We start from the raw sequence: 54,875 nt of genomic DNA, 5'->3' as shown, positions 1-54,875 counted from the left end.
CCATCGAGGAGAGCCGCACGGGACCCGGCCATGGAGTGAGCGTGTACGGGGACGGCCCCGCCGGTTACACGATCTCCACGCAGGACACCGATACGAAGTTCTGCATGCGCCTGCTCCTGACCCCGGTCGACCCCGACAAACCCTTCCCTGCCGCCCTCGAACGCCATCATGTGATCGCGACCGCCACAGAGGGCCCATGCCGACGCCCATGACGTTGAGCACCGCCGACGACCTGGAGGAGGGCCGTTGAGCGAGGACCCCGTCTTCGCGCGGAGTGCATGGGGGACGAACCGGTATGTGTACAACCACCGCAACCCGGTCGGTCTCGCGCTCATCGTCATCGCGCCGATCGTCGCCATCTGCGCGATGATCGGGCTCCGGAACAGCTCCCGGTGGAGCGAGGGCGAACTACGCACGGCCGTTCACCAAGGTGCCGAGGACCTGAACGGGAGCACGCAGTACGTAAGCCCCGACATGCACTTGGGAACCCTGATCAGGGACGCTGTGGAGGACAGCGGTACGGGGCCCGGCCTGGGCCTTGACGTCTCCCAGGCCCTTGTCGAGGACGATGGCCACGACTACACGATCTCGACCGAGGACACCAACACGAAGTACTGCATACGCGTCACCATGGCCCGAGTCGATCCGAACAGCCGCTTCCCGTTCATCCGCCAGGACCACCACCTCACGGCCAAGGCAACCGAAGGCTCCTGCTGAGAGGTCCACTCAGGATCGTCCAGGGTGTGGCGTGCGCAAACGTGACCTTGGTTTACCGCTCGGAGCGGACCTGGACAGCGGCCGGACACGTCCTTCTCCTGCTGCTACCAGGGCGAGACACGCGGCCACGACGGAGAGCGCAGCGAGGGCAGCGAAGAGGTAGGGGTACCCGCCGAGTGAGGCCGCGAGAGCCATACTTGCCCAGGAAGCCAGGGCTGCTGCGATGTGGACGGGTACGCGCAGGAGTCCGGAGAGGCCGCCGTAATGGGTGGTGCCCAGCGGTCAGAGCTCGACTTCTCGGTACGCGCTGAGTGCGCTGCGTTCGACTTTGGCGAGCAGTCCCTGCTGGGTCTGTTCATCCATCTTCCGTTCCTGGGCCCACTCACGAGCCATGTCGACACCTTGTGTACGCAGCCGGTCGAAGCGCTCCTCCTGGGAGGCATTTTTCAGATTCTGAAGCCATGCCGCCGTGAGATGGGCGGCCCGGGGGTCCTGAGCGCTCTTGGGGGAGGCCTGTCCGTCCAGCAGGGTGTCCACGACAGCCGTGCGCCACACCCGTACCTGCCTCTTGTCCTTGCCGTGGGTGACCGCGTCGGCGATTCCATCGAGGATGCCGAGTGCTCGTGCGCTCTCCGTCGGTGGAACGCTGAGGCTGTAGTTCGCAGCGTCGGCGGGGACCGCCGCGAGCCGCTGCGCCGTGGTCCGGGTCTCCGTCATGCGCAGCAATGCGTAGGCCTCGGGGTCCTGCGCGACAGCGCGGACGATGCCCCTGAGGGTGTCGGGAAGGACGGTGAGGTGGTGGGTGCCGTCGGACTGCCACGGCGGGGCCTGGGGTGCGGCCTTGGCCAGGAAGTCGGTGATGCCGATACCGCCGAGCATCTCGTGCAGATCGGGTGCGTAGTCGGCCAGAGCGGTGGCGAGAGGGACACGCAGGGCGGGATCCAGGGTGAGTTTCGCTGGATCTTCGGAACCGAGGACGACGAGGACGTCCTTCAGCGCCTGGGCCTGAGCCTGGGTGTGACGGCCAGGCGCGTTCCCGGCCGATGCGTTCACTATGGCCTCGGCAAGAGCTGCGCAGCTCGTGCCCGGGCTAACGGCCGCGCCCACTGACTTCTGCACACGTTCGTCCCCGGCCAGGCCATTGCACGGTTCAGCGGCTCCCCTGCCGAGCAGCAGCCATGCCCCGACGCCTCCCAGCAGAGCCAGACATAGCCCGAGCACGATGAATGCCTTGGCTGGTGTCGTGCGGCTGGAAGTCTCCTGTGGCATGGCTGCCTTCCTGTGGGGGTGTCAGTTAGTGGTTTCGGTCAGATACTTGTGCGTGGTGTTGCTCCCTCGGTCGTGACCGTCGAGGATGCAGGATTCGCGCCGAGCAGGGCCGCGAGAGGGGCCGGGATGCTATCCGGTGGCCGCCGCCCACCTCCCATTTTTGCGCATCATCGCCAAATCAATTCGTTTGCCTAGAGCAAAGGTTAGCGTGGCCGTGCCCAAAACTTCCGGGCACCACAGCGCCGGTGCCGGCACCGGCGAACCGTCGTGCACTCCAGGAGGCATGATGAAATCTCATGCACGCAGCACCCGCCCCCCGTCCCGTCGTCGCCGTGGCCGCCTGACCGCCGCGGCAGTCGCCTTCGTGGCGGTCATCGCCACTGCAACCGCATGGCTCGCACTCAAGAACAGCTCAGCCGACGAGTCGGTCTCCGCTAACCTCCCGACGGCGGCCTCCGGTCTGACAGCACCTCAGGCGGCCAGCACCGACGCAGTCACCGAACTGGACAAAACCTTCCTCACCAAAGTCCGACAGGCCGGACTGTGGGAGATACCGGCCGGCCGCCTCGCCCAGACAAACGCATCGAGCGAAGCGATCAAACGGGCCGGCTTGCATTTGCTCGAGGGACACAGCAAGCTCGACCAACTGGTTCGCGAGGACTCCCAGGCACTCCAAGTGCCCATCCCCGACCTGGCGACAGCCGAACAGCAAGCTTGGGTTGACCAGTTGCGAAAAGCCCGAGGCAGCGACTTCGACCAACTCTTCGTGGACCTGCTCCGGGCTTCCCACGGCAAGGTGTTCATTACCATCGGCGAGGTTCGCGCATCCACCAAAAACTCCGTGGTACGACGGCTCGCAGCCCAAGCCAACACCACCGTCCAGGACCACATGGATGTGCTGGAGGACACCGGCCTCGTCACTGACGCCATCTTGGACGATGTCGCCTCCACCATTCCCAAGTAACGACCACCGCCTGCGCCGAGAGGCCTCTCGACTTCCCATCGCGCCTCCGAGCGACGTGCGGGTGCCTCAGTTGTCGATCAGTACTCCCAAGTCGACGGGGTCGGCCTCAAACCCACCGCGTACGTGGCAGCATCCACGGACAGCAGTGCACGCGCGATCGGCCATCTCAGGTCCTTGCCGACCGACAGTGACCTCCTTGCCCGGTATGACTTTTTTCCTTTCGTTCGGATGCACAGATGGATGGAGCGACCGCCCGAGTCAGTTTTCGGGCCCCGCGCAATGCCGAGATCCCTGCACGCTCGCAGGACCATTCGAATGTGCACGAACGAACAGCCCTGGCGTGTCGTCGGTGCGGGGTTAGCTGCGGTGCGGCATGTTCTCTCCGAAGACCGATCTCTCACAGACGAGATGGTCCGGGTCTATGCGGAGGTGCCCGATGGGTGCGAGCGGCGTCGGACACGAGCCGCCGGATGACGTGCCACCCCCGGCTGTCGGAGGGACGGAAGACGCCAATGCACCCGCCGCGGCTCGAGCTTCGCCCGGCAAGACTCCGGGAACCGCGCATCCGGACGTCGAGACATCAGGGCCTGGTCCGCTGGCGCGGCCGGGCAAGGCCGTACGTTCGCCTGCGCGGGCGGGGCCGCCCCCGGGGCCGGCCCGTCCGGAGTTCTGGCGCAGCCCGCTGCGCGGTCCGCGGCTGACCTCGCTCTTCGGGCTGGTCCTGTTGTTCGGGATCACGGTGCTCTTCGTGACGGGCCTGCTGTCGTACGCGGCGTACAACCCCGATCTCGCGGCGGTCAACGACCAGACACCGAACAAGGGGTGGCTCGGCTTCTACCTGTTCTCGTGGCCGACTTCCCCGTACTGGCTCTACCGGCTCACCCAGGGCGTCCACGTGACGCTGGGCATCGTCCTCGTGCCCGTCCTGCTGGCGAAGCTGTGGTCGGTCATCCCGAAGCTGTTCGAGTGGCCACCGATCCGCTCGATCAGCCACGCACTCGACCGCCTGTCGCTGCTCCTGCTGGTCGGCGGCGCCGGCTTCGAGTTCGTCACCGGCATCCTCAACATCCAGCTCCACTACATCTTCCCCGGCTCCTTCTACACCCTGCACTTCTACGGGGCCTGGGTCTTCATCGGCGCCTTCGTCGTCCACGTGGCCTTCCGGCTGCCCAGAGCCCTGCGGGCCGTACGGCCGCGACGCGGGGAACCTGCGGCGGGTAGCGAGGAAGCGTTCGGGCTGGTCGCGCCGAGACCCGCGGCGCCGACCATCTCCCGCCGGGGCGCCATGGCCATGGTGGGGCTCGGTTCGGTGGCGCTGCTGGTGGTCACGGCGGGGCAGAGCATCGGCGGATGGTGGCGGCGGACCGCGCTGCTGGCCCCTCACGGCCGGGACCCGGGTTCGGGCCCGAACGGGTTCCAGATCAACAAGACCGCTGCCTCGGTCGGCATCCGGCCCAGCGACGTCGGCCCCGCGTGGCGGCTGACCGTACGCGGCCCGGGGCGTCAGGTCGACCTGACGTACGAGCAGCTCCTCGCGATGACCCAGCACGAGTCGGCCCTGCCCATCGCCTGCGTGGAGGGCTGGTCCACCACCGACCAGCGGTGGGGCGGGGTCCGGCTCACCGATCTGGCCGCACTCGTCGGGCTGGGTGTGAACACGCCCGAGGTCCTCGTCGAGTCGGTGCAGCGTGGCGGCTCGTTCCGCTCGGCCGTGCTCAGCGACCACCAGGTCCGTGACAGCCGCTCGTTGCTGGCCGTCCGCGTCAACGGGGCGATCCTCTCCGCCGACCACGGCTACCCGGCGCGGGCCATCGTCGCGGGGGCTCCGGGGGTCCACAACACCAAATGGGTCACCCGCCTCACCTTCGGAGAGCCCGCATGAGTGCCCCGACCGCGTTCCGGCGCCGCTACGGCGCCTCCCCCCTGCACCTGCTCCTCGTCCTCGTCTCCTTCGCCCTCGCGCTCTACGCCGGTCTGCGTCTGTTCGAGGGGGACGCGGTCGGCGTGGCCGTGTGGTTCGTCGGGGCGGCCCTCCTGCACGATCTCGTACTCCTCCCCCTGTACTCGCTGACCGACCGGGCCGTACAGGCCCTGTTCACCCCGAGCCCCGACGACGGTCGGCCCGCGCGGCGGGTAAGCGTGAACTACGTCCGCGTACCCGCGTTCGTCTCCGGCGTCCTGCTGCTGGTCTGGTGGCCGCTGGTCTTCCGCCAGGTCGGCCACTACACCGCCGCGACCGCCCTCCCCGCGGACGGCTTCCTGGCCAGGTGGCTGCTGATCACCGCGGCGCTGTTCGCGGCCTCGGCCGCGGTCCTGTTCGTACGGACCTGGCGCTGGAGCCGGGCTCAACGGCAGGCGCGCAGCGCGACGAAGTGACGGCCTCCGGAACTCTTCCAGCGCTCGGCCTCGGCCCATCCCGAAGAGGCAGCGTGTCGGCTCAGCGCCGCAGTGCCGACCGTGGCCCACGGGAAGACGCTGCTCACGGGCCGGCTTCCTGCATGAATGCGGACGCGGCGACGTTCGTCCACGTCCCCGGCAGCGGTCTCCACCAGGAGGATGCCTTCCTCGCGCACAAGGTCCCGGACCCGGCGCAGCAGCCGCTGCGGGTCACCGCCGATACCGATGTTCCCGTCGATCAGCAGCGCCGTCCCCCACCGGCCCTCGTCGGGGAGGGGTTCGAAGACTGACCGGCTCAGGGCGGAGCCACCCCGGCGCACGGTCGTGATCACGGCGGATGGACAGACATCGATGCCGAGGACGTGGTGACCCCGTCCCGCCAGTGCCTCGACCAGCCGGCCAGCACCGCACCCGATGTCCAGCACCCGGCCGACGCAGCGCTGCAGCACCGTGGCGTCGCCCGCATCCGCCTGGGCGGACCACCGCTCCAGGTCCAGTGAGAGGCACCAGCCCTGCGCGTCGCACAGGGACAGGGCTCGCTGCGGAGTCTGGAGCGCCCGCGCGTAGGAGCCGCTGCTCCAGGCGCGGTGTTCGTGAGCGGTCATACCCCATGTCTCGCCGCACGCCGTGCCGGTGGTGCGCTCGGGACTGCGGATTCCCCCGGACGGCCCCTCACCGCGAACCGCCGGGTATGCGCGGCCGGCCCGGGCTCGGCCGGCCATCTGGCCAGGCATTCCAGGGCAGGGTCTTCACTGTCAGCGCAGCCTCGACAGCCATTTCCACTGGGACGGACGGTCGTGCTCCAGGCCCGCATCATGCCCACGCCCGGTTCGCACCGCGGGCTCCGTCTCCGTCCTCGCCGACAACGGAGGCGGGCGACCTCGTGGCCAACTCCTTCATAGGCCTCAATCCCCGGCAAACCGGCGAACCGACTCCGCGAAGCTCCACGTCGGCCACGGCGTCCCGCTCGACCCGGAATGCGTACGACGCTGGACGGAACGGGAGCAACGATGCCTGTCCGGCCGGGCAGCTCATGGCCGCCCCTGTTCCTCCCTGCCAGGAGACGCGCCATGCCCCGACCCTCCCCCACCGGGTCGGTGGTGTCGCCTCTGGGTGCATTCGGAACAATCCTGGCCGCAGCAGGCACGTTCCTGTACTTGCACCCCGGCCCCGGCCTGCTGCCGCCCGCCCTGGGCGCACTCGTCCTGGCGGTCTCGGTCGCGGTCTGGTTCTTCTCCCGGCAGCACTGACCTCTTAGGGCCCTTCGGCGACCTGAGCGCCAGCCTCGAAGAAGGCCCACGCATTACCGCCCGGATACCGCCCCCCATTTCCATGGTTCGGCATCCGGGCGGTAGTGCGTTCCCCCGTGCCCTGATCCTGCCGCGTTCCGCGCCCACACACACTGCCGGTGACCGGCAGTCTTTACGCGCTCCTGATGCCGATGACGGAAGCGCTCGCGGAACGTGACACTCCGGTGCCCGCGTCAAGGAAGCGTCATGGGCGCGTCAGGACTGGGGGAAGTGCGTGACGTACCGAACGGCACGCGCGGAAGGGGAGCATGCCGTCCGGCCTCCCATTGCGCGGCCTGATACGCAATCACTTGGCGGCGGTGCAGACAGTACGGCCCGTTCCCTCGTCGCCCGGTGGACTGCTTGCGGTGGTGGAACAGGCCGTGGACGCCTTCGTCGAGGGCTACGAGCGCGCCCAGCAACAGGCCATCCGTCAAGAAGAGGCCGCGCGCCGCGAGTTCGTCGACGACCTCCTGTACGTGCGCAGTGATCTCGGCCGCCTCTCTGAACGGGCCGAGCACTTCGGCCTTCGTCTTTCTCAGGCCCATGCGGTGGCCGTAGCTGTCGGCCCCGAGCCGTAGGGCGACGGTTTCCGGGTGGCCCGGGGCATCGAGACGGCGGTCCTGGCCCGCTTCCCGGGCCGACGGATCCTTCTGGCCACCAAGGGGGGCCGGCTGATCTGCGTGGCCCCCGGGGACCAACCCGACGTACTGGCCTTCTTCGCCAAGCAGGCGTACGCGGCCACCGACGGCGGCAAGGTCGCCATCGGTGGCTCCCACCCCGGCGCCGGAGGAGTCGTCCACTCCTACGAGGAAGCCCTCGGCGCCCTCGACCTCGCCGAGCGGACGGGCTTCGACGGGCCCGTGCTGCACGCCGTCGACCTGCTCGTCCACCCCGTCCTGACCCGCGACCGGCAAGCCACGGCCGACCTGGTGGAGACCACGCTCGGTCCGCTGCGAACGGCGCGGGGCGGGGCGGCGCCCAACCCCTCATCGATACGCTCACCGCCTACTTCGACAGCGGATGCGTGGCCACCGAGGCCGCGCGCCGCCTGTCGCTGAGCGTGCGGGCGCTGACCTACCGGCTGGAGCGCATCCGGAGCCTCACCGGGGCCGATCCTGCCGATCCGTCCAACCGCTACGCCCTCCGCACCGCGGTGATCGGCGCCCGCCTGCTCGGCTGGCCCACAGCCGCGGGCTGAACTGCGGCGTAGCGCAGCCAGCGTGGGGAGCGGATACGGCGACGGATGCCGCGATCACTACGAGTGCGTACTTGTCTGGTCCTGCCGGTGTCCGGCATTCACAACGTGGCACGTCGCCATCTAGTCTGGGCGGGTACCGGAGAGGCCCCAATGAACGGAAACCCGGCGTACCACGCCCTCGCGCTGCTCGCCTCGACCCTGCTCCTGCTCCCGTTTCCGGTGGCGATCTTCGCCGGCTGGGTCCCTCCCCGTCTCGGCGACCGTTCGACCGCTCTGCCGTACGCGTGGGCAACACTCTTCCTGTACGCCCTGGTGCCACTCAACGCGCTCCCCCGCATGATGAACGCGCCGGCAACGGTCGTGATGGTCTGTACCGCAGCCGCACCGCTGTTCAGCCTCGCGGCCGTAGCCTGTCTCATGCGGTCGTACAGGTGTGCACGGCGCGCCACCTCTTCCCGGACAGAAAGCTGACCACCCATGCCGGATGTGAATGTCCTCGCCTGGTTCCGCAGGAACGTCACCGAGTTCCGCATGGCCGTCACAGCTGTCGGTATCGGTTTCGTGTTCACGGTGGCCGCCGTCGTCCTGTACGCCCTCCCCGCCCGCGGCTTCCCGGAGCTGGCGATCGGCTTGTCCTTCCTCACGACCGGCCTGGTCATGCTGGGCTCGGGTTCCCTGAAGCGCTGAGCTCTCAGCGCCAGCAGCGGGGCGGCACCTCGTCCAGACGCACGAACGGGATCCTGCGTCCGGCTTCCCGGAAGAGGTCCGTTCCGTCCGCCGGATTGTCCAGGCCGAGGTAGCGGCATAGTGCGCGTGCGGCTCGCGGGTGCCGGGCGGTGTATGCGGCCATCACGTCGGCACCTTCCTCTGCGGTCAGGAAGTGGGCATTGACTGGGTAGAACGTCCGCCCGACCTGGATGGTCACCTTGGGGATGTGGCGCAGGTTCCGGTACCACTGCGCGGCGGTCCCGAACCCCGAGGCCACCGTCCAGCTTCCCCGGAGCCCATCGTGGGCCACCACTTCCAGGCACACCTCGCGGGTCTGGCCGGACAGCCGTCCTGTGTGCTGGAGGATGAGCATCCTTTTGCCGAAAACCGGGCCGAGGCCGATCCGGTAGAAGGCGATCGGGAGCCGGGCGACGACGCGGCGCCAGCCTGTGGGTGGCTCGGGGCGGGAACGGCGGCGCGCCATCAGCACATGGCCCCCGAGTTCCGCATCGCCCTGAGGAATACAGCGGGTGGGTAGCGGTGGCATAGCGATGTGGTTCGCCGGGCAAACTTTTGCATAGTCTAAACGTGACACGTGGCGGAGCACGCATCAACCGCCCTGCCCGTGTCGATCGAAATGGACGGGTGCCGCGTTCGCCGCGCCGACGAGGAGCCGGGAGTACGACGTGGATGTCCATCGTTCCGGGAGTGTCCCGGTGAAACCCGCGCTGCTCGCGATCCCCTTCGTGGTGATGGCCCTCGTCGCAGCTGCCGACGTCACCGCGGGACCGGGCGTCGGCCTGCTGCCCCTCGTGTCGCTTGGGCCGGCCTTCGCCGGTCTGGCGGGCAGCTGGCGCCGTACCGCCACCATCGGGGCCGCGGCGATGGCCCTCTGCTGCGCGCTCGGGCTCTACGACGGTCTGTTCCCGAACCGCCGCGGGTACACCGCCCTGGTAGCGGTGGCAGGGGTGACCGTCGCCGGGGTTGCCGCCGCGGTGGTGCGCACCCGCCAGGAACGAGAGCTGGCAAGCGTCCGTACGATCGCGGAGGCCGCGCAGCGGGTTCTGCTGAGACCGGTGCCGCGCAGCGCCGGGCACCTGCGCGCCGCGGTCTCCTACACCTCGGCCGTCGCCGAGGCACGGATCGGCGGGGACCTCTACGAGGTCGTACCAGTGCCCGGAGGCGTGCGGGTGATCATCGGGGATGTCCAGGGCAAGGGTCTGGAGGCAGTCGAGACGGCCGCCACCGTGCTCGGCGCCTTCCGGGAAGCCGCACACGACGAACCCCGACTGAGCGGCGTAGGCGCCAGGGTGGAGCGTGCCGTCCAGCGCTCCCTGGAGGGCGAAGGGGACGGCGAGAAGTTCGTCACGGCCTTGCTGGCCGAAATCACGGAAGGGGGCGATGTCGCGTTCCTCAACTATGGTCACGCGCCCGCCATGCTCGTCCGGCCGGGGAGCCCCGCAGCCTTTCCGGAGCCCCCTCAGCACGCCCCACCGCTGGGCCTGATCTGGACCGCCTCCGACTCCCCCGAGCCCTACAGCGTCGGTTTCGGCCCCGGAGACCAGCTGCTCCTCTACACGGACGGCGTCTCGGAGGCCAGGAATTCCCTTGGCGCCTTCTACCCCTTGGGGGAGCAGAGCGGCCTGCTGTCGGACCCCGACCCCCAGCGCGCGCTTGATGCGCTGCGCGAGGATGTGGTGGCGTATGTCGGTGGACCTCTGCACGACGACGCGGCGATGCTGCTGCTGCGCTGCCGGCAGGAAGACGGCGAACCGCCGCGCCATGCGAGCGCGTCACAGGACCCAGTCCGAGCACCCTCGCCAGGGACGTCAACGGTGCGCCTGCCCGAGCAGCGCCGTCCCAGCGACGAAGGCGACGATCAGGGCAGGTGAGAGCCAGAGCCACCCCGGCCCTGGCCTCGGCGCTGCGAGGCCATCCCAACCTCCGGTCCGATGGCCGTACCGAGGTGGCTGACTACGCTGGACCGCGCCGTGGACCACCCTGTTAACGTCAACACCCCTCCTGCTTCTTGGCGCGCGGCCTGGTCGTACGAGGTACTCCGAGAGCAGAGGAGGTGAACGGCCGTCGGTACGGCACTCTTGTGCGCCGCCCTCGCGGTGGCCGTGCTGGCGCTCCGTGGCGCCGTCACCGATCTCAAAGCAGGCGAGCGCAGCCGTTCACACCGCCCGCGGCACACGATCCGGCTCGCGGCCACGGCCGTCGCCGTCACCGCCGTCATGCTCGCCCTGCTCAGCCGACTGGCGGGCTCGGGGCTCTGGCCCGTGGGAATCCTGCTCGGCTTTGCCCTGGCGGCCGGTCTGGCCGCGGGAGTGATCCGCCGCCCTTGACGCAGGATCCGGCGGCCAGAGCCGGTCCCCGAGCCGCCGCCTACCCGTCGCTCCGGCGCTGCACCGGTTCGCTCCACCCCAGAGGAAAGAGCGAGCCATCCCCATCGCGTACGGTGGGCTCCCCGCCGGCGGCGTTGAACGCGGTGAGCGCGTCGACCAGGGCGGCTCGCTGGCCATGATCGATGCGGGCGGCGATGGCCGCGATCTCTTCCCTGCGCCGGGCCGTGACCTCTTCCACCAGCCGCAGACCGCCCGGCGTCACTGTCAGTATCGTCTCGCGGCGGTTCTCGGGGTTGGGCCGCCTGTCGGCCAGTCCAGCCGCGATCAGGCGGTCGACCATGCGCATCGCCGTCGAGGGGTTGACCCCCAGGGCTTCGGCGAGCACCACCAGCTTCGCCGCGCCCCGGGTGGCCAGCACCACCAGCATGCGGAACTGCGCGAGCGTGACCTTGTCCTCGGCCGCCGCGAGCGAGCGGGCGGAGACTGCCACGAGGAGCCGGGAGGCCGTCAGGAGGGCGCGGGTCACGTCGTCGACGTCGGCCGCGTCATCCACACGCGGTGGGGACGCATCGGCGTGCGGTAGTTCGGTCATACCTCTTTCTACCGCTTGGGCTCTCCCCCGTGCCTACCCGGCCCCGCCCCGCTCGGCGAATCGGGGTGGAGAGCCCGCTGGGCGCTCTGACGGGTGAGCCACCCGACCAGGTGCCCGTCTTCGGTGTCGAAGACCGGAAGGCCCGTTCCCGAAGAAGAGACGAGGAGGTGGAGAGCCGTCCCCAGGCTCATGTCCGATGTGAGGGGGTGCGGTCGCTCTGCCAGCTCCGCAGCGGTCTTCCGTGCACCCTTCGCGTCGTCGGGGGCTTCGGCGAGCAGCTCGGCGACGGCCTGAGCCGTCAAGGCCCCGCGGAATCCGCCTTCGGAATCCACCACTGGAAGGACCCCGTGCGGTGACCGGGACAGAAACTCTGCCGCGTGGCGAGACCACAGGCCGCCAGGAGCGGTTCCGGGGCCTTCTCCAGCCCCGGGCGAGCCGCTGGCCGCCGAGCGGCGCGCCCGGGGCGGGGGCGTCCAGGTCGATACCCCGACGCCGGAGCTTGAGGGTGTAGATCGTATCGCGCGACAGCAGCTTGCTGGTCAGCGCCGCAAGGACGATGGCGAGCATCAGCGGCAGGTGATCGAGTACTCACCCGTGAGCTCGAAGAGGATCACCACGGCCGTGATGGGGGCGCGGGAAGCGCCCGCGAACACGGCCCCCATCCCCACCAGCGCGTAGGCCCCGGCGTTCCCCGCGGTCCCTGGGAGCAGGTGTTGACCCTCGCCGTATGCCGCACCTCTAACCATCCAGTCAGCGACGAAACCCTCAGGCCGCCGACAAACGCATAACGTTCAGGTGGAAAATGTGGCACAGAGCAAAGACGTTATATTGTCGTTACAAAATCGCAGGTCGGGTGGAAATATCTGGATTCTTCATGCGGATATGACCTCACGGTCCACACCTCTGCACCCCCGAAGGGTGCGCTCTAATATCACCATCAAACCATCTGACATAACCCCCTAGGCCCATGCGATTTACTCCATCCCTGGGTAACTTCGGCCCGCATGACTGCTCATGCAGAACTGGCCCGTTACAGAAAGCACCTCCCGACCGCTCCGACCCCCTTCACGATGCGCATCGACCGCCCCCGCCCCGGGGACGGCCCACTGCTCTGGCGCCTCGCGCGCGATTCCGGGACGCTCGACCTCAACTCGGCGTACAGCTATCTCCTCTGGTGCCGTGACTTCGCCGGCACGTCCGCCGTGGCCCGTGACCCCTCCGGGCGAACCGTCGGGTTCGTCAGCGGGTACCTCCGGCCCGAAGCTCCCGGAACACTGCTCGTCTGGCAGATCGCCGTCGACGAATCCATCCGCGGCCTGGGAGTCGCGGGGACGCTGCTCGACAGCCTCACCACCCGCGTGGCGGCGGAACACGGACTGGACCACCTGGAAGCCACCGTCTCGCCCGGGAACCGTGCTTCGGAGCGGCTGTTCGCCTCGTACGCCGAACGGCACGGCGCCACTCTCACACGCGAAGTGCTCTTCAGGACGGACGAGTTCCCCGAGAGCGGGCACGACGCCGAGGTCCTCCACCGCATCGGGCCGCTCCACTTCTGACACCGCTCCCTTCGACAAGTGCCCCGGGCCGATGCCACCGGCCGCCGCAAGACCACCGAACACCCACTGGAGAATCGCCTTGACCATGACCGAGCCGGTCCTGTCCGTCTTCGAGACCGTGGAGTCCGAGGTGCGCAGCTACTGCCGCGCCTGGCCCGTCGTCTTCGAGCGCGCCACGAGAAGCCGGCTGTACGACGAACACGGCCACAGCTACCTGGACTTCTTCGCGGGCGCCGGATCCCTGAACTACGGCCACAACAACCCCGTCCTCAAGCGGGCCCTCCTCGACTACCTCGAGCGGGACGGCATCACCCACGCCCTGGACATGTCGACGACCGCCAAGCGAACCTTCCTGGAGACCTTCCGGTCCACCGTCCTGGAACCGCGCGCCCTCCCCTACAAAGTCATGTTCCCGGGGCCCACCGGCACCAACGCCGTCGAGGCCGCCCTGAAGCTGGCCCGCAAGGCCAAGGGCCGCGAGGCCGTCGTGTCCTTCACCAACGCCTTCCACGGCATGTCGCTCGGCTCTCTCGCCGTCACGGGCAACGCCTTCAAACGGGCCGGCGCCGGCATTCCCCTGGTCCACAGCACTCCCATGCCCTTCGACCAGTACCTCGGCAGCCAAACCCCCGACTTCCTCTGGTTCGAGCGCCTGCTGGAGGACCAGGGCTCCGGCCTCAACCACCCGGCGGCGGTCATCGTCGAGACGATCCAGGGCGAGGGGGGCATCAACGTGGCCCGGGCGGAATGGCTCCGCGCCCTCGCGGATCTGTGCAGGCGCCGCGACATGCTCCTGATCGTCGACGACGTCCAGATGGGCTGCGGCCGGACCGGCGACTTCTTCTCATTCGAGGAGGCGGGCATCACGCCCGACATCGTCACGCTGTCCAAGTCGATCAGCGGGTACGGACTGCCCATGGCACTGTGCCTGTTCAAGCCCGAACTCGACCTGTGGGAGCCCGGCGAGCACAACGGCACCTTCCGCGGCAACAACCCGGCCTTCGTCACCGCGACCGCGGCCCTGGAGACGTACTGGGGCGACGGAGTCCTGCGCGAGCGAACCCTCGTCCAAGGCGGCCACGTCGAAAGCGCGCTGCGCGAACTGTGTGCCGAACACGGTCGGCTGGGGGCGACCTACCGCGGTCGCGGAATGGTGTGGGGCATCGAGTTCACCCACACGGAACGCGCCGCGGCAGTGTGCCGCAGGGCCTTCGAGCACGGTCTCCTCATCGAGACCTCGGGCCCCGAGGGCGAGGTGGTGAAGCTGCTCCCGCCCCTCACCATCACCACCGACGAACTCGACGAGGGCCTGGACATCTTGGCCCGCTCCGTCCGCGATACCGCCTGACCAGCACCCCCGTACAACGTACGCACGCACCACGAAGGGCACCACCATGATCGTCCGCTCGTTCCGGGACATCGAGGGAACCGACCGCCACGTCAGGGCCGCGTCCGGCACCTGGGAGAGCAAGCGCATCGTCCTGGCCAAGGAACGCGTCGGCTTCTCGCTGCACGAGACCGTCCTGTACGCCGGCACCGAAACATCCATGTGGTATGCGAACCACGTGGAGGCCGTGGTCTGCACGGAGGGCGAGGCCGAACTCAAGGACGAGGAGACGGGCCTGATCTACACCATCACGCCGGGAACCATGTACCTCCTCGACGGCCACGAGCGGCACACCCTGCGCGTGACGCGCGAATTCCGCTGCCTGTGCGTCTTCAACCCGCCGGTGACCGGCCGGGAGGACCACGACGAGAACGGCGTGTACCCGCTGCTCACCGAATCCGACGACAGCTGAGAGCGAAGAGAGGAGAGGCAGGCACCACCATGACCAACGCATCGACCCGCACCGTCACCGACCTGTATCCGACGCGGGGTTCCGAGGAGGTGCTCATCGGCCGCAAGGACCCGGTCGTGTGGTCCGAGCCCGGCACTCCCGGCCCGATGTGGGCCCACGAGATGGAGAGCTACGAGCGCGACGGCTTCCTGCCCGTCGACCAGCTCATCACGCCCGACGAAGTGGACCTCTACCGGGCCGAGATGGACCGACTGCTCCGCGACCCTTCGACGCTCGCCGATGACAGGTCCATCGTGGAGCCGAAGTCCCGTGAAGTCCGCTCCGTCTTCGAGGTGCACCGGATCAGTGAGGTGTTCGCGGCCCTCGCGGCCGATCCGCGCATCGTGGGGCGCGCGCGGCAGATCCTGGGCTCCGAGGTGTACGTGCACCAGTCCCGGATCAACGTCAAGCCCGGTTTCGGCGCCAGCGGCTTCTACTGGCACTCCGACTTCGAGACCTGGCACGCCGAAGACGGCCTCCCGAACATGCGCACCGTGTCGGTGTCCATCGCCCTGACCCCGAACTACGCCACCAACGGCGGGCTGATGATCATGCCCGGCTCCCACCGGAGCTTCCTGGGCTGCGCCGGGGCGACGCCGAAGGACAACTACAAGAAGTCCCTCCAGATGCAGGACGCCAGCACCCCGTCGGACGAGGCCCTCACCAAGTTCGCCTCGGCCTGCGGCATCAAGCTCTTCACCGGCAAGGCCGGATCCGCCACCTGGTTCGACTGCAACGCGATGCACGGGTCCGGCGACAACATCACGCCGTACCCCCGCAGCAACGTGTTCCTGGTGTTCAACAGCGTCGAGAACCGGCCCGTGAAGCCCTTCGCGGCCCCGGTGCGCCGCCCCGCGTACATCGCTTCGCAGGACTTCACCCCCGTGGGCTGACCGATCCGACCAGATCCGGCCGGCCGGTCCGGCACGAACCGGACCGGCCGGCCCCGCTCCCGCTCGACCGGCCACCGAAAGGAACGAGATGCCCCAGCACAAGGCCCTGTCCCGAAGAGGGTTCTTCTCCCGAACGGCGCTGCTCGGGGGCGCCGTCCTGGCTCCGGGTCTGGTGGCCGCGTGCAGCCGCACCCAGGTCGGCACCGGAGCTCCTTCCGACGACGGGAAGCTGCTGGAGAAGCTCCGCGCACAGGGGTACGTCCGCATCGGATTCGCGGGCGAGGCCCCGTACGGGTTCAAGGACGGCAACCGGCTGGCCGGCGAGGCGCCCACCCTGCACCGGGAGATCTTCTCCGCCCTGGGGGTCGCCGAAATGCGCCCCACACTCACCGACTTCGGCGCGCTGATCCCTGGACTGCTGGCCGACCGTTTCGACGTCGTCAGCGCCGGCATGGCGATCACCCCGGAACGCTGCGCCAAAGTCGCTTTCTCCGAGCCCGAGTTCGTCTCCCCGACAGCCCTGATGGTGCCCAAGGGCAACCCCAAGGGCCTGAGCGACCTGAAGTCGGTGGCTTCCACCGGGGTCACCGTGGGGGTGCTGACCGCCGCCGTCGAGGCGACGTACGCCAAGGGGGCCGGTGTCGGCGGATCCTCGGTCAAGTCCCTCGCGAAGCAGCAGGACGGGCTCGACGCGCTGGTGGCCGGGCGGATCGACGCCTTCGCGCTGACGGGCATCTCGCTGCGCTGGCTCGCCAAGACCAACGCGGAAGCACCGGTCGAGGTCCTGGAGCCGTTCGTGCCGGACCTGAACGGCACACCCCAGTACAGCCCCGGCGGTGCGGTCTTCCGGCCCGGCTCCACGGCCCTGCGCGACGCGTTCAACGGCGAGCTGGCGAAGATCACCGGCGATCCGGACCGCTACGTCGCTCTGATCGGCCAGTACGGGTTCACCGCGCGAGAGGTACCGCCACCCACCTTGCGCACCGTCGACCTCTGCGCCGTCTGACGAGCACCGCACATGACCGGTTTCTTCGAGGAATTCGTTCACGCCCTGCCCAGTGTCGGCGAAGGCGTGGCGGTCACCCTCCTCGCCACCGCGCTCAGCGCGGCCGTGGCGCTGATCGTGGCCTTCGCCTTCGGACTCCTGACACGCTCGACCCGGCTGCTCGTGCGGGGACCGTCCCGGTTCACCGTCGAGTTCTTCCGCGGCACGTCCCTGTACGTACAGCTGTTCTGGCTGTTCTTCGCCCTGCCCGTGCTCGGCTTCCGTCTGGAGCCCATGGCCTGCGCCGTCGTCGCCTTCGGGCTGAACTTCGGCGCCTACGGATCCGAAGTGGTCCGCGGCGCACTGGAAGCTGTCCCCCGGACCCAGTGGGAGGCGGCCGTGGCCCTCGGGATGAGCCCGCGGCAACGCATGATCAGGGTCGTGATGCCCCAGGCCTGGGTGCAGATGATCCCGCCGTTCGGGAACCTGCTCATCCAGCTGCTCAAGGCCACTCCCCTGCTGTCCCTGATCACCATCGCCGACCTCACCTTCGAGATGGACCAGCTGAGGTCCCTCACGGGCAGCACCGCCCAGGCCTATCTCGCCGTCCTGGTGATCTACTACGCCATCGCCGCCGTACTCAACTCGTTCATGAGGGCGGCCGAATCAGCGGCGAAGACCCGGCTCGGCCAAGATCCGGGGGGTTCCTGATGTGGTCCTGGGAAACAGCCCGCGAGGGCCTGCCGGTAGTCCTGAGCGGCTTCGGGATCACACTGCTCGCTACCGTCCTCGGCTCGGCCGTCGCGATGCTGCTGGGCCTGGTGCTCGCCGTGGCACTGCGCACGCCGACGCGCTGGGTCACTCTGCCCCTTCGGGTCATCGCAGACTTCGTCCGGTCGACGCCGTTGATGATCCAGCTGTTCGCCGCCTGGGTCCTCGTCCCCGGGCTGAACGCGCTGACCCTGGGCATCGCCGTGCTCGGCATCCACTACGCGACGTACACCTGCGAGGTGTACCGCGCGGGGATCGACGCCGTGCCCCGGGGCCAGTGGGAGGCCTGCACCGCGCTGTCGCTGCCCCGGCGACGGGTGTGGCGGGCCGTCATCCTCCCGCAGGCGGTGCGCAACGTCCTCCCCGCCCTGGGCAACTACGTGATCTCCATGTTCAAGGAGACCCCGTTCCTGTCGGTGATCGCCGTCCAGGAGATGGTCCACCGGGCGAACGAGTACGGCAGCGTGCACTTCGCCTATCTCGAAGCCTTCACCCTGGCCGCCACGGTCTTCCTTCTGGCCAGCTATCCCACCTCCGTGCTGATGAGACGACTGGAGAAACGCCTTGCCCGGTGAAACACAAGCCGCGGACGTGGACATGGTCCGCTTCGCGGGCGTCATCAAGCGGTTCGGCATCCAGACCGTCCTCGACGGACTCGACCTACGGGTCGCCCGGGGCGAGAAGGTCACCCTGATCGGGCCCAGCGGCTCGGGCAAGACCACCATCCTGCGCCTGCTGATGACCCTGGAACGGGTCACAGAAGGCACCATCCACGTGAACGGGAAACCCTTCTCCCACATGCCCGCGGGCGCCGGCAACACCCTGGTCCCCGCCGACGAGAAGTACCTCGCCGGGCCGCGCCGCCGGATCGGCATGGTCTTCCAACAGTTCAACCTCTTCCCTCACATGAAGGTGCTGGAGAACGTGATGGAAGCGCCCGTGCACGTCCTGGGCCTGAGCCGGGACGAGGCAGCCGAGCGGGCGCGGGACTTCGAGCAATGTTGCGGCACGCGCACCACGAGGCCGGCGGTGTTACCCCCGGCCAGCAGAACGTGCGTTGCCCGGTTGGGTCGAGTTGTATCACGGTCCGTCAGCTCCGCGTGCGGGTTGGCCTGCGATTCCCTCGATCGTGGTGCAACTACCGCATCAGTGTTGCGCTCTGCGCATCACCGCGTGAAAGGTGAGGCCCTGTACCAGACACGGAGAGTGACAGATGGGTCAAAGTGCCGCAGGAGGCTCGGTAGCTGTTCCAGGCGTCGCGACGCTGCACGTGCTGCCGGGTGTGGCGATGCTCCGCCCCGAGGAGGCCGTCTTCGAGAAGACGCTGCTGGGCTTCGCGGACCATCAGCGGGCCCGCAGGCTGTCCTGGGACACGGTCAACACCAGGGCTCGTATCGCGCGCCAGGTCCAGGCGATGTCCGGCGGGTATCCGTGGGAGCCGGTCTGGGACAGGCGGTTGTTCGACCGCTGGTCGGCGATGCTCGCGGACACCGTCGCGACGTCGACGATGCGCAAGTATCAGAACGACCTTGCGCTCTACCTGAGTTACCTGAGCGATCCGGCCTACGAGTGGCCGCAGGTGTGCCTGAGCACCTTCGGGACGTTCACCGGCTTCGCGCTGAGGGATCTGAACGCGGTCCGACACGCGCAGGAGTACATCGGCCAGCCCAGTGGCAACCGGCCGTTGACCAGGGCAGAGGTGAAGACCTTCTTCGGGCAGATGGACCCGGAGATCAAGCGTCTGCGCGAACAGGGCCACAAGGGAGCGCTCGCCGCGGCCCGGGACCTGGCGATGTTCACGACAATGTACGGCTGGGGCCTGCGCCGCAGGGAGACGGCCCGGCTGGAGACCCACGACTGGCGGCGTCAGGCGAAGCTGCCCGAGTTCGGGGACTACGCGGGGCTGGCGGTCCGCTGGGGGAAGGCCGGCGCCGGACAGCCTCCGAAGCGTCGGATGGTGATCTCGGTATGGCCATGGGCGGTTCGCACCGTGCAGTTGTACATGGAGAACGTGCGCCCGCTGTTCTACAGCGACCGCCCGGACGACGGCGTCATGTTCCCCACCGAGCGCAACGAGATGATCTCGGAACGCGCGGTGAACCAGCGGTTCCAGCACTGGCGTGAGCTGGGCAAACTGCCCGCTCAGCTCGGCCCGCACTGCATGCGGCACACGTACGTGACCAGGCTCATCGAGGCCGGCTACGACGGCCAGTTCGTCACCGACCAGGTCGGTCACTCGCACGCCGCGACCACCGCGATCTACACCGCGCTCAGCAACGACTTCAAGAACCTCAAGGTCCGCGAAAGTCTCGACGCGGCGGAGGAAGCGGCCCTGGCCCGCGCCTTCGCGGTGGCCGACGCCGAGGCGGACATGGACGACGACTTCAGCGACCAGACGGCACAGTCCCGCTCCGGCGGTTCGAGGAGGACCCGGTGAAAGCGGTACCGCACGGCGACGAACCGCAGGCCAGGAGCGCCCTCGAAGCCCTCCAGCCCCGCTACGAGTGGCGGCTGCGCGAGCTCATGGCGCTTCGCCGCAACTGGTACACCACCACCAAGCTCGCACCGGAACTCAGGAAGTACGGCTTCGACCTGGACCGCAGCAACATCTACCGGCTCGTGAAGGCTGACCGCCCGCCCAAGATGCCCGTCGAACTCATCCTGGCGCTCTGCAAGATCCTCAAGTGCACGTTCGAGGACCTCGCCGTCGAGATCGAGCCCGACGCCGCCCCCGCGGAACCCGCCGCGCGAGGGCCCCGGCCCGTGGTCCCGGACATGCCGCTGCTGTCCGACGACTTCTTCGACGTCGAAGGCTGACGGACCACCATGACCAAGACCGCCACCTGCGTCCGGTGCGGCCGGGACAAGGCCATCAGGAGCAGGGGCCTCTGCCACGCCTGTCACCGGGCGACAAGCCCAAAGGAGACCTGTTCCCTCTGCGCCCGGCCGGGAACCGTCGCCGAGCGCCGCGCCGACCAGCCGGTCTGCCACCGGTGCTGGCAGCGCGAACGCCGCAAGCCGCAGCTCTGCCACACCTGCGGACAGGCCAGGATCGCCGTCAGGAAGACCCCCGCCGGCACCGTCATCTGCACCGGCTGCCACCGCAAGACCCTACCCAACGAGCCCTGCTGGGCCTGCGGCAAGCTGGTCGTCCCAGCCGCCCGCACCGCGGAGGGCCCCTGGTGCACGCGCTGCCGCCAGCACCACCTCGCCGAACCGTGCTCACGCTGCGGCCTCACCAAACCGGTCGGCCTGCGCCAGGACGACGGCAGCCCCGTCTGCCGAGCCTGCTACCAGCACGTTCACCCCCGCCCGCTGCACCACTGCGTGGACTGCGGCGACGCCAGACCGGCCAGCCGCATCAGCGAGGACGGACCGCTGTGCGAAAAATGCGACAACCGCCGGGCGCCGATCGTCCTGTGCCCGCAGTGCGGCCGGAACAGAAGGATCGGCATCCTCAGTACGGGCATCTGTCGGGCCTGCACCCGCCAGGCCACACCACGCCATCCCTGCGTCAACTGCGGGCGCCTCCAACTCGCCGTCTACCGCGACGAGGACGGGAAGCCGTGGTGCGACGGCTGCCGCCGCGCGGACCAGGCACAGCCCTGCACCGGATGCGGACGCCGCGCCGTGGTCACCGCCCGCGACGAGCGCGGCCCCTGGTGCGGACGCTGCTGGGAGAGCGTGCGACCCGGGCCGCTCTGTGGCGACTGCGGCACCCGGCCCTCGGCCCCCGTGACGACCGGGGACGGGACACCGCGCTGCATGCCGTGCTACTCCGCCGCCATCGTGCCCTGCACCCGCTGCGCAACGCCGGCCCGAGCAGAGCGCCGCTGGCCGGAAGGACCCGTCTGCCTCGCCTGCGTCGACGCGGTCCGACTCACCCACGAGCAGTGCCACCGCTGCGGACAGCTCGGCGGAGTGTTCCGCCGCGAGGACAACGGGCCGCTGTGCCCCGAGTGCGCCGGCGTCACTTTCTCCTACCGCTGCCCGACCTGCGCAGGGATGGGTCGCCTCCTCCAAGGGCAGTGCCTGCCCTGCCGAGGCCGACTCGTCCTCGCCGAGGCGTTCACCGACGCAGACGGCCGCCTGTGCGAGCGGCTCGCGCCGCTGGCGGAACTACTGGAAAGGTACGACAACCCCTACTCGATGATCCTCTACCTGCGCCGGCCCGGCGGCCAGCTCATCCGCGACATGGTCAACGGAAAGCTCCCGTGCACCCACGAAGCCCTCGACGCACTGCGCCAGACCACTTCCGTCCAGCAGCTGCGGGGCCTGCTCGTCCTGGCCGAGATCCTCGAACCGCGTGAAGAGCAACTTGCCCAGCTGAAAAGAGACTTCGCCCACAGCCTCGACGAGTGCACCACCACGCCGGACCGGGTGCTCCTCGCGCGTTACGCGCGCTGGCACCTGATGCCCCTCGCGCACCAGCACGTCAGCCGTAGCGGCTTCACCCGCTTCCAGCGCGAGCACCTGCGTCGTCAGCTGAACGCCGCCCGGCTCCTCCTCGGCCACCTCCGCAGCCGCGGGCGCACGCTCGACAGCATCACACAGCACCTCATCGACCGGTGGCTCGTCGCCAACCCGACCCCCCAGCACTACGCCCGGCCGTTCCTCCTCTGGGCCGCGACCTGCGGCCTCGCACCCGCTGACGTTGCCATCGCCACCTCCAGCAGGCACGGTGAACGCGCCATCATGAACGACACCGACCGCGTGCTCGCCGCGCTCAGGCTGGAAACCGACGAGAGCCTGCCGCTCGCGGACCGCGTCGCCGGCTGCCTCGTCCTGCAGTACGGCCAGAGCACCGACCGCATCGTCAACCTCACCCTCACCCAGGTCCACATCCACCCCGACGAACCCGGGGTCCTGGGCCTCCAGCTCGGCCGCGAAACACTCTGGCTCCGCCCGCGCCTGTCAGCCCTCCTCCAACGACTCGTCCACGAACGCCACCCTCTGTCCGCGCCCCTCAAAGACCAGGAGACCCCCTTTCTCTTTCCCGGCCTCCGCCCCTCCCGTCCGCTCAGCTCGAATACGCTGCAACGACGCCTCCAGCGCCTCGGTGTCCCCAGCGCGGGCAAGGCACGTAACGGTGCCTGGCTGGCACTCGTCGGCGCGGTCCACTGGAAGATGCTCGCCGACCTCCTGGGCGCCGCAGACGGCACCGCTCACTCCTGGCACAAATGGAACGGAGGAGACCGCGCCAGCTACGTCGCCAGCTGCCTCAAGACCGCCACGGCGCCGACGAGTCCTGAATAGATAGATGGGCCTCCACCGTAGGTGTCCTTCAGGCAGATGGGTGGTTACCGATATAGATCCCACCAAGTTGACCCCCAACAGACCCAGGTGTTCCATGGACCTGAAGCCACAAAGTGGAGGGACCTCGGTAAACGCCCCGATGCCCCTTTCATGATCGGCAGATCTGAGGATGAGTACGCCGTAAGCCTCTCTCCATTTCTGCGACTAAAGGGGTAGGGCCATGTCCGAATTTGAGGTAGGCGGGAAGATCGCCGAGCGATGGCGCGCATGGGGCGGAGCCGATGGAGCGTTTGGTCGAGCGCTAGGGCTTGAGGAGGATGTGCCAGGCCGTCCCGGACGGCGTCAGCAGTTTGAGCGTGGAGAAATCTGCTGGTCGCCTGGCCAGGAGATGGTCGTCAGCGTCTTTCGGTTGCGCAACGAGGCGTGCTTCGAGTGGTCGAGAACCAGGTTCGATTACAAGTATTACCGATATGATATTTCGCATGACGGGGTCGCACAAGGGCATATCGACCTGAAATATCCAGGCCCGGAATTAATATGGACGAGGCTTCAAGGATTTGGAGAGTACACCTTCCATGTAGAGGGCTGCACTGTTCCACTTATCTCCCTCAACCCATTGGGCATCTTGGAGGAACATAGCGATCAAGGTTTTACTATTCCTGTACGCCTCCAGCTCGACGCTTCCCACCACGAAACCACAGATCCCGATCCTGTAGGATTCCAAGCTGGCGACATAATTTCGGAGCGCTGGCACGAGATCGGCGCCTGGGACGGCCCACTCGGCAAGGATCTCCATGGGGAGTTCGCCAATCCGGACGACCCTCGCGAGCGCCTTCATGAATTCGAACATGGATCGATCTCGACAGCGCCTGAATTCGGGCAGAGAATGGTGACCGCCGCCTACCGGCGGGGGTCTTCAATAGAGATTAATTGGGGAGGGGCAGACGCGAATTACAACGCGTTCCTCGTGGCCATATTCTACTTTGATCAAAAGTTCGCGGAAGAGGTTGTCTGGCTTGAGGACCCAAAGAATGAGTGGGCCCGGCCGGGAATCGGTAGCGGCCAGTTCCGCCTCAACGAACCCCGAGACGGCAAGTATTCGTTCAGCATCCATCCCATGACAGCGCCGTCTGCCCCATCTCCCAAGGAATTCGTTGATGCCAGCGGAACCCCGCAGGTGGTCGTTTTCTATCAGCGCGACGCTCCCAATACCACATCCGTCCCGGTTAATACCCGTGACGTCGATCTCGGGCCCCCCATCATCGACCCTAGCCCGGCGCACGCATTCGCCAGTCATGCAATGCGGATGGACGCCATCGCTGAACATTACGCAGTTCACCAGCCATTGCGGGTGGCATTCTGGCGACCCGACCCAGGCCATCCCGAGGCTACGGAGGACGACACCTTCCAACTCATGGCACATCTGCATCTGTCATCCAAAGACCGCGGCTTCCGCGTTCCGGGCGAGTTGCCGAGCCTTATCCTCGCCAATATTAGACTGAGGCAGCTGCGTCCTGGACATATGGGCACCGCCATTGATAGAGATATCGAAGTGCAGGGCTTCGACCTAGGACACGTCTCCCGCAAGGGAGACTACGACATGGCACTCAAGGGGATCATCGCCATCGCCTATCGCTACCGGCAGCTGTTGACCGAGGACGGCCTCGCCTTCATCCTGCGAGAGCTAGTTCCTCCCGAACTCTTCGGGGGTCATGATATTATTACCGATTGGTTCGAGCTAAAAGGTCCGATCGGACCCCTCCCTTCCGTCGCGTTCCCCATTGCGGAGACTGAAAACCATCGCTTCATGATAGAAAGCTGCAGGTATCTGGCCAACCAGCTCCTTCTTGAGCGGACGGGTGACCGCCAGAAATACGACAACGATGATAATGGCCTGACGGCATGGTTGCTCGAATCCATGCAGACGCTCGTTAAGCATGACTTCCTTGAGTTCAACGCCCGCCCATACCAGCGCCTCTCGCTCCACGCCCTGCTCAATCTCCACGAGTTCGCCAAGAACAAGTCCGTCAGGACCGCCGCTCGGATCGTGCTCGACTATGTGAGTGTGAAGTTCGCTGTCTCCAGCAACCGGCAGCGCCGGATCTGCCCCTTCCGCCGCCTGAAGGAAAACGTCAACCGTCCTGACCCCGATGCCCACAACGAGCTCCTGTGGTCTCAAAAGGGTGACCAACTGACCGGCTTCTTCCTCATGTACCTCGGACCGACCGACGCCAACGGAAATCCAGTGCAACGATTTCCCGAAACTTGGACACAGCACGCGCTGATCGCCGGGTCGGCTGCCTACCGACCACCGCCCGCCGCATACATCCTCGCCATTCGTCGAGACGCCTACCCTGCCCAGCACCGCTTCTACCACGGGGACCGGCCCCAGCTGATAGCCTCGCCCGACTCTGCCGAAGGTGGAGTTGAGATCTACTATAACTCGCCGTCCTTTCTGCTAACTGCCGGCGGAATGTTCCTTAATAGCGGTTACGGTTTCGACGAATTGGATTCCGCTCAGATTGCCATTGCACAGTCGACCACTCTTCTTCCTACCCGGGCCGACGCAAAATTTGCGGACCTCATCCGATTCGACCCTTACCCGGGCGAACGCGATGCGGTCAGCACAGGAGTGCACCTCGGTTTCGCCTGCGGGCCCAATCTACGGTTCCCCCTGTCGCTCCTGCCTCAAATGACGCGGATCGGCAACTGGTTCCTGTTTGACCTCCATACACAACTTCATCTCGGTCTGTACGTTGCGGCCTATCGGACGCCACCCGCACTTCTGCCCCAATTCCTTGATCACCTGGACAACTTGGGGATGCTGTATGCGATCGAGGCAGACCACATATCATCGTTCAGCGAGTTCGCAAAGATAGCCAAGCTAGAGGGAAACAAGCCCCTTCCTGAACTTCTGCATTACGGTGGAACATACGAGTTCCACACCCCTGACGAGCCTGACGCAGTCGGCGGGCACGTCTTCACCTGCAAGCTTTCGACGGACGGGGCGAAGCGCGCGACCCGAATCCTCGCAGTGGACGGCCAGGCGATCGCGGATCCCGGCTCGCTGCCCCTGGTAGAGGGCCCCTATCTCAATTCGCTCCGCCGCCCTGATGGCCAGGGCGGCCACGACGGCCTCCTCGAAATCCGCTACCCGGGCTGTGCCGTCCCTCTCGTTCTCGACTTCCGTGAGGCCGGAGACCCGATCCGTCGGGACAATGCAGGCAGTTGCCCCCAACCCCAGCTCGGCCGGGCCCAGGCCCTCGTTGAGGTTGCCCAACAGCTCACGAGGACGCACCGGGTTCGGTTGGCGGCGGAGGCCATGACACAGAGGGTCGAGGTCTACGAGCGGCTGTCGGAGGCCGACCCCGACAAGTTCCGGCCGGCCCTGGCCGAGGCCCTGTACGACGTGTTGTTCGAGCACCGAAACGGGTTGGAACCGGCGACGGCGATGGCACTCGCCCAGCGTGCCGTGATGGTTGACGAAGTGCTGGCAGGGATCCGCCCACCCGGCTCCCAGCAGCCCGTCGACTACCGGCAGCTGGCCGGATTCACCCCGAATCAGTACTGGGACCATCCCTACCTCGGCCGGGCGCTCTACCTTCTGGCCATGTTCCAGCAGAGGGCTGGCGACCTCGCCACCGCGGCAGCAACCATGACACAGAGGGTCGAGGTCTACGAGCGGCTGTCGGAGGCCGACCCCGACAAGTTCCGGCCGGCCCTGGCCGAGGCCCTGTACGACGTGTTGTTCGAGCACCGAAACGGGTTGGAACCGGCGACGGCGATGGCACTCGCCCAGCGTGCCGTGATGGTTGACGAAGTGCTGGCAGGGATCCGCCCACCCGGCTCCCAGCAGCCCGTCGACTACCGGCAGCTGGCCGGATTCACCCCGAATCAGTACTGGGACCATCCCTACCTCGGCCGGGCGCTCTACCTTCTGGCCATGTTCCAGCAGAGGGCTGGCGACCTCGCCACCGCGGCAGCAACCATGACACAGAGGGTCGAGGTCTACGAGCGGCTGTCGGAGGCCGACCCCGACAAGTTCCGGCCGGCCCTGGCCGAGGCCCTGTACGACGTGTTGTTCGAGCACCGAAACGGGTTGGAACCGGCGACGGCGATGGCACTCGCCCAGCGTGCCGTGATGGTTGACGAAGTGCTGGCAGGGATCCGCCCACCCGGCTCCCAGCAGCCCGTCGACTACCGGCAGCTGGCCGGATTCACCCCGAATCAGTACTGGGACCATCCCTACCTCGGCCGGGCGCTCTACCTTCTGGCCATGTTCCAGCAGAGGGCTGGCGACCTCGCCACCGCGGCAGCAACCATGACACAGAGGGTCGAGGTCTACGAGCGGCTGTCGGAGGCCGACCCCGACAAGTTCCGGCCGGCCCTGGCCGAGGCCCTGTACGACGTGTTGTTCGAGCACCGAAACGGGTTGGAACCGGCGACGGCGATGGCACTCGCCCAGCGTGCCGTGATGGTTGACGAAGTGCTGGCAGGGATCCGCCCACCCGGCTCCCAGCAGCCCGTCGACTACCGGCAGCTGGCCGGATTCACCCCGAATCAGTACTGGGACCATCCCTACCTCGGCCGGGCGCTCTACCTTCTGGCCATGTTCCAGCAGAGGGCTGGCGACCTCGCCACCGCGGCAGCAACCATGACACAGAGGGTCGAGGTCTACGAGCGGCTGTCGGAGGCCGACCCCGACAAGTTCCGGCCGGCCCTGGCCGAGGCAAGGCTAGACGCGGCAACGTTCAGCCATTCCTAGGCGCGCTTGTCCGGGGGCTGGAACTACAGCCCCCATCGCTTGAGATACTTGCCCACTCCCTGCTCGGTCAGCCGCACCCGGTAGAGCAGGGCGATCAGGTCGCTGACGATCGCCCGGGTGCACAACCGCTCACCCAGGCCCAGGTCTTCGGGCCGGTGGTCGGTCAGGGGCTGCCGGACGCAATGCTGCTGGTCCGGATCGAGCACCTGGTGCTCGCCCGCCCGGCGGCCGCGGGTCCTTGGACACCAGTGCCTCGCAGCCGCTGGCCTGCCAGCTGTCAACCGACTCCACGGTCACACCCAGAAGTTCGGCTACCTCACGGCGCTCCCGGTCGTCGCGACCCGTGAAGGTGGGCGAAGGCGCGGGGAGGCCGCTCAGGGCGGGGGTGATCTGTGGTGGCAGCTGGACGGTGATGTCCCGGCCCTGGATGACCGCGTGGAAGAACACCCCGCCGGTGATCTCGTTCGACACCGCCGCATCTGGCGTCCGGCGCGCGTCGCCTGTCATCGCTATCCCTCCGGGGGCAAAGATGGTGATGCTGGAGGGCTGCCGAATGAGACGCCGGAGAAGTCCCGGCCCTGCAGCACTGGACCGTAGAATTTGGGGTTGCCGCTGATCTCGATGTGAACGTCACCGTCCCCGGTCTTACTCACCTCGATCTGCTGGTACCACCGTTCCAGCCCAGTCCGAAAATCGGGATCCACCGCCGCCCGCTGCGCGAGTGTGGTGCTGAGAGCCTGAGCACGGTCGACGTCCGCCGGCGCCTGCTCAAGAGCGTCCAGCTCTGCTTCCCCCGAGACGATCGCCGAATCCGCCGCAGCCGGGCGTCCTACCAGTGTCCTCAACCACGCCCATGCTTGCCTGGCCGCTTCACCACCCACACCGCCAGCCAACGCGGTCAGCAGCTCCGTCGAGATCGGGTCCATCACACACCACGCCTCGCAACGCTTGCGCTATCCCTTACCTTCAACGCTAGGCGAGGCCACTGGCCTGTGCAGATCCGACGGTGGCCCCTACCGAGGTCACTGTCCGTATACACGCGGTGAGACATTCGGCAGGGTCGAGTATTGCTCACCGCCAGCAACTCCTGGATCTGGTCGGGCTCTACGACAAGCGCGGCGCGCACCCGACCCGGCTCTCCGGAGGCCAGCAGCAGCGGGTCGCCATCGCCCGCGCACTGGCCATGCGGCCGGACGTCCTGCTCCTCGACGAGGTCACCTCGGCGCTGGACCCGGAACTGGTCGCGGGCGTCCTCGACGTCCTGCGCGACATCGCGCGGACCACCGACATCACCATGCTGTGCGTGACCCACGAAATGGGATTCGCCCAGGACGTCTCCGACCGGGTCCTCATGTTCGACCACGGCCGCGTCCTGGAAGCCGGCCCACCGGAGCAGCTCTTCGAAGCACCGGCACACGCGCGGACTCGGGCATTCCTGAGTGCGGTGCGGTGAACCGGGCTGCCCGGCGGCGCGCTTCGTGGAGACCTGGACGGGCCTGATGGCACCGACACCCCCGTGGGGCCCGGCTCACTTCGTGGCGCGGTAGCGGAAGGCGTCCATGGTCAGAGTCTTCTCGGCGGCGGGCATGGAGATCGTGAACTTCTCTCCGAACGAGTCGTATGTGGTGGTGCTCGTTCTGCCGTCACGCTTCGATTCCAGCAGGAGCAGCCGCTGCTCTGCATCGTCGATGAAGTAGACGTCTTCGGTCTTTCCATCGCCGACTCGTACCGCTCCTGCCTGCCTGCCTCCTACGGTCCGGTCCTTCCCCTTGGCCCGGCGTCCGGTTTCGGCGATCTTGAAATACATCGCGCAGCCGCCTTCCGCTTTCGTGGTCACGTAGGCCGATCTCAGCTCCGCGGGAACGGTGATCTGCTGGCCCCGCTGACGCAGGGCTGCGGCGAAGAGGTCGGCGCTGGTGTAAGCGGTTCCGTCTTTGCAGTAGATGTCGCCCAAGGTGGCGCCGGTGACCTCCACGTGGAGACCTTGGACAGGGTCGGACCACATTTCCTGCTTCCCGCCGGCGAAGGCGGTAGTGGTCCCCGACGAATGGAACGACTCGGTCTGCATCCTCGTGTTCGCGGCCTTGGCGGCCGCCACGGCGTCGGCGTCGGGCTTTGCCCCGCTTCCGTCCCCGCAGCCCGCCAGGGTTGTGGTGAGCACAGCTGACAGGAAGACGGACCAGACGGTGGAATTCTTCACGTGCATCGGTGGGACAGTCCCTTTCGGACCAGTCGGGACCAGAGTCGCAAGGGGGCGTCCAGCGTTCCGGAGTCGCCAGTGGCCTCCATCGCCGTGGGTCCACAGCCTTGCACGATGCGCCTGCGGCGTCATTGCCGTTCCCCGGCAGAGAAGATCGCCACGAAGTGCCGGAGCCTGAAGGGGCCTACAACAGGGCTGCACGGCTGAACGCGAAAGCGCCTACCGTGCGGTTGGCGGGACCCAGCGATGGGCCGCGACGCGCCGAGGCCGCTTGCAGGGGAAAGGGCGAAGAATGCCGTTGCTCAGCTACGGCTCGATCGATGGGGAGGGAAGGAACCATGACGACGTGGGGACTCGTTCTGGAGACCACGGTGGGCTTGGGAGAGCGCAAGCACACCGAAGCCTACGTAATGGCGCACGTGGAGGGTCCGCGTGAGACGGCTCTGGCAGAGTTGGAGAAGCGGGCGCGTGCTTACAGTCCGGAGCACCCCAGGAGCCCTAAACGCCGCCGTCTGTTCCGTAGCGATAACGGATTCCTGCTGGTGATCGACGGCACATGGCAGTCTCACGCCACGCGCTTCTCCGTCGCCGAGCTCATGGACGACAACGACCGCCCAGCACCGGCGGAAGCCGTCGGCGACGGGTCGGCGGCGCCGAAACCGGAGCCGGAGCCGCAACCCGTGACGCCGGCTCTGCCAACCGTGACTGTGGAGCGCGACGAGGACGGCGTACCGGTGAAACCTGCGTGGCTGGGACGTACAGACCTGGCGTGACTCTCCGGATGCCGTGCGTTGGGGTTTGGCCGGTGTCATAGGCTCCGCCCCAGTGAAGAGCCGCCGAGCACAGGCTGGGGCTGTCATGCCGATGTGGAACGGGAGCGGGTTTGGGGGCTGCCGGGTGAAGCTGACCCGACTGGCCTTGCCCCCTCCTGCCGGGACCCGATCAGGGAGTAGCCGGCCGGGCCGGTCCCTAAGTCAGCTTTTCCGGTGAGCAGCGGGTCGACAAGCACGGAACCCAATGGATCAGATGAGCCACAACCACAGACCGATCGCAGCCAACAGCACGACGAGGAACTGGACCGTCATGGCAATGGACCACTGGCTCTCCCTGGCAAGGCCACCTTGTTCCTCGTTGGCAGCACTGCGGGCGAGCTCTTGGCGACGACCCAGCAAACCCAGCGGGAAGGCCAAGACGACCAGCGAGTACATGGACAGGGCCTGTTCGGGCAGCATGCCCTCGGCGCAGTAACGCGTGGTCGCGAATGCTGCCATGCCCACCGGCACGAGGATCATCCTCGCTTTGAGGCGTTTCGTCGGCATCCATGAGACGAGAGTCATCAGGAAGACCGCAGTGGTCACTGTGGCGATGAGCCACCAGGCAGGGACGGGTATCGCGGCCGCGTTCACGTTTCATCTCTCCTTTGGCACGCGGGGTCCAGCGGCCGAGTTCGCCGGGCACCGCCCGAATGCCGCCGCCGTCTTGCACTTCGGCGTCTGAGCGGTGCTAGTCCCCCGTACCTTGATCCTCTCGCCCGATGGAAGTCAGCGCATTGCCGTTGACCGGCAGTCTTTGCGCCCTTTTGATGCCAGTGGCGGCGCCCGTCACTGCCCGCCTCACGCTGATCTCCAGCAGTCCGGCAAGACGGTGGAGATCATCGGCCTCAACGACCCGAGTGCCGACCTGCGCGGCAAGCTCACGGGCGAACTCACGCGCCACTGAGGCACACGTGGGCTAGAGCACAGGATCCCGGCCGTCGGCCGGGGCCCCGTAATCTCATGGCCGCAGCAAGATCAGCCAGGGCGTGGCAGCCACCGGGTCCGAGGCGTGGGCCCGTACCTCAGGGAGTGCCGCTCCTCCGGGTCGCACGGTGAATGCGGCGGCGCAGCCAGTGGGCCGTTTCGCCGAGGCTGATCAGGAGGGCGGCGCTCGCGGCACACCCCAACAGGGCGGCGGGCGAATCGCGGACGTGCCCTCCGGCCCAGAAGAGGAGGGTGAGTGATCCCCACCACAGGACTATGGAGACGGCATCCGCGCGCCGGTTGTAATTCATGTACAGGCTCCGTTCTTCCCTGGCCAGTGCGGTCGGGGATGGCCATTCGTCACGCCAGGGCGAAGTAGCGAAGCCACAGGTAAAGGGCAGAGATGGCGATGGTGACGGCGGTGACGACAAGGCCGTATTTGGTAAACTGCCAGAAGGTAATGGGGTGGCGGTTGCGTTCGGCGATGCCGAGGACGACGACGTTGGCGGAGGCTCCGATGGCGGTGGCGTTGCCGCCCAGGTCGGCGCCCAGCGCGAGGGCCCACCACATGACCTGGTCGGGGTCGCCGCCCATGTCGGTGACGAGTTCGCTGGTGATGGGGGCCATGGTGGCGACGTAGGGAATGTTGTCGACGATCCCCGACAGCACGGCCGAGCCGCCCAGCAGGAGCATCGTGCCGCCCAGTTGGGCTCCGCCGATGACGTCCGCGAGGGAGCTCGCGAGCTCTGCGATGACGCCGGTCTCGATGAGCGCGCCGACCATGACGAACAGGCCGGCGAAGAAGGCGAGGGTGGGCCATTCGACCTCGCCGAGCACCTCCCCGGTCTCGACCTTGGAGATGGCGATCAGCAGACCGGCGCCCAAGAGGGCGACGACGCTGGGCGCGTAGTGCAGCACGGGGTGCAGGACGAAACCGGCCACGACCAGGGTCAGAACGCTCAGACCCTGAATGAGCAGCCGGGGCTCTTTGATCGCCTCGCGTTCGCGCAGCTCCATGATCTCCGCGGCGCGCTTCTCGTCGTAGACGAAGTGCTTGGCGAACATCAGTCGACACAGCAGCACGAGGACGATGGTCAGGACCGCGGCCAGCGGAGCGAGGTGGACCAGGAAGTCGTTGAAGGTCAGGCCGGCCCGGCTGGCGATGATGATGTTGGGCGGGTCGCCGACGAGGGTGGCGGTGCCTCCGATGTTGGAGGCGAACACCTCGGCGAGCAGGAACGGCACCGGCGACAGCTTCAGTCGGTCGCACACCAGCAGGGTCACGGGGGCGACCAGCAGCACGGTGGTGACGTTGTCCAGCAGCGCCGAGGCCACCGCCGTGATGACGATCAGCATGGCCATCACCCGGAACGGTTTCGCCTTGGCCTTCTTCACCGACCAGATCGCCAGGTACTCGAAGAGCCCGGTCCGCTTGAGGACGCCGACGATCATCATCATGCCGAGCAGCAGGAAGATGACGTTCCAGTCGATGCCGGTCTCATCCGAGTAGAAGGCCGACGTGTCGTCGGTGGCCCCGATCGCCAGCATCAGAGCGGCACCGCCGAGGGCTGCGGCGACGCGGTGGATCCACTCGGCGATGATCAGGATGTAGACGCCCGCGAAGACGGCGACTGCAGCCCAACTCTGCCAGCCGCTCACGCCCCGCCTCCCACGTCGAGCAGGTGACGCATCAGAGAGGCGGCCGATACCACCCCCACCAACCGGCGCCCGTCGTCGTCCCGGTCGATGACGGCCACCAGCGGGACATGGGTACGCGCCATGAGCGCAGCGATCTGCAGGACCCCTGCCTCAGGGCCGACGAACGCCGGCTTGAAGGAACGCCCCGGGATCCACTGGGCGACGGTCTTGCCGGCCAGGTCCTCGGTGAGGCTGTCGGCGTGCCGGTCGTCGATGACGGCCGCGAGCAGCGGGTCCTCCATGACGTACTCGGGCAGCAGCTGTCGCACCAGCTGGGACCCGGGCACCACTGCGTGCGGCGCCCCGTCGGATTCCAGGACCAGGAGTGCGGCAAGATTGTGCTCTGCGACCAAGCGGACCGCGTCCACGGCCCGGTCGTCGGTGGTCACGTGTGGGTAGGGCTCAGCGAGATCACGGGCGATCATGGCGCTTCTCCTGGTCGGGGGCAATGCTCGGGGCGGGAACGGTGTCGGTCGGCTTCGGGGCGTGGTCGTGGTCGTCGTTCGGGATGCCTGCGAGGTCTTCCACGTCGAAGAGGCGGGCGATCGGTACGTCGGTGCTGGAGTGGGCGATGATCGAGAAGGCGATACAGACCGCGATCAGCGTGTACGCCTTCTCACCCTCGGGGATGCCGGCCTGGAGAACGAGCAGGCCGTAGACGACGGACGCGAAGCCCTTGGGGCCGAACCAGGCGGCGACCAGCTTCTCCCGCCGCTCGATCCGCGCACCCAGCAAGGACACCAGCAGGGAGGCGGGACGGATCAGCACGATCGCCAAGACCACGGCCACGTACCCGCCCACCGACAGGTCCCCGAACAGGGCGGGGGTCAGCAGGGCGCCGAAGACGAGGAGGGCAGCGAACTTGGCCAGCTCCGCGAGCATCTCTCCGAGCGGCTCGAAGACCGTCTTCGCCTCGGGCGAGACGGAGGCCAGGACGGCGCCGGCGGAGAACGCGGCCAGGTAGGGGTTGGCGTGAGTGAGGTGGCACAGCCCGTACAGAATGATCCCGGTGGCCAGCGGCAGCAACGGCTGGAGCTTCGGCTCGGCGCCCAACAGCCTCAGCCGTACCAGCGCCGCCACCGCCAAGGGCAAGGCGACGCCGAAGACCAGGCCGAGACCGAGCTCCAAGGCGATCTCGCCGACGGAGGCGTCCGCCTGGCCGGAAGTGGGGCCGGCCGCGGCGATGAGGAGCAGGACGACGGGCAGCGCGAGGCCGTCGTTGATTCCGCTCTCCACGTTCAGCAGCTGCCGCAGCCTGGCCGGGACTTCCTTGCGGCCCACGATCGCCGAGGCGAAGACCGGGTCGGTCGGCGCGAGCACGGCGCCGACGAGGAACGACGTCGTCCAGTCCAGCCCCACCAGGTAGTGGGTGATCAGCGCCATACCGGCCATGGCCAGCGGCATGCCCAGCCCCAGCGCCCGTGCCGGGTTCTTCCAGTTCTGCCGCAGCTTCGGGAACGAGACGTGCATGCCGTCGGTGAACAGCACCGCGAACAGGGCCAGATCGGCGGTGACCGAGACGATCTCGCTGTCGGCCGTAATGTGGATCAGCCCGAGGAAACCGTCGCTGACCAGAGCCCCGCCCAGCAGGAACAGCAGCGAGGTGGAGAGGACCGTGCGGGCGGCAAGCCCGGACAGCAGCACGGCGACCAGCAGCGCCACACCGAATACAGCGACGAGCACCATGACGTCAGACTCCGATCCGCGAAGAGAGAGCTATCCCCTATCGCCGACCAGACTTCCCGGCACACCACGGCGGACTTTACACGTCCCTTACGTTGCATTGACGGCTCCCTAACGGCAGCCCGACAGGCCGTACTTTGCCGAACTCCGGCATGAACGTGTCATGAATGCCTCGTCTTTCGTGGACTTCCGACCCCGAGAGATAGCGATGAACGGCAACCCCGCCTACCACGCGATTGCCCTCGCAGCGGTCGTGCTGCTCGTGCTGCCCGTTTTTGTGGCGATCCTCGTCGGCTGGACGCCACGCGGCCTCCGCGGGCGACGGCCGGCAGCCCGCCCCTACGCCTGGGCCCTCCTCTGCCTCTACACCCTCATGCCGCTCAACGCCGTCCCCCGCGTGCTGGTTTACACGGGTCTGGGCTTCGTTCCCGTCACGGCCGCCCTCATCTGCTTCATCCAAGCCGGGCGCGCCACGCGGCAAACCGATTCGCAGCGGGTGTCCTGAACAGTGGGCAGCCTCAGCACCGCTGCATGGGTACGCCGCAACATGACCGAGCGCCGTCTGGCTGTCACCTGGTAGCGGCAGGGGTTCCCGCCACCCTGGTTGGTGCTGCCTCTACATCCTTCCGGGCCCAGGCTTCCCCCTCCTGGTCATCGGGCTCTCCCTGCTGGTCGCTGGGCATGTGATGCCGGCATCGGCCCACAAGCGCTCCCCCAGCGGACGCTGTACCTGCGCGAGGCCGAGAACAAGGCCGAGACCGACGCGGCGACCGCCCAGGCCAACGCCGCAGGTCCCTCGCCGACGCCGACCGGCGCAGCAGATCCACGCCGAGCAGGAAGCGGTCGCCGAACGCCAGTCGGCACTGACCGACCGCCAGCTCGACACCCCCGTCCGCAAGCCCGCCGACGCCCGCCGCTACCAAGCCGAACAGGAAGCCGAAGCGCTCCGGGTCGCCCGCGTCAAGCAGGCCGAAGCCGAGCGGCTCGCGGCCATCGCCGCCGCCCAGGCCGAGGCCGAGCGGGCCCGGCTGACCGGCGAGGGCGAGAAGCAGCGCCGCACCCGCCATCGCCGAGGCAGTACGCCCGGAGGGCGACGCGGAGTGCGCCGCCATCGCCGCGAGCACTTCCCTTGATCATCCGCGTGACCGAGAGGGCATCCTTAGGGCGTGACATCAACCTACGGGCAGCAGCAACAGACAGACCAGCAAGTCGGGATGGTTGTCTGCGGCGACGACGGGCTCGCTCGCCGACTCGCTGCCGAGCTGCGTGACGTGTACCGGGAGCACGTCACCCTCGTCGTACCCACCACCGGCGAGGCTCGGTCCAGCTCTGCCCGCAGACCGGCCGGCGGAGGGCGATTCGGGCTGCTGGGACGGATTCCGGCCGCGCGAGCAGCCATGGCCGACGCCCAGGCGACAGCAGTACGTGGACGCACACTCGAGGCGGGAGAGCCAACAGAGGAGGTGCTCGCCGCCGCAGGAGTGACCCGAGCTGCAGCCCTGGCGCTCGTGTACGAAGACGACGCCACCAACCTGCGCGCCGCTCTGATCGCTCGACGGCTCAACCCACGACTGAGACTGGTCATCCGGCTCTACAACCGTAAACTCGGCCAACACCTGGAGGAACTCCTGGACCAAGCCGCGATCGTCGCGGAACCAGGCATCGACCTGCGGGAACTCGACTCCTCGACGACCGTGCTGTCGGACGCCGACACCGCCGCGCCCGCCCTCGCCGCGACGGCAGTCGCAGGCACCAGCAAGATCGTGCAGGCGGACGGCCTGCTGCTGCGAGCGGTGGAGCGCACACCCCCGCAGCGTGGACAGACTGCCGACCCCGGCCTGTGCACGTTGGCCTTGCTCTCGGCGACGACCAGCGATCCCGCCGGCAACGAGGGGTCCGAGCTCAGCGGAGACCAAGGCCCGCAACTGCTGCCCGACGACCGTGAGGTGACCGCCGCGACAGGGCGTGGCATCGTGGCCCTGGAAGCGGTGACCCACACGGGAGCCGCGCAGGCCGCACCCCGCCTGGGCCCCGCTGCGCTCCCGTTCGGCTCGCTCTTCTCACGGCAGCTGCGCTGGTCGCTGGTCGGCATCGTGGCGGCCGTCGCTGCCATAGCCGCGGCCTCCTGGCAGACGACGGGGGAACACCCCCTGCATGCGGCGTACATCACTCTCCTGGACATCTTCGCGATCAACGATCCGGCGGTGGACGAGCCGCCGCAGCGCCAGGTTCTGCAGATCCTCTCCGGCTTCGTCGGCCTGCTCCTACTGCCGGTCCTGGTGGCGGCCGCATTGGAAGCCCTGGGAGCCTTCCGCACGGCGACGGCCCTTCGGCGGCCCCCGCGCCGCCTGTCCGGGCATGTGGTGCTGCTCGGCCTCGGCAAGATCGGGACACGCGTACTGGTACGGCTCCACGAGCTGCAAATCCCTGTGGTGTGCGTCGAGAACGACCCCGAGGCCCGCGGACTGGCCCTCGCCCGCCGCCTGCGCATCCCCGTCGTCCTCGGCGACGTCACCGAAGAGGGCGTGCTGGAGACCGCCGGCATCCACCGGTCCCACGCCCTGCTCGCTCTGACCAGTTCCGACACCACCAACCTCGAAGCGGCGCTCTATGCTCGCTCAATCAACGCCGAGGTTCGTGTGGCCCTGCGCCTGTACGACGACGGCTTCGCCACAGCCGTCTACCGCACTCTGCGAGCCGCGCACCCCACCGCCCTGACCCGCAGCCGCAGCGTCACTCACCTCGCCGCCCCCGCCTTCGCCGGAGCGATGATGGGACGACAGGTACTGGGCGCCATCCCCGTCGAGCGCCGCGTCCTGCTGTTCGCCGCCGTCGATGTGGCAGGCCATCCACAACTCGAAGGCCGCACCATCACCGAATCCTTCCGTCCTGGAGCCTGGCGGGTGATCGCCATCGACACCACCGCACTCGAGGAACGCCGGCCCGACCTGGCCTCCTCCGCACGTGAAGACGACGGCCGACACCCCGGGCTGATCTGGGAGCTCCACCCAGGCTACGTACTCAGGCCGCAGGACCGTGTCGTCCTGGCCGCCACCCGCCGCGGTCTCGCCGAACTCCTCGGCCACGTGGCCCCCCACACCACAGACCACCCAGGTGGTGGCTACCGCTGAGGACTCCAGGAGCACGGTCGACTGCGACTGCCGCCTGGAAGGCTGGTCTCCTGCGGCGAGCGGCAGTGGTGCGTCGACGGCACTGCGGACCCCGCCGTGGACCTCATCAGGCGTACTCCAGGCAACCGAGGACCAGCACACACCGACGGAAGGTGACGGGACCGCGCGGAGCGGGTGCGTACCCAAGGCCTCGACATGGCCCGCACCTGGGCACAGGCCCGCAACATGGAGGAACAGACCCGGCAAGACCTGTTCTCCACGGTGGGAATCAGCGTCCACTCCGCCCGGGGGAAATGAAGTCCTGACGGAGCTCTCCTTCGACAAGGCCGATTTCGGGCTGGTCGGTTCCCGCCTGTGGAAGAACGCCTCGGCCTCCTCCCATTTCGTGGGCGGAGCCACCGGAGCGGTCTCCCGGACACAGGCATGGGTGCTGCTCCCCACAGGTTGCGCCAAGGAAGTCCGGCCGACCTCACAGCCCGCCGATGTGCCAATGCTCAAGACATACCTCACCCGGGCCGCAGCAACTCGGCGGCTCTGTCGCGGGCCGCGGTGAGCATCGCCCAGCACGTCGCCGAGGGCCTCGGCTGCACGGACACAAACGCGCTGAAGATGCCCTCTCGCCTGCAGGTCCGGTCGATGACACCGAACCGGCTGACGCCTGCGGCGTAAAGGGCTTCCGGCTGCCGGAAGCCGCCCTCTTCGAGGGGAGGACGCAACCGGGCACGGCGCACGTCACCGGCCAGGCCGGGCGTGCTGACGTTTCCCAGTGACGCCGGCTCCCTTTCCTCATGGTCGCGTGCGTGCCGCCCGCACTGGCACATCGGCGGCGGTGCCCCGGCGCGCGGGCACCCGTACCGCACAGGACAGTGGGTGCATGACGTACGACGAAGGGCTGGCCCAGCGGATCCGGGAGCGGCTCGGTGAGCGGCCCGCCGTCACCGAGAAACGGATGTTCGGCGGTCTCGCGTTCCTGCTGCACGGCAACATGACCGTGGGCGTGTCCGGCGACGAGGTCATTGCCCGTGTGGGTCCGGACGGGACCGAACAGGCTCTCGCCCGCCCGGAGGCCCGGCCCATGGACTTCACCGGTCGCCCGATGCGCGGCTGGGTGACGGTGAGCGGCCCGGCCCTGGCGGAGGATGCCGTGCTGGACCACTGGGTCACGACGGCAGTGGCGTTCGCGGACACGCTGCCGCCCAAGTGAGATCCGTGGTCACCGCTCCAGCAGCGCCTTGAGTGCCGCCAGGTCCTTGTGCTGGGCGCGGCGCATGGCCGCCGCCATCACGATGGCGCCGAGGGAGGCGAATCCGCTGGGCTCGCCGCGGTTACGGAGGGTCATGCGGGTGCGGTCCAAGCCTTCCCCGTACGGCTCCCAGGTGTAGGTGGTCTCCATGGGGAAAGGGCCTTCGTCCATGCGCATCACCAGTCGGCGCCCGGGCTCGTGCGCGGTGATCTCGTACGTGTAGGCCAGCCGCCTGCCGAGGAAGCGGGCTACGAAGGCCACCTTGGAGCCGATCGCCACCGGTGGCGGGGTCCGCCAGTCGGCGGAGGTGATGTTCGCGTACCACTCGGGTGCGTGCGTGGGGTCGGCCGCGTAGGCGGCGACCTTGTCGCAGGGGGCGGCGATCACGGCCTCGGTCAGCACGTCGACCTTCATCGGAGAGCCTCCGCTCAGGACTCGGGATCGGTCTTGGTGACCCGGTGGCGCTGGTAGTGCCGTGCGACGCGGGCACGGTTGCCGCAGCCGGCCGAGCACCATTCGCGGCGGGGGTGCTGCTTCACGAAGTAGAGCACGCAGCCCGGCGCCAGGCAGGCACGCAGCTGCGGCCGCATGTCGCCGGTGAACAGGTCGACGGCTTGTCCGGCCAGCATGGCGACCACCGCCTGCCCCGCGAGGTCGCTGGTGCGCACGATGCGGATCGGGTCGCCGTCCGAAGGCCAGTGGAGCGTCGCCCACACCGGCGTCGCACTGCACGCCTCGTTCAGTGCCGCGAGTGCGGCGTCCCGGGTGCCGATGGCCGACTGCGCGTCCGGCCTCGGGTCCTCGGTCGCCTCGGCGGCGAGCCTGCGCAATGCGTCCCTCAAGCCGCGCAGCCCGGCAGCGGCCTTTTCCGCTCCGGCGGGCCGTTCGGCGTCGAGCCAGGCACCGACCGCGGGAGCCGAGGGCGTCAGTCGGGGGCCGACGGCCCGCAGCCATGCGACAGCTCCGTCGGGGCCGGCGATCGCGTCGTGTACGCCGTCCCGATCGGCCCAGATCGTGTTCATCAGCTCGATCGGGAGCGGTTCGCCGAGCAGCGGTGCGCTCGTACCGGGGTCTGTGCTGTCCACGCGCCCCAGCCTACCAGGCGACTAATGGTTGAAGAGGCTTCAGACCATTTGACTTCCTCGAAGGCAGCCACTTACGGTTCTAACGACAGGAGCGCATCACAACCATTAGAACGATGGTGTCGGTGTCGCCGTCTCCCCTCAGAAAGGCCATGAACATGTCGAGGCTCACCCCGATCGACCCCGCCACCGCGACCGGCCCGGCGGCCCCGCTGCTCGCCCAGGTGCAGAAGTCCCTCGGCCTCACCCCGAACATGACCAAGGTGATGGCCAACAGCCCGGCCCTGCTCAAGGGCTACCTGGCACTGTCCGGCGCCCTGGCCGGCGGCGCCCTGGCCGCAGGCGTGCGGGAGCAGCTCGCGATCACAACCGCCGAGTACAACGGGTGCGAGTACTGCCTGTCCGCCCACACCTACATCGGTGAGCACATCGCCAAGGTCGACCCCGGTGAGCTCGAGCGGGCCCGCCACGCCGAGGCATCCGATGCGCACACCGCCGCCCTGCTGACCCTGTCGGATGCCGTCGTCCGCGGCAGGGGCGCGGTGGACGACGGCGCCGTGCAGGCGGCGCGGGACGCGGGCGTCACCGACGCCGAGATCGGTGAGGTCGTGGGCCACATCGCGCTGAACGTGCTGACGAACTACTTCAACGTGCTCGCCGAGGTGGAGAACGACTGGCCCGTCGTCACGCCGCACGCGCACGTCGCCTGACGCGGAGCCCGGCCCGCCCTCCCGGCAGGGCGGGCCGGGACACCCGCCAGGCCGTGCCACCGGCCATCCGTCCCGCCACGATCAGGAGACGGTCATGAACCGATCGAACGAAATGCCTGCCGAGGTCTTCCACCCCGGCGAGCTCGCCGTACAGCAGCAGGCCGGCGTGCGCGCAGAGGCCGCCCGGCTCTCCGGCATGCTCCGCCCGCCCGACCTGCGTGGCGGGGCGGCCGGCTTCCTCGCCGAACGCACACTCGCCGCGATTACAGCGCGCGACGACTTCGGCCGGCTGTGGATCTCACCGCTGACCGGACCGCCCGGCGTCCTCGACGTCATCGCGGCATCCACTCTGCGCGTACGCACCGCACCCGCCGCCGCCGACCCGCTCCACTCGCTCCCTCCCGGTCAGCCGGTCGGCCTGCTGGCCATCGACTTCGCCACCCGCCGTCGCTTCCGGGTCAACGGGACGCTCACCACCGCGGACGAGGACGGCCTCACGCTCCAAGTCGATCAGGCGTACGGCAACTGTCCCCAGTACATCCAGCGGCGTCACCTCCAACCCGGACCCGCTGTCGCCGGGGACGGGGACGGCGCCCCGGTGCGGTACGCCACCTCCTTGGCGTCCGATCAGGCCCGGCTCATCCGTGCGGCCGACACCTTCTTCCTGGGCACCACCCATCCGGAGCGCGGCAACGACGCCTCGCACCGTGGTGGGCCGCCCGGTTTCGTCCGCGTCGAGGACGACAGCCTCTGGTGGCCCGACTATCCGGGCAACAACATGTTCAACAGCCTCGGCAATCTGGCCGTCGACAGCGCCGCGGCACTGGTGTTCGCCGATTTCGCCACGGGGCACGCCGTGCACCTGTCCGGCACCGCGGTCCTGGAGTGGTCTCCTGATGGCTCCGACGACGATGAGGGCGGCACTGGCCGCCGGGTCCGTTTCCACATCAGCAGCGTGGTCGACGGCTCCGGCGCACCCCGACACGCGCCGCATCCGGTCCGCCGCCCACCGCACAGGAAGGACTGACGGCCATGAACGAGCCGACACCGGAATCGAACGGCCGCACCCGCCTCGCCTACCTCCTCGGGGTGCCGCTCGCCCCGGAGGTCGAGCGGCAATGGCCCCAGATGGGCGAGGTCGTCCGCGGCAGCAAGCTCATCGGTGAGGTCGAGGGGAACTTCCCCGAGCTCACGCTCGAAGTGGGACGACGGCTGCGCCTCGACGACGACGTCATCGTCGTGGAATGGACCTGCGACTACGGCGACGGCCGCCTCTACCGCAACGTCACCATCGCCGAGCTCCGCGACGGCCGGGCCGTACGGGTCACCGACTACTGGGGCGAACCCACCTCCACTCCCCCGTGGCGCCGACCGCTCACCGCCCGCCTCGACATGCCGGGCGACGGCATCTGGAAGGACCACGACCACCTCGGCCACCACTGACGTCCCGCTCGAGGCCACCCGGCCGTCACGCCTCCGTCGCAGTTCCCGCCGCTCCCGTATGACAGAAGTCTTACGTGCGCGCGTGGGATCCCCCTCGGGGGCTACGCACTGCGTAGCGTCCGGAGCATGCGCGTACTCGTCACCGGAGGGGCCGGGTTCATCGGCTCCCACATCGTCACCGCCCTCAAGGACCGCGGGCACGACCCCGTCGTCCTCGACGCCCTGCTGCCCGCCGCCCACCCCGGCACGCCGCCGCTTCCCGACGCCCAGTTCATCCGGGCCGACGTACGGGACGCCGACGCGGTCAGAGCCGCGCTCCGCGGCGTCGACGCGGTGTGCCACCAGGCGGCCATGGTCGGCCTCGGCAAGGACTTCGCCGACGCCCCCGACTATGTCGGCTGCAACGACCTCGGGACGGCGGTGCTGCTGGCCGAGATGGCGGCCGCCGGGGTGAGGGATCTCGTGCTCGCCGGGTCGATGGTGGTCTACGGGGAGGGCCGGTACACGTGCGAACGGCACGGAACGGTACGCCCCGGGCCGCGCCGGACCGAGGACCTGACGGCGGGCCGGTTCGAACCCCGCTGCCCTGACTGCGGAGCCGAACTCGCGCCGGGCCTCGTCGGCGAGGACGCCCCGACGGATCCGCGGAACGTGTACGCGACGACGAAGCTGGCCCAGGAGCACCTCGCGGCGAACTGGGCCCGGTGCGTGGAGGGCCGGGCGGTGTCGCTGCGCTACCACAACGTGTACGGACCCGGCATGCCGCGCGACACCCCGTACGCCGGGGTGGCCTCCTTCTTCCGCTCCTCGCTCGCCCGGGGCCAGGCGCCGCGGGTCTACGAGGACGGCGCGCAGCGAAGAGACTTCGTCCACGTCACGGACGTGGCCGCGGCCAACGCGGTGGCACTCGAGGCGGTCGATGCCCGGCAGACGGGCGCGCTCGCCGTGTACAACACCGGCAGCGGGGAGCCCCACACGGTCGGCGAGATGGCCACCGAGCTGGCCGCGGCGCACGGCGGACCCGCCCCGGTGGTGACGGGCGAGTTCCGCCTCGGCGACGTACGGCACATCACCGCCGACTCCGCCCGCCTGCGCAAGGAGCTGGGCTGGCGTCCGACGGTCGGCTTCGTCGACGGCATGACCGAGTTCGCCCGGGCCGGCCAGCGCGAGTCGGCCGGTGTGACCGGCTGAGCCCGGGAACCGGCCGAGGTCGTCGGCCGGTTCCACTGCGGGTTGAGCGCAAAGGACCTTCTCAGCGGACGACGTCGAAGACCATCTTCTGCAGGCCGTTGGCGTAGGCCTCATGCTCGACGAGCTTCAGCTTCTGGGTGTCCTTGTCCGTGCCGCTGAACAGACGCTTACCGGCTCCGAGCAGGAGCGGGAAGACGAGCAGGTGGTAGCGGTCGATCAGGCCCGCGTCCGAGAGGCCCTGGTTCAGCGCTGCGCTGCCGTGGACGATGATCGGACCGCCCTCGGCGTCCTTCAGCGCGGCGACCTCGTCGAGCGAGCGCAGGATCGTGGTCTCGCCCCAATTCGACACCAGGTCGTCCTCGGTGAGGGTGGTGGAGACGACGTACTTCGGCATCACCTTGTAGTCGGCGAAGTCCGCCATGTCGGGCCACACCGGGCTGAACGCCTCGTAACTGCTCCGTCCCAGCAGCATCGCGGCGGCTTCCTTCTGCTCCCGCCCCTTGATCTCGAATGCCTCAGGGAGGAACTCGACGTCCTTGAAGGTCCATCCGGAGTTGCGGTAGCCGGGCTCCCCGCCCGGGCCCTCCACGACGCCGTCGAGGGAGATGAAGGCGGTGCTGATCAAGGTGCGCATCTGGGTTCCTCAGTATCTGTTGTCCGGTTCTCAGCAGATTCGATCGATGCGCGCCGGGGCACATACCCGCCTGCCACACACCCACCATGATCTCTGACTTTGGATCATGAAGGAACTCATCGGTCGTCGCCGATTTCGATTCCGTGATCCGACCGGAACGGCCTACGCAGTTGCGGGGAGGGTCAGTTCGAAGCGGCAACCGCCGGGCACGTTGTGGATATCCGCGCGCCCGGAGCGGGCCTCGACGATGCCCCGGACGATCGCCAGGCCCACGCCCGCACCCGAGGGAGGGGTACGGGCCTGACTGCCCCGCCCCCGCAGCTTCGCCGGAGGCCGGGTTCGCTGCCGGATGCCATGCCTCCACAGTGACACCGTGCGGTGCCGCGCGGACCTGGGCCTGGCTCCGCGCGACGCGGCGTCCGCGTTTCGTAAGGTCTTCGGGCGCCCTTCTCCGCCCTTCGGTTCCTACGGTGTGGAGGGTGACTCCTTCTGCTTGTCGTCCGCCCCGCGCGGACCTCGTACTGCCGTGCCTCGACGAGGCGGAAGCCCTCCCCTGGGTCTTGGCGCGGGTGCCGGCCGGGTGGCGGGCCATCGTCGTCGACAACGGCTCCACCGACGGCTCGGCCGACATCGCCCGCTCCCTCGGCGCCACCGTCGTAAACGAGACCCGGCGCGGCTTCGGCGCCGCCTGCCACGCCGGACTGCTAGCCGCACGCGCCGAACTGGTCTGCTTCTGCGACTGCGACGCCTCCATGGACCCCGGGCTGCTCGCCCCCATGGCCGAGCGGGTCGCGGGCGGCGAGGCGGACCTCCTGCTCGGCCGGCGCCGCCCGCAGGGCCGCGGCGCCTGGCCCGCGCACGCGCGTGCCGGAAACATCGCCCTGGCCCGCATGCTGCGCCGCCGCACCGGACTGCGGCTGCACGACCTCGGACCGATGCGGGTCGCCCGCCGCGAGGCACTGCTCGGCCTGGAGCTGACCGACCGGCGCAGCGGCTACCCGCTGCAGATGGTCGTACGGGCCGCCGACGCGGGCTGGAAGGTGGCCGAGACGGACATCCCGTACCTCCCCCGATCCGGGAAGTCCAAGGTCACCGGCACCTGGCGGGGTACCTGGCGCGCGGTACGGGACATGCGCAGGGTCCTGGCCGAGCCGCCGGGCGCCCGACCCGCACCGACCGAGGGGGTCTCCGCATGAGCACCCTCCTCGTCATCGCCAAGGCGCCCGTCGCCGGGCGCGTGAAAACCCGACTGACCACGCAGTTCACCCCGCAGCAGGCCGCCGACCTGGCCCTCGCCGCACTCCAGGACACCCTCGCCGCGGTCCTTGCCACGCCGGCCCGGCGCCGCGTCCTGGTCCTCGACGGACATCCGGGCCCTTGGATCCCGGACGGCATCGAGGTCGTCCCGCAGTGCACGGGCGGCCTGGACGTCCGACTGGCCGCCGCGTTCGCGCTGGCCGAAGGACCGAGCCTGCTGGTCGGCATGGACACCCCGCAGGTCACTCCCGGCCTGCTCGCGCCCGGGCTCGACTTCACCGGGGCGGACGCCTGGTTCGGGCCCGCCGACGACGGAGGGTTCTGGGCCCTCGGCCTCGCCCACCCCGACCCCGCCCTGCTGCTCGGCGTCCCCATGTCCGTGGCACACACCGGCGAGGTCCAGCGGCAGCGCCTGACCGATGCGGGGCTCTCCGTACGGGACCTGCCCGAGCTGTGCGACGTGGACACCCCCGCCGACGCGGAACAGGTCGCGGCCGCAGCCCCGCGGACGCGCTTCGCCACCCTGCACCACGGCATGCGCGCGGTGACCCGATGACCGCCCAGCTCGCCGAGCCCGCCACCCGTACCTGGCAGGCGGATCCGTACGCGGTCGCCCTCCGCACGGGGCAGGGGCCGCTGTTCCTGCGTCGACGCGACGGCTGGCTGCTGCCGCTGGAGGTCGAGCGGTGGTGCGCCGAGCCCGACGCGGCCGACGACACCGTCCTGGCCCGGTGCACCGGGCCCGTCCTCGACATCGGCTGCGGACCGGGCCGACTGGTCGCCGCCCTCGCCGGGCTCGGCCATACGGCACTCGGTGTCGACGTCACCCCCGAGGCCGTGGCCCGTACCGAGCGGGCGGGCGGCAGCGCCCTGTGCCGGTCGGTGTTCGACCCGCTTCCCCGCGAAGGCAGCTGGGGCACCGTCCTGCTCATCGACGGCAACATCGGCATCGGCGGGGACCCCGGAGCCCTGCTGCACCGCGCCGCCGAACTGACCGCACCCGGTGGTTCCCTGCTGGTCGAGGTCGCCGCCGCCGACATCGACGAACGCGTCGAGGTGTACGTCGAGGACGGCACCGGCGGCCGCGGAGCCTCCTTCTGGTGGGCCCGGCTCGGCGCCCGCGCCCTGTGCGCCGCGGCGAGGTCCGCGGGCTGGACCCCGTACGACACCTGGCAAACGACGGGCCGGCACTTCGTACACCTCACGCGCTGACCGGTTGCCGAGCGGCGAACCACCGGGTGGGATCCGCAGCAGTGCGGATCCCACCCCCTGAGGCGCTCACCCTCGACCAGGGCGCCTCGGCGGGCCGCCGCAGGTGAGGGAGTTCAGCCGACGGTGACGACCATCTTCCCGAGGGCTTCTCCGGCCTCCATGACCCGATGGGCTTCGACGATCTCACCGAACCGGAAGACCCGGGCGGGACGGGCCCGCAGGACACCGGCGTGGACCTTGGCGTAGATCTCGTCCAGCGGTACGTCGGTGAGCGGGAACGCCGGGGTGCCCAGGACGAAGGCGCTGCCGAAGAAGCTGAGCCGGACTCCACTGGGAAGGTCGGCGATCGGGTCGAAGTCGCGTACGGGCTCGAATCCTCCCAGGAAGCCGAGCTGGCAGACCCGGCCGCGCGGCCGGACCAGGGCCAGCGAGTCGCGCAGGACGCTGTTGCCGACGACGTCGAACACCGCGTCGACGCCGATCTCCCGCTCCGCGACCTGGGTGGCGAGCGCGCCGTCGTCGATGAGTACGTCGGCAGCCCCGAGCTCCTTCAGCAGGGGCGCCCGCAGCGGGTCCCGGGTCGTGGCGAGGACGGTCGCGCCGTGGTCGACCGCCAGGTTGACCGCAGCCTGGCCGAGCGAGGAGGTCGCTCCCCTCACGACGACGGTTTCGCCCGGCCGCAGGTCCAGATTGCCGAACAGGCCGCTCCACGCCGTCGCGTACACCTCGGGTACCGCCGCAATGTCGGCCCAGTCCAGCGAGGAGCGCACGGCGACCACGTTGGTCGCCGGTACGGTCACCAGCTCCGCGTAGCTTCCGTTGCGGGTCCGCCCCATGCCGCCGAGGATCGCCACCACCCGGGTCCCGACGGGGAGTTCGCCGGACGGATCGTCCTCTACCAGTCCGGCGCACTCGATCCCGGGGACGGCGGCGACCTTTCCCCAGGTGCCGCTGCGCATGTAGGCCTCGGCGTGGTTGAGGCCGAACGCCTTGACCCGGATCAGCACTTCGCCGTCGGCGGGCACGGGGTCGGGCAGTTCGGTGAGGGTGAGGACCTCGGGGCCGCCGTGGGCGGAGATGACGATGGCCTTCATGTACCGACTCCATTCTTGAGCACTCATTCAACTATTGGTGCGAAGAAAAGGGCCACCGCGAGCGGTGGCCCGTACGCCTCGCCGTCAGGCGAGAGCGGCGAAGACGTTGTCGACGATCGCACGCAGGAGCGCCTCGTCCGGGTTGGCCTTCCCGACGACCATCAGCCCCTGACAGGTGGCGACCAGCAGCTTGGCGCTGCCGACGCAGTCCAGGGAGGCTCGGACCTGCCCCCTGCGGGCCGCGTTCTCCAGTGCGTGGGTCATGCACTGCTCCAGCCGGGCCAGGTGGCCACGGACGACGGCCGCCGCCTCGTCATCCTCGGCCGCGTTCTCGATCGCCGTGTTCACGAGCAGGCAGCCCTGCCGGCCCTCGGGGCTGAGCAGATCACGCACCAACCCGTCGAAGTACCCGCGGATCTCGCCCACCGAGGCGCCCGGGGCCTCCAGCTCGCCCAGCTTCTCGGGGACCACCAGCCGCGAGTACCGCTCCAGCGACTTCAGGAACAGCGCGCGCTTGCCGCCCGGGAAGGCGCTGTAGAGGCTGCCGGGCTTAACTCCGGTCGCCTTCACCAGATCCTCGACGGACACCGCCCGGTACCCGCGCTCCCAGAACCGCAGCATGGCCACGTTCAGAACGGCGTCGGGCTCGAACTCTCGCGGTCTGGGCATGAGAAGAAAATACATGAACGACCATTCAAGAACAATGCGCGTACCCGGCGGCTTTCCGCGGCACCGCTCCGATCAGGCCCGACGGCTCTCCCGGTCCACACGGCGCGCCACGGCACGCACGCCGACGTACGCGAGGGTGAACAGCGCGATGGCGGCCAGGGCGAGCAGCCAGTTGCGCAGGTAGTCGAGCGGCAGGACGGTGGGGTTGGCCACGCCCGCCGGACGCAGCAGCGGAGGAAGGGCGATCACGGTCAGGGAGCCCGCGACGATCAGGGCTCCGCGCATTACCCCGTGCAGGCGCAGGCCCGCCACCGCGACGAGGGCGGCGATCGCCATCACGACGGGCGCGACGAACCCGTCGTGCACCACGACCGCTCCCCCGAGCCAGGCGGCGATCCGCCACGGCTCGGGCTGCTGGAGGAACAGCCACCCGCCCCAGGCCGCGCACACCAGCCCCGATCCGCCCATCACGTATCGAAAGTTCATCACGCCACCTCCAGTCGGCCGACCCACTTGGTCTGCAGGACACCGGGCCGGTTCGGGGCGATGATCCGCGCCGGGTAGCCATGGTCCAGGGACAGCACCTCACCGTTCAGCCGAAGCGCGAGCAGCGTGAGCGGGTCCTGCGCGTAGAGGCGTCCCATCTCCATCACCCGGTAGGCGCCCGCCGCTTCGAGGGAAACCACCCGGGCCCGTGCGTCCGGGCCGGCACCCGCCCGCTCCAGCAGGTCCCTTACGCGTACCCCTGTCCAGTGCGCGGACTTGCTCCAGCCCTCGACGCAGGCGATGGGCAGGGTGACGTCATGCTGCGGCAGGGCGCGCAACTCCTCCAACGTGAGGCTGTAAGGACGCGGCCCGTCCACGGTCAGCCGCCAGTCGGCCAAGGAGGCCTCGGAGACGCGCGCGGCAGCAGCCGTTCGGTTCACGGGGAGCCCTTGGGCCCCGTGGGCGGGGCTGCGCGGGCCGAACAGTTCCAGCGGGCCGAGTGCGGTGACGGACTGTCCGACCGTGGTGAGCGTGACTGCTCCGACCGCGGCTGTGACGCCGAGGAGGAACTGCCGGCGGTCGGGCCCGTCGGCCTCGGGCAGGGTCAGGGTTCCGGGGGAACGGAGCGTGAAGTGGTCGCGGATCTTCGGCCATTGCACGGCGACGTGCAGCAGGAGCGATCCCAGCAGGAGCCAGGCGACCGCGTAGTGCACGGGAACGAAGTTGAAGGGCCACGGGTACCACTGGAAGGTGTTCAGCAGCCCGGTGAACAGCTCGAACAGTCCGGCCGCGACCAGGATCGCCACCGAGATCCGCTCCAGCGTATGAAGGACCGATCGCACCGGAGGCCAGGCGAACAGCCGCGGATAGACCGCCCACAGCTTCGCCAGCAGCAACGGGATCGCCGCGATGCCGGACGCCACGTGCAGACCCTGGGTGAGCCGGTAACCCCAGTACGGGCGGCTCGGCAGCGAATCGGCCAGCCATCCGGGCGGGTGCTGGAGGTAGTGGCTCAGCACACCGGTCGCGAAGCAGACGGCCATGGCCAGGCCGAGCCAGCGGCCGATGGCGGTCGCGGTACGGGCATCGTGCAGGCGCGCCTTGAAGGTGACGGGCGGTCCGGAGGGCAGGGTGAAACGCATGCCCCCATCACACCCCCGACGAGGCCCGAGCAGGCTGGCGGAACACCTTACGAAACACGGACATCCGAGATGGCACGGCCCACGGGAGAGCCGATCCCTGGAACGATTCCGCAGGTGAAAGCCCTTACCGCCCTCACTCCTCGCACCGCGCTGGTGACCACCGCCCTCGCCCTTGCCGCACTCACGACGCTCCTCGCCCGCACCGTCGTGTACGGGGGCTACTTCAGCGACCCCGTCGGCCTGTTCTGGTGGTACGCGGCCTGCTGGGTGCTCTTCACCGTCGCGCTGCTGGCGCTGCGCCGGGTCCCGGCCCGCCACGCCGCGTGGCTGATCGCCGCGGGGGCCGTCGCCGTCACGCTGACCGGGCTGATGGGGCCGCCGCGGACCAGCACCGACTCCTACCGCTACGCCTGGGACGGCCGCGTCCAGTCCGCCGGCCTCTCCCCGTACGACCACGCCCCGCAGGACCCGGCGCTCGCCCGGCTCCGCGACCCCTGGCTCTTCCCCACCGGCGCCGCCTGCACGGGCCCCGACCTCGCCCCGATCCCCCACACCGGCAGCACACCCCACTGCACCCGCCTCAACAGGCCCGCCGTCCACACCATCTATCCGCCCGTCGCCGAGGCGTACTTCATCGCCGTCGACCGCCTCTCCCCCGCCGACTCCCGCCACAAGCCGCTCCAGATCGGCGCCGCCCTGATCTCCCTCGGCGTCACCGGCGCGCTCCTCCTGATCCTGCGACGGCGCGGCGACGACCTCCGCAAAGCCGCGTACTGGGCCTGGTGCCCTGCCGTCCCAATCGAGGCCGTCAACAACGCCCACGCCGACGTCCTGGGCGTACTCCTCGCGGTCACCGGACTCGGCCTCGTCGCCTCCCGGAACCTGACCCGGCGGGCAGCAGGCGGAGTGCTGATCGGCGCCGCCATCGCCACGAAGCTCATGCCTGCCGTCGTCCTCCCCGGCGCCCTGTCAGGGATCCGCCGCGTCCGCGACGCGGCCGCCGTCCTCCTGCCCGCCACCGCCTTCGTCGTACTCACCTACCTCCCGTACGTCCTCCTCTCGCACGGCTCGGTCTTCGGCTACCTCGGCGGCTACGTCGAGGAGGAGGGCTACGACGACGCCTCGGCCGGATCCCGCTACTCGCTCCTGCGCCTGGTCCTGCCGGACACCTGGGCCTTCCCCGTACTGCTCGTCATCGTCGCGGCAGTGTCCCTGTACGTGATGTGGCGCGGAGACCCGCGACGCCCCTGGAGCGGCGCCCTCCTGGTCACCGGCTGGTCCTTCGTCCTCCTCACCCCCGGCTACTCCTGGTACGCGCTGCTCCTCATCGCACTCGTCGCCCTGGACGGACGCTGGGAATGGCTCGGCATCCCCCTCGCAGGCGCCGCCGTCTACGTCCTCGCCCCGACGCTCCACTTCCAGCCGTCGCTGAGCAACATCGCGTACGGCGCAGCAGCGGCCCTCGTCCTCGTGATGACCTGGGTCCGGCGGCGAGCCAGGGTGAGGGGGGCCGGGGCCCCGGCCACGGCGTCACGGAATCCGTACCCGGCTTGAACCCCGACCGGCCTGGGAACCCGGAAACGGTTCAACGCGGCGCGGGTGCCGCGCCTGGCCTCGGTCGGCGCCCGGTCACCACTCGGCGATGAGCGGCGCGTCCGGTTCGTGCTGCCGCCAGGCGTCGGCGAGGCGGAGGAGGCGGGCAGGGGCGGCGATGCCGCGCACGGTTGCGATCTTGCCGTCTGTGATGTCGAACGTCACCGCGCCGACGACCTTGCCGCCGGGCACGAAGAGGAGGGCGGGGGCGCCATTGACGAGCGCGAAGTGGACCTCGGAGACCCCTCCGGCGAGTCGCTGCTTCGCGGGCGTGGACTTGAAGCCGGCCCGCGCGATGGCGGCGATGCGCTCCGGAGTGTCGTACTGCAGCAGCTTCTTGGTCAGGCCGGCGCCGTCGGAGATCGCGGAGGCGTCGTGGGTGAGCAGCGCCACCAGCCGTTCGGTGCGGCCCGAGGAGGCGGCGGCGAGGAATTCCTCGACGATCCTGCGGGCGGCTGCCGGGTCGAGTTCACCGCTGCGGCGCGCCGTGGTGATGTGGCGCCGGGCCCGGTGGAGGTGCTGCTGGCTTGCGGACTCGGTGATGTCGAGGATCTCGGCGATCTCGGCGTGGCCGTAGGAGAACGCCTCGCGCAGGATGTAGACGGCCCTCTCGAAGGGTGACAGGCGTTCCATGAGAGTGAGCACGGCGAGGGAGACGGTTTCGCGCTGTTCGAACGTGTCGGCCGGGCCGAGCATCGGGTCGCCGTCGAGGAGCGGTTCGGGCAGCCAGGCGCCCACGGTGCGTTCGCGGCGGGCCTGTGCCGAGCGGAGCCGGTCGAGGCACAGGTTGGTGACGACCTTGGTCAGCCATGCTTCCGGCACCCTGATCCGCTGCCGGTCGGCGGCCTGCCAGTGCAAGAACGCGTCCTGTACGGCGTCTTCGGCGTCGGCGGCGGATCCCAGCAGCCGGTACGCCAGCGAGGCCAGCCGACTGCGGCTGGCCTCGAACCGGCAGGTGTCGAAGCGGTCAATGTCAGTGCTGTCCACGGGGATTACCCTAGGCGGGCTATGCGGCCACCCTTGCGGCGGCCCCATCCGGCGCGGCGGCCAGGCGGCGCTTGCGCATGGGCAGCCCGAACGTCGGGTGCGAGGTGGTCCACAGCGACATCTTGAGGATGGCCGCCTTGATCCGCGCGGCCTTCCGGCCGCCCATGTACTTCGGCTTTGCCTGCGCTTCATGGTCGACCATCTGCAGGATCCCGTCGCGCCGCCCGAGGCTGATGTGGTTGCCCGGGTAGCTCAGCTTGACGTTCGCCGTCTTGCTGCCGGTCAGGCATCCCACGATGGCCTTCATGGCCTGCATGCCGGTGAAGCCGGCCGATGCACAGGACATCGGCAGCGGCCGGCCGTTGTCGCCGATGGTGTAGACGCTGTCGCCGGCGGCGTAGACGTTCGGGTGCGAGAGCGACCGCATGGTGCGATCGACGACGATCCGACCGTCGTCGGTGACCTCCAACCCGGCTGCGGCGGCGATGGGGTCGACCGCGAACCCGGCCGTCCACACGGTCGCGTCAGACGCCAGGGGGCTCCCGTCGGCGCACAGCACCCGAGTCGCTTCGACAGCTTCGACGCTGGTGTGCTCCAGGACGGTGATGCCCAGCCGGTCGCAGGCCTGGCGCAGGTGGCTGCGTGCCCCGGCGGAGAGCGGGGCGCCCAGCTCGCCGCGGGCGACCAGGGACACCGACAGGCCGGGCCGGGACTCGGCGATCTCGGTGGCGGTCTCGATGCCGGTCAACCCGTCGCCGACGACCAGCACACGACCGCCCTCGCCCCGCCCGCCCAGGCTGTCCAGGCGCTCGCGCAGGCGCAGCGCCGCCGGACGACTGGTGACGTGGAAGGCGTGCTCGGCCACGCCGGGGACGCCGTGGTCGGCGACGTGGCTGCCGAGCGCGTAGAGCAGCGTGTCGTAGCCGAGCTCGCCGCCACCGTCGGCGTCGGCCACGGCGACGACCTGGCGCTCGGGATCGACGGCGGTGACACGGGCCAGGCGCAGCCGTATCCCCGTGCCCGCGAAGACATCGGCGAGCTTCGGAGCCTCGATCTCCTGGCCGGCCGCGAGCTGGTGCAGCCGCAGCCGCTGGACGAACTCCGGCTCGGCGTTGACCACGGTGATCTCGGTATCCGCCGGGGACAGCCGACGAGCCAGAGTCCCGGCCACGTAGGCCCCGGCATAGCCGGCGCCCAGAACAACGATGCGGTGCTTCATGTGATGCTCCTGTCGGTTCGCTTGCTCTCGGTGACTTGAGCGGAACAGCACCCCGATTGCTGACAGGAACCCCATATGGCTTGCATCACACATCGCAAGCATGTCGCCCAATGAGGCCGGCGCCCGGCACCGTCCCCCTGCCGGCCGAGATCCCCCTCGTCTCCGCCGTCAAGCTCGCCCGACACGACCTGGCGCGTCCTGACCGACAGCCAGTGCACCGAACGCCTCCCCTTGGGCGGAGACGGTCTCGCGCCGCTCATGTGCGGCGCACACCCCGCCCCGCCGCCCCAGGAACCCGCGAACCAAGATCCGAACTATTTCCGGACCAGTCCCCTCCAGCGAGTCGTACGGACGGCCGTCCCCGCTGGTCAGGATGGGTGCAACTGCTGTACCAGCGGCAGACGAAGACCCGCCGGGCGGCCATTCAGCCGGAGCCCGACCTCATGCGTGCCGATCACCCCAAGTAGCGAACTACAGGGAACTGATCCACGTCACCCATCAGCCTGCAGCCAACCGCCCAAGACTGACGGTTGGTCAATTTAGCCGACTTTGCGGCCGATCCACGGTGGAATATAGCTGGAGATCCCCGGTTTCGGAAACCGGGGATCGCATAGATGATCGAAGCTCCACCGCGCCACTCCCTCCCCCCCCTAGTCGAAAGGTATTTGCCGTCCGATGGCACAGCTTCGATCTCGAAATCCCTAACCCCGCTCTGTTACGGGAGCGCCACGGCGCCCAAGACCGTTTTCAGGAAGCCAACACCACGCCACAGCCCGAACGGGATGCCTTCCACCTCAGGGCTGAATGGTCCGGTTGGGCGCAGTGATCACTCAGTGAGCCACAGACCCTCGAGAGCAACCGGTACCTCGGATGGCCCCTAAGCCAGCCGCACCGCCGCGGGAGTTGTTCTCCG

General features: G+C 68.8%; 58 protein-coding genes and 5 pseudogenes (1 of these 63 only partly in view). 39 read left to right on the top strand and 24 right to left on the bottom strand.

The genetic code is table 11. The annotated features are described in order from the left end of the window. Both OG594_RS35990 and OG594_RS35985 read left to right on the top strand, forming a co-directional pair. Positions 1-212, top strand: partial view of a hypothetical protein gene (locus OG594_RS35990; protein WP_266606547.1) — the final stretch only. 253 nt of this gene lie to the left of the window's left edge; 212 of the gene's 465 nt are visible here — the last part of the coding sequence; the start codon falls outside the window, past its left edge; the stop codon is at positions 210-212. 34 nt (positions 213-246) lie between these two features. Continuing rightward, the gene (locus OG594_RS35985; protein ID WP_266606546.1) at positions 247-717 is read left to right on the top strand and encodes a hypothetical protein; all 471 of its coding nucleotides are present in this window, start codon (positions 247-249) and stop codon (positions 715-717) included. Positions 718-999: 282 nt separating this feature from the next. Here the strand turns inward: OG594_RS35985 and OG594_RS35980 are convergent, their stop codons facing one another. Further along, the gene (locus OG594_RS35980) at positions 1,000-1,986 is read right to left on the bottom strand and encodes a hypothetical protein (protein WP_266606545.1); all 987 of its coding nucleotides are present in this window, start codon (positions 1,984-1,986) and stop codon (positions 1,000-1,002) included. Positions 1,987-2,122: 136 nt separating this feature from the next. Here OG594_RS35980 and OG594_RS35975 point away from each other — a divergent pair, with 136 nt between their 5' ends. The 3 genes from OG594_RS35975 to OG594_RS35965 all read left to right on the top strand — a co-directional run bounded on the left by OG594_RS35975 (position 2,123) and on the right by OG594_RS35965 (position 5,326). Beyond that, the gene (locus OG594_RS35975) at positions 2,123-2,950 is read left to right on the top strand and encodes a DUF4142 domain-containing protein (protein ID WP_266606544.1); all 828 of its coding nucleotides are present in this window, start codon (positions 2,123-2,125) and stop codon (positions 2,948-2,950) included. Positions 2,951-3,632: 682 nt separating this feature from the next. Then, on the top strand, positions 3,633-4,832 hold the full coding sequence (locus OG594_RS35970) for a molybdopterin-dependent oxidoreductase (protein WP_266606706.1): 1,200 nt from the start codon (positions 3,633-3,635) through the stop codon (positions 4,830-4,832). Next, positions 4,829-5,326: a hypothetical protein gene (locus OG594_RS35965; RefSeq protein WP_266444480.1), complete on the top strand. Its 498-nt coding sequence runs from the start codon at positions 4,829-4,831 to the stop codon at positions 5,324-5,326. The genes OG594_RS35970 and OG594_RS35965 overlap by 4 nt, the downstream gene beginning before the upstream one ends. On the opposite strand, the gene OG594_RS35960 is transcribed toward OG594_RS35965, so the two are convergent. Further along, a complete protein-coding gene (locus OG594_RS35960) occupies positions 5,296-5,952 on the bottom strand; it encodes a bifunctional 2-polyprenyl-6-hydroxyphenol methylase/3-demethylubiquinol 3-O-methyltransferase UbiG (protein WP_252310234.1) in 657 nt (218 codons plus the stop codon). The two genes, OG594_RS35965 and OG594_RS35960, sit on opposite strands and share 31 nt — an antisense overlap. A gap of 465 nt (positions 5,953-6,417) precedes the next feature. On the opposite strand from OG594_RS35960, the gene OG594_RS35955 reads away from it, so the two are divergent. The 4 genes and pseudogenes from OG594_RS35955 (at position 6,418) to OG594_RS35940 (ending at position 8,524) form a co-directional block, all read left to right on the top strand. After that, the gene (locus OG594_RS35955) at positions 6,418-6,597 is read left to right on the top strand and encodes a hypothetical protein (RefSeq protein WP_266606543.1); all 180 of its coding nucleotides are present in this window, start codon (positions 6,418-6,420) and stop codon (positions 6,595-6,597) included. A gap of 314 nt (positions 6,598-6,911) precedes the next feature. Continuing rightward, positions 6,912-7,837, top strand: a pseudogene (locus OG594_RS35950) (PucR family transcriptional regulator); the annotation flags it as partial. Between the two features lie 150 nt (positions 7,838-7,987). Beyond that, entirely contained in the window at positions 7,988-8,308 is a 321-nt protein-coding gene (locus OG594_RS35945) for a hypothetical protein (protein WP_266606542.1), read from the top strand. Positions 8,309-8,314: 6 nt separating this feature from the next. After that, a complete protein-coding gene (locus OG594_RS35940) occupies positions 8,315-8,524 on the top strand; it encodes a hypothetical protein (protein ID WP_266444474.1) in 210 nt (69 codons plus the stop codon). A gap of 4 nt (positions 8,525-8,528) precedes the next feature. On the opposite strand, the gene OG594_RS35935 is transcribed toward OG594_RS35940, so the two are convergent. Beyond that, on the bottom strand, positions 8,529-9,029 hold the full coding sequence (locus OG594_RS35935; RefSeq protein ID WP_266606705.1) for a nitroreductase family deazaflavin-dependent oxidoreductase: 501 nt from the start codon (positions 9,027-9,029) through the stop codon (positions 8,529-8,531). Between the two features lie 268 nt (positions 9,030-9,297). Here OG594_RS35935 and OG594_RS35930 point away from each other — a divergent pair, with 268 nt between their 5' ends. Both OG594_RS35930 and OG594_RS35925 read left to right on the top strand, forming a co-directional pair. After that, positions 9,298-10,437, top strand: coding sequence for a PP2C family protein-serine/threonine phosphatase (locus OG594_RS35930; RefSeq protein WP_266445569.1), 1,140 nt, complete (start codon positions 9,298-9,300; stop codon positions 10,435-10,437). Positions 10,438-10,644: 207 nt separating this feature from the next. Further along, on the top strand, positions 10,645-10,893 hold the full coding sequence (locus OG594_RS35925; RefSeq protein WP_266444468.1) for a hypothetical protein: 249 nt from the start codon (positions 10,645-10,647) through the stop codon (positions 10,891-10,893). A gap of 40 nt (positions 10,894-10,933) precedes the next feature. Here OG594_RS35925 and OG594_RS35920 read toward each other — a convergent pair whose 3' ends face one another. The 3 genes from OG594_RS35920 to OG594_RS35910 form a co-directional block, all read right to left on the bottom strand. Next, positions 10,934-11,485 carry a MarR family winged helix-turn-helix transcriptional regulator gene (locus tag OG594_RS35920; protein WP_266444465.1) on the bottom strand — a complete coding sequence of 184 codons (552 nt, stop codon included), beginning with the start codon at positions 11,483-11,485 and terminating at the stop codon, positions 10,934-10,936. A gap of 8 nt (positions 11,486-11,493) precedes the next feature. Then, positions 11,494-11,817, bottom strand: coding sequence for a CBS domain-containing protein (locus OG594_RS35915; protein WP_266606704.1), 324 nt, complete (start codon positions 11,815-11,817; stop codon positions 11,494-11,496). A gap of 234 nt (positions 11,818-12,051) precedes the next feature. After that, entirely contained in the window at positions 12,052-12,231 is a 180-nt protein-coding gene (locus OG594_RS35910; protein ID WP_266444463.1) for a chloride channel protein, read from the bottom strand. Positions 12,232-12,555: 324 nt separating this feature from the next. Between OG594_RS35910 and ectA the strand changes: the two genes are divergently transcribed. The 12 genes and pseudogenes from ectA (at position 12,556) to OG594_RS35850 (ending at position 27,549) form a co-directional block, all read left to right on the top strand. Then, positions 12,556-13,041, top strand: a complete 486-nt coding sequence (ectA, locus tag OG594_RS35905) for a diaminobutyrate acetyltransferase (RefSeq protein ID WP_252310642.1) — start codon at positions 12,556-12,558, stop codon at positions 13,039-13,041. 79 nt (positions 13,042-13,120) lie between these two features. Further along, positions 13,121-14,389 carry a diaminobutyrate--2-oxoglutarate transaminase gene (gene ectB / locus OG594_RS35900; RefSeq protein ID WP_266606541.1) on the top strand — a complete coding sequence of 423 codons (1,269 nt, stop codon included), beginning with the start codon at positions 13,121-13,123 and terminating at the stop codon, positions 14,387-14,389. 46 nt (positions 14,390-14,435) lie between these two features. Beyond that, positions 14,436-14,840 carry an ectoine synthase gene (locus OG594_RS35895; protein ID WP_252310227.1) on the top strand — a complete coding sequence of 135 codons (405 nt, stop codon included), beginning with the start codon at positions 14,436-14,438 and terminating at the stop codon, positions 14,838-14,840. Between the two features lie 29 nt (positions 14,841-14,869). Continuing rightward, complete coding sequence (gene thpD / locus OG594_RS35890) at positions 14,870-15,772, top strand: ectoine hydroxylase (RefSeq protein ID WP_266606540.1); 903 nt, start codon at positions 14,870-14,872, stop codon at positions 15,770-15,772. A gap of 88 nt (positions 15,773-15,860) precedes the next feature. After that, positions 15,861-16,778 carry an ectoine/hydroxyectoine ABC transporter substrate-binding protein EhuB gene (gene ehuB, locus OG594_RS35885; protein ID WP_252310225.1) on the top strand — a complete coding sequence of 306 codons (918 nt, stop codon included), beginning with the start codon at positions 15,861-15,863 and terminating at the stop codon, positions 16,776-16,778. 12 nt (positions 16,779-16,790) lie between these two features. Next, positions 16,791-17,468 carry an ectoine/hydroxyectoine ABC transporter permease subunit EhuC gene (ehuC, locus tag OG594_RS35880; protein WP_252310224.1) on the top strand — a complete coding sequence of 226 codons (678 nt, stop codon included), beginning with the start codon at positions 16,791-16,793 and terminating at the stop codon, positions 17,466-17,468. Continuing rightward, positions 17,468-18,103: an ectoine/hydroxyectoine ABC transporter permease subunit EhuD gene (gene ehuD / locus OG594_RS35875; RefSeq protein WP_252310223.1), complete on the top strand. Its 636-nt coding sequence runs from the start codon at positions 17,468-17,470 to the stop codon at positions 18,101-18,103. The genes ehuC and ehuD overlap by 1 nt, the downstream gene beginning before the upstream one ends. Before the next feature lie 22 nt (positions 18,104-18,125). After that, positions 18,126-18,518: pseudogene (locus OG594_RS35870) on the top strand (ATP-binding cassette domain-containing protein); the annotation flags it as partial. A 223-nt stretch (positions 18,519-18,741) separates the two neighbouring features. Next, positions 18,742-19,965 carry a site-specific integrase gene (locus OG594_RS35865; RefSeq protein ID WP_266606539.1) on the top strand — a complete coding sequence of 408 codons (1,224 nt, stop codon included), beginning with the start codon at positions 18,742-18,744 and terminating at the stop codon, positions 19,963-19,965. Beyond that, on the top strand, positions 19,962-20,345 hold the full coding sequence (locus OG594_RS35860) for a helix-turn-helix transcriptional regulator (RefSeq protein ID WP_266606538.1): 384 nt from the start codon (positions 19,962-19,964) through the stop codon (positions 20,343-20,345). The genes OG594_RS35865 and OG594_RS35860 overlap by 4 nt, the downstream gene beginning before the upstream one ends. Before the next feature lie 9 nt (positions 20,346-20,354). Then, the gene (locus OG594_RS35855) at positions 20,355-22,784 is read left to right on the top strand and encodes a hypothetical protein (protein WP_266606537.1); all 2,430 of its coding nucleotides are present in this window, start codon (positions 20,355-20,357) and stop codon (positions 22,782-22,784) included. A 220-nt stretch (positions 22,785-23,004) separates the two neighbouring features. Then, the gene (locus OG594_RS35850; RefSeq protein WP_266606536.1) at positions 23,005-27,549 is read left to right on the top strand and encodes a hypothetical protein; all 4,545 of its coding nucleotides are present in this window, start codon (positions 23,005-23,007) and stop codon (positions 27,547-27,549) included. 23 nt (positions 27,550-27,572) lie between these two features. On the opposite strand, the gene OG594_RS35845 is transcribed toward OG594_RS35850, so the two are convergent. Together OG594_RS35845 and OG594_RS35840 are read right to left on the bottom strand one after the other, a co-directional pair. After that, complete coding sequence (locus OG594_RS35845) at positions 27,573-27,755, bottom strand: winged helix-turn-helix domain-containing protein (protein WP_266606535.1); 183 nt, start codon at positions 27,753-27,755, stop codon at positions 27,573-27,575. Between the two features lie 303 nt (positions 27,756-28,058). Further along, positions 28,059-28,475 (bottom strand): hypothetical protein, encoded by a 417-nt coding sequence (locus tag OG594_RS35840; protein WP_266606703.1) that lies wholly within the window; start codon positions 28,473-28,475, stop codon positions 28,059-28,061. A gap of 152 nt (positions 28,476-28,627) precedes the next feature. Here OG594_RS35840 and OG594_RS35835 point away from each other — a divergent pair. Then, positions 28,628-29,002 (top strand): annotated as a pseudogene (locus OG594_RS35835) (ATP-binding cassette domain-containing protein); the annotation flags it as partial. Positions 29,003-29,077: 75 nt separating this feature from the next. On the opposite strand, the gene OG594_RS35830 reads toward OG594_RS35835, so the two are convergent. Continuing rightward, complete coding sequence (locus OG594_RS35830) at positions 29,078-29,710, bottom strand: hypothetical protein (RefSeq protein WP_266606534.1); 633 nt, start codon at positions 29,708-29,710, stop codon at positions 29,078-29,080. Positions 29,711-30,087: 377 nt separating this feature from the next. Here OG594_RS35830 and OG594_RS35825 point away from each other — a divergent pair, with 377 nt between their 5' ends. Beyond that, complete coding sequence (locus OG594_RS35825; protein WP_266606533.1) at positions 30,088-30,522, top strand: hypothetical protein; 435 nt, start codon at positions 30,088-30,090, stop codon at positions 30,520-30,522. A 249-nt stretch (positions 30,523-30,771) separates the two neighbouring features. Here the strand turns inward: OG594_RS35825 and OG594_RS35820 are convergent, their stop codons facing one another. Then, entirely contained in the window at positions 30,772-31,155 is a 384-nt protein-coding gene (locus OG594_RS35820; protein ID WP_266606532.1) for a hypothetical protein, read from the bottom strand. Positions 31,156-31,267: 112 nt separating this feature from the next. On the opposite strand from OG594_RS35820, the gene OG594_RS35815 reads away from it, so the two are divergent. Continuing rightward, positions 31,268-31,468, top strand: a complete 201-nt coding sequence (locus OG594_RS35815) for a hypothetical protein (RefSeq protein WP_266606710.1) — start codon at positions 31,268-31,270, stop codon at positions 31,466-31,468. A gap of 118 nt (positions 31,469-31,586) precedes the next feature. Here OG594_RS35815 and OG594_RS35810 read toward each other — a convergent pair whose 3' ends face one another. The 4 genes from OG594_RS35810 to OG594_RS35795 are packed head-to-tail and all read right to left on the bottom strand — an operon-like array spanning position 31,587 to position 34,872. Next, a complete protein-coding gene (locus OG594_RS35810; RefSeq protein ID WP_266606531.1) occupies positions 31,587-31,799 on the bottom strand; it encodes a hypothetical protein in 213 nt (70 codons plus the stop codon). 49 nt (positions 31,800-31,848) lie between these two features. Next, positions 31,849-33,147, bottom strand: a complete 1,299-nt coding sequence (locus OG594_RS35805; RefSeq protein WP_266606530.1) for an ArsB/NhaD family transporter — start codon at positions 33,145-33,147, stop codon at positions 31,849-31,851. Then, entirely contained in the window at positions 33,144-33,611 is a 468-nt protein-coding gene (locus OG594_RS35800) for a CBS domain-containing protein (protein WP_266606529.1), read from the bottom strand. Before OG594_RS35800 ends, OG594_RS35805 begins: the two co-directional genes overlap by 4 nt. Beyond that, positions 33,598-34,872 carry a sodium:proton antiporter gene (locus OG594_RS35795; RefSeq protein ID WP_266444435.1) on the bottom strand — a complete coding sequence of 425 codons (1,275 nt, stop codon included), beginning with the start codon at positions 34,870-34,872 and terminating at the stop codon, positions 33,598-33,600. Before OG594_RS35795 ends, OG594_RS35800 begins: the two co-directional genes overlap by 14 nt. Positions 34,873-35,077: 205 nt before the next feature. Here OG594_RS35795 and OG594_RS35790 point away from each other — a divergent pair, with 205 nt between their 5' ends. From OG594_RS35790 to OG594_RS35770, 5 genes and pseudogenes are all read left to right on the top strand, one after another. Further along, positions 35,078-35,374: a hypothetical protein gene (locus tag OG594_RS35790; RefSeq protein ID WP_266444433.1), complete on the top strand. Its 297-nt coding sequence runs from the start codon at positions 35,078-35,080 to the stop codon at positions 35,372-35,374. A 201-nt stretch (positions 35,375-35,575) separates the two neighbouring features. Continuing rightward, positions 35,576-35,988 (top strand): annotated as a pseudogene (locus OG594_RS35785) (flotillin family protein); the annotation flags it as partial. Positions 35,989-36,083: 95 nt separating this feature from the next. Then, positions 36,084-38,000, top strand: a complete 1,917-nt coding sequence (locus OG594_RS35780; RefSeq protein ID WP_266606702.1) for a TrkA family potassium uptake protein — start codon at positions 36,084-36,086, stop codon at positions 37,998-38,000. A gap of 174 nt (positions 38,001-38,174) precedes the next feature. Next, on the top strand, positions 38,175-38,297 hold the full coding sequence (locus OG594_RS35775; RefSeq protein ID WP_266606528.1) for a hypothetical protein: 123 nt from the start codon (positions 38,175-38,177) through the stop codon (positions 38,295-38,297). 577 nt (positions 38,298-38,874) lie between these two features. After that, the gene (locus OG594_RS35770) at positions 38,875-39,204 is read left to right on the top strand and encodes a TfoX/Sxy family protein (protein ID WP_266606527.1); all 330 of its coding nucleotides are present in this window, start codon (positions 38,875-38,877) and stop codon (positions 39,202-39,204) included. Positions 39,205-39,213: 9 nt separating this feature from the next. On the opposite strand, the gene OG594_RS35765 is transcribed toward OG594_RS35770, so the two are convergent. Both OG594_RS35765 and OG594_RS35760 read right to left on the bottom strand, forming a co-directional pair. After that, a complete protein-coding gene (locus OG594_RS35765; protein ID WP_266606526.1) occupies positions 39,214-39,657 on the bottom strand; it encodes an SRPBCC family protein in 444 nt (147 codons plus the stop codon). A gap of 14 nt (positions 39,658-39,671) precedes the next feature. Then, positions 39,672-40,328, bottom strand: a complete 657-nt coding sequence (locus OG594_RS35760; protein ID WP_266606525.1) for an ABATE domain-containing protein — start codon at positions 40,326-40,328, stop codon at positions 39,672-39,674. Between the two features lie 149 nt (positions 40,329-40,477). Between OG594_RS35760 and OG594_RS35755 the strand changes: the two genes are divergently transcribed. From OG594_RS35755 to OG594_RS35740, 4 genes are all read left to right on the top strand, one after another. After that, positions 40,478-41,035: a carboxymuconolactone decarboxylase family protein gene (locus OG594_RS35755; RefSeq protein ID WP_266353972.1), complete on the top strand. Its 558-nt coding sequence runs from the start codon at positions 40,478-40,480 to the stop codon at positions 41,033-41,035. 94 nt (positions 41,036-41,129) lie between these two features. Continuing rightward, complete coding sequence (locus tag OG594_RS35750) at positions 41,130-42,062, top strand: pyridoxamine 5'-phosphate oxidase family protein (protein WP_266606524.1); 933 nt, start codon at positions 41,130-41,132, stop codon at positions 42,060-42,062. A 5-nt stretch (positions 42,063-42,067) separates the two neighbouring features. Further along, positions 42,068-42,478 carry a nuclear transport factor 2 family protein gene (locus OG594_RS35745; protein WP_266606523.1) on the top strand — a complete coding sequence of 137 codons (411 nt, stop codon included), beginning with the start codon at positions 42,068-42,070 and terminating at the stop codon, positions 42,476-42,478. 126 nt (positions 42,479-42,604) lie between these two features. Next, positions 42,605-43,669, top strand: coding sequence for an NAD(P)-dependent oxidoreductase (locus OG594_RS35740; RefSeq protein ID WP_266606522.1), 1,065 nt, complete (start codon positions 42,605-42,607; stop codon positions 43,667-43,669). Between the two features lie 61 nt (positions 43,670-43,730). Here the strand turns inward: OG594_RS35740 and OG594_RS35735 are convergent, their stop codons facing one another. Both OG594_RS35735 and OG594_RS35730 read right to left on the bottom strand, forming a co-directional pair. After that, on the bottom strand, positions 43,731-44,303 hold the full coding sequence (locus OG594_RS35735; protein WP_266606521.1) for a dihydrofolate reductase family protein: 573 nt from the start codon (positions 44,301-44,303) through the stop codon (positions 43,731-43,733). A gap of 162 nt (positions 44,304-44,465) precedes the next feature. Then, positions 44,466-44,618 (bottom strand): annotated as a pseudogene (locus OG594_RS35730) (ATP-binding protein); the annotation flags it as partial. A 164-nt stretch (positions 44,619-44,782) separates the two neighbouring features. On the opposite strand from OG594_RS35730, the gene OG594_RS35725 reads away from it, so the two are divergent. From OG594_RS35725 to OG594_RS35715, 3 genes are read left to right on the top strand one after another with little or no spacing between them, the layout of a single operon-like run. Continuing rightward, entirely contained in the window at positions 44,783-45,499 is a 717-nt protein-coding gene (locus OG594_RS35725) for a glycosyltransferase family 2 protein (protein WP_266606520.1), read from the top strand. After that, complete coding sequence (locus OG594_RS35720; protein ID WP_266606519.1) at positions 45,496-46,116, top strand: DUF2064 domain-containing protein; 621 nt, start codon at positions 45,496-45,498, stop codon at positions 46,114-46,116. Before OG594_RS35725 ends, OG594_RS35720 begins: the two co-directional genes overlap by 4 nt. Continuing rightward, positions 46,113-46,772: a bifunctional 2-polyprenyl-6-hydroxyphenol methylase/3-demethylubiquinol 3-O-methyltransferase UbiG gene (locus tag OG594_RS35715; RefSeq protein ID WP_266606518.1), complete on the top strand. Its 660-nt coding sequence runs from the start codon at positions 46,113-46,115 to the stop codon at positions 46,770-46,772. The genes OG594_RS35720 and OG594_RS35715 overlap by 4 nt, the downstream gene beginning before the upstream one ends. Before the next feature lie 113 nt (positions 46,773-46,885). On the opposite strand, the gene OG594_RS35710 is transcribed toward OG594_RS35715, so the two are convergent. From OG594_RS35710 to OG594_RS35695, 4 genes are all read right to left on the bottom strand, one after another. After that, positions 46,886-47,866 (bottom strand): zinc-binding dehydrogenase, encoded by a 981-nt coding sequence (locus tag OG594_RS35710; protein WP_266606517.1) that lies wholly within the window; start codon positions 47,864-47,866, stop codon positions 46,886-46,888. Between the two features lie 84 nt (positions 47,867-47,950). Next, a complete protein-coding gene (locus tag OG594_RS35705) occupies positions 47,951-48,535 on the bottom strand; it encodes a TetR/AcrR family transcriptional regulator (protein WP_252310203.1) in 585 nt (194 codons plus the stop codon). A gap of 72 nt (positions 48,536-48,607) precedes the next feature. Beyond that, on the bottom strand, positions 48,608-49,021 hold the full coding sequence (locus OG594_RS35700) for a hypothetical protein (protein ID WP_266606516.1): 414 nt from the start codon (positions 49,019-49,021) through the stop codon (positions 48,608-48,610). After that, positions 49,021-50,163: a molybdopterin-dependent oxidoreductase gene (locus OG594_RS35695; protein ID WP_266606515.1), complete on the bottom strand. Its 1,143-nt coding sequence runs from the start codon at positions 50,161-50,163 to the stop codon at positions 49,021-49,023. The genes OG594_RS35700 and OG594_RS35695 overlap by 1 nt, the downstream gene beginning before the upstream one ends. A gap of 114 nt (positions 50,164-50,277) precedes the next feature. Between OG594_RS35695 and OG594_RS35690 the strand changes: the two genes are divergently transcribed. Beyond that, positions 50,278-51,717: a glycosyltransferase family 87 protein gene (locus tag OG594_RS35690; protein ID WP_266606514.1), complete on the top strand. Its 1,440-nt coding sequence runs from the start codon at positions 50,278-50,280 to the stop codon at positions 51,715-51,717. A 75-nt stretch (positions 51,718-51,792) separates the two neighbouring features. Here the strand turns inward: OG594_RS35690 and OG594_RS35685 are convergent, their stop codons facing one another. Together OG594_RS35685 and OG594_RS35680 are read right to left on the bottom strand one after the other, a co-directional pair. Next, positions 51,793-52,743: a sigma-70 family RNA polymerase sigma factor gene (locus OG594_RS35685; RefSeq protein WP_266606513.1), complete on the bottom strand. Its 951-nt coding sequence runs from the start codon at positions 52,741-52,743 to the stop codon at positions 51,793-51,795. A gap of 19 nt (positions 52,744-52,762) precedes the next feature. After that, entirely contained in the window at positions 52,763-53,962 is a 1,200-nt protein-coding gene (locus OG594_RS35680; protein WP_266444378.1) for an NAD(P)/FAD-dependent oxidoreductase, read from the bottom strand. Positions 53,963-54,875 lie beyond the last annotated feature (913 nt).

It is taken from the genome of Streptomyces sp. NBC_01214 (assembly GCF_026340975.1).
In the GTDB taxonomy this organism is placed as follows: Bacteria; Actinomycetota; Actinomycetes; order Streptomycetales; family Streptomycetaceae; genus Streptomyces.
Note: the sequence above shows the minus strand (reverse complement) of the source record. Positions and strands in the feature narration are given on the sequence as shown.

Bases quoted from the DNA above. Each gene is read 5' to 3' on its own strand.
- OG594_RS35755 (WP_266353972.1), top strand. From the start codon at position 40,478: ATGAACATGTCGAGGCTCACCCCGATCGACCCCGCCACCGCGACCGGC.
- OG594_RS35930 (WP_266445569.1), top strand. From the start codon at position 9,298: ATGGCCCTCGTCGCAGCTGCCGACGTCACCGCGGGACCGGGCGTCGGC.
- OG594_RS35720 (WP_266606519.1), top strand. From the start codon at position 45,496: ATGAGCACCCTCCTCGTCATCGCCAAGGCGCCCGTCGCCGGGCGCGTG.
- OG594_RS35705 (WP_252310203.1), bottom strand. From the start codon at position 48,535: ATGCCCAGACCGCGAGAGTTCGAGCCCGACGCCGTTCTGAACGTGGCC.
- OG594_RS35945 (WP_266606542.1), top strand. From the start codon at position 7,988: ATGAACGGAAACCCGGCGTACCACGCCCTCGCGCTGCTCGCCTCGACC.
- OG594_RS35800 (WP_266606529.1), bottom strand. From the start codon at position 33,611: ATGATCGCCCGTGATCTCGCTGAGCCCTACCCACACGTGACCACCGAC.
- OG594_RS35940 (WP_266444474.1), top strand. From the start codon at position 8,315: ATGCCGGATGTGAATGTCCTCGCCTGGTTCCGCAGGAACGTCACCGAG.
- OG594_RS35715 (WP_266606518.1), top strand. From the start codon at position 46,113: ATGACCGCCCAGCTCGCCGAGCCCGCCACCCGTACCTGGCAGGCGGAT.
- OG594_RS35810 (WP_266606531.1), bottom strand. From the start codon at position 31,799: ATGAATTACAACCGGCGCGCGGATGCCGTCTCCATAGTCCTGTGGTGG.
- OG594_RS35895 (WP_252310227.1), top strand. From the start codon at position 14,436: ATGATCGTCCGCTCGTTCCGGGACATCGAGGGAACCGACCGCCACGTC.
- OG594_RS35920 (WP_266444465.1), bottom strand. From the start codon at position 11,485: ATGACCGAACTACCGCACGCCGATGCGTCCCCACCGCGTGTGGATGAC.
- OG594_RS35790 (WP_266444433.1), top strand. From the start codon at position 35,078: ATGAACGGCAACCCCGCCTACCACGCGATTGCCCTCGCAGCGGTCGTG.
- ehuD (WP_252310223.1), top strand. From the start codon at position 17,468: ATGTGGTCCTGGGAAACAGCCCGCGAGGGCCTGCCGGTAGTCCTGAGC.
- OG594_RS35825 (WP_266606533.1), top strand. From the start codon at position 30,088: ATGACGACGTGGGGACTCGTTCTGGAGACCACGGTGGGCTTGGGAGAG.
- OG594_RS35680 (WP_266444378.1), bottom strand. From the start codon at position 53,962: ATGAAGCACCGCATCGTTGTTCTGGGCGCCGGCTATGCCGGGGCCTAC.
- OG594_RS35965 (WP_266444480.1), top strand. From the start codon at position 4,829: ATGAGTGCCCCGACCGCGTTCCGGCGCCGCTACGGCGCCTCCCCCCTG.
- ehuC (WP_252310224.1), top strand. From the start codon at position 16,791: ATGACCGGTTTCTTCGAGGAATTCGTTCACGCCCTGCCCAGTGTCGGC.
- OG594_RS35780 (WP_266606702.1), top strand. From the start codon at position 36,084: ATGGTTGTCTGCGGCGACGACGGGCTCGCTCGCCGACTCGCTGCCGAG.
- OG594_RS35980 (WP_266606545.1), bottom strand. From the start codon at position 1,986: ATGCCACAGGAGACTTCCAGCCGCACGACACCAGCCAAGGCATTCATC.
- OG594_RS35735 (WP_266606521.1), bottom strand. From the start codon at position 44,303: ATGCGCACCTTGATCAGCACCGCCTTCATCTCCCTCGACGGCGTCGTG.
- OG594_RS35740 (WP_266606522.1), top strand. From the start codon at position 42,605: ATGCGCGTACTCGTCACCGGAGGGGCCGGGTTCATCGGCTCCCACATC.
- ehuB (WP_252310225.1), top strand. From the start codon at position 15,861: ATGCCCCAGCACAAGGCCCTGTCCCGAAGAGGGTTCTTCTCCCGAACG.
- OG594_RS35745 (WP_266606523.1), top strand. From the start codon at position 42,068: ATGAACGAGCCGACACCGGAATCGAACGGCCGCACCCGCCTCGCCTAC.
- OG594_RS35855 (WP_266606537.1), top strand. From the start codon at position 20,355: ATGACCAAGACCGCCACCTGCGTCCGGTGCGGCCGGGACAAGGCCATC.
- OG594_RS35840 (WP_266606703.1), bottom strand. From the start codon at position 28,475: ATGGACCCGATCTCGACGGAGCTGCTGACCGCGTTGGCTGGCGGTGTG.
- OG594_RS35750 (WP_266606524.1), top strand. From the start codon at position 41,130: ATGAACCGATCGAACGAAATGCCTGCCGAGGTCTTCCACCCCGGCGAG.
- OG594_RS35910 (WP_266444463.1), bottom strand. From the start codon at position 12,231: ATGGTTAGAGGTGCGGCATACGGCGAGGGTCAACACCTGCTCCCAGGG.
- OG594_RS35770 (WP_266606527.1), top strand. From the start codon at position 38,875: ATGACGTACGACGAAGGGCTGGCCCAGCGGATCCGGGAGCGGCTCGGT.
- OG594_RS35865 (WP_266606539.1), top strand. From the start codon at position 18,742: ATGGGTCAAAGTGCCGCAGGAGGCTCGGTAGCTGTTCCAGGCGTCGCG.
- OG594_RS35850 (WP_266606536.1), top strand. From the start codon at position 23,005: ATGTCCGAATTTGAGGTAGGCGGGAAGATCGCCGAGCGATGGCGCGCA.
- OG594_RS35695 (WP_266606515.1), bottom strand. From the start codon at position 50,163: ATGCGTTTCACCCTGCCCTCCGGACCGCCCGTCACCTTCAAGGCGCGC.
- thpD (WP_266606540.1), top strand. From the start codon at position 14,870: ATGACCAACGCATCGACCCGCACCGTCACCGACCTGTATCCGACGCGG.
- OG594_RS35955 (WP_266606543.1), top strand. From the start codon at position 6,418: ATGCCCCGACCCTCCCCCACCGGGTCGGTGGTGTCGCCTCTGGGTGCA.
- OG594_RS35960 (WP_252310234.1), bottom strand. From the start codon at position 5,952: ATGACCGCTCACGAACACCGCGCCTGGAGCAGCGGCTCCTACGCGCGG.
- ectA (WP_252310642.1), top strand. From the start codon at position 12,556: ATGCGCATCGACCGCCCCCGCCCCGGGGACGGCCCACTGCTCTGGCGC.
- OG594_RS35765 (WP_266606526.1), bottom strand. From the start codon at position 39,657: ATGAAGGTCGACGTGCTGACCGAGGCCGTGATCGCCGCCCCCTGCGAC.
- OG594_RS35710 (WP_266606517.1), bottom strand. From the start codon at position 47,866: ATGAAGGCCATCGTCATCTCCGCCCACGGCGGCCCCGAGGTCCTCACC.
- OG594_RS35795 (WP_266444435.1), bottom strand. From the start codon at position 34,872: ATGGTGCTCGTCGCTGTATTCGGTGTGGCGCTGCTGGTCGCCGTGCTG.
- OG594_RS35700 (WP_266606516.1), bottom strand. From the start codon at position 49,021: ATGAACTTTCGATACGTGATGGGCGGATCGGGGCTGGTGTGCGCGGCC.
- OG594_RS35935 (WP_266606705.1), bottom strand. From the start codon at position 9,029: ATGGCGCGCCGCCGTTCCCGCCCCGAGCCACCCACAGGCTGGCGCCGC.